The sequence below is a fragment of the Paenibacillus sp. 23TSA30-6 genome, from assembly GCF_014858585.1.
In the GTDB taxonomy this organism is placed as follows: domain Bacteria; phylum Bacillota; class Bacilli; order Paenibacillales; family Paenibacillaceae; genus Paenibacillus.
Genome location: NZ_SLTL01000036.1, coordinates 1 through 50,478 on the forward strand (window position 1 = coordinate 1; position 50,478 = coordinate 50,478).

Genomic DNA, 50,478 nt, shown 5'->3' on the forward strand with positions numbered 1-50,478 from the left:
TATTCCCTGATAGCTCAGTTGGTAGAGCACTCGACTGTTAATCGAGTTGTCACAGGTTCGAGTCCTGTTCGGGGAGCCATATGGAGAGGTGTCCGAGCTGGCCGAAGGAGCACGATTGGAAATCGTGTAGGCGCCAAAAGCGTCTCGAGGGTTCGAATCCCTCTCTCTCCGCCAGATATTATTTATTGTAAGGCCCGTTGGTCAAGCGGTTAAGACACCTCCCTTTCACGGAGGTAACAGGGGTTCGATTCCCCTACGGGTCATAATATGGAGGCTTAGCTCAGCTGGGAGAGCATCTGCCTTACAAGCAGAGGGTCGGGGGTTCGAGCCCCTCAGCCTCCACCATTTATTTCTTATATAGTATTCCCTAATATTATCGCGGGGTGGAGCAGTTCGGTAGCTCGTCGGGCTCATAACCCGAAGGTCGCAGGTTCAAATCCTGTCCCCGCAACCAATTAACTTTCTTAATGGAACATTGTTATGGAACTGTGGTGTAGAGGCCTAACATGCCTGCCTGTCACGCAGGAGATCGCGGGTTCGAATCCCGTCAGTTCCGCCATTTTTACAAAGTTATATTACCCTGTTGGGAGCCATTAGCTCAGTTGGTAGAGCACCTGACTTTTAATCAGGGTGTCGAAGGTTCGAGTCCTTCATGGCTCACCACTCATGAACTCATATGTCATGGATATCATTGTATTGCGGACGTGGCTCAGCGGTAGAGCATCGCCTTGCCAAGGCGAGGGTCGCGGGTTCGATTCCCGTCGTCCGCTCCATATTTGCGCCCTTAGCTCAGCTGGATAGAGCGTTTGACTACGAATCAAAAGGCCGGGAGTTCGAATCTCTCAGGGCGCGCCATTTAACTTCATAAGCCGGTGTGGCGGAATTGGCAGACGCGCGCGACTCAAAATCGTGAGGGAAACCGTGGAGGTTCGAGTCCTCTCACCGGCATGTATTTCGGGATGTAGCTCAGCTTGGTAGAGCACCTGGTTTGGGACCAGGGGGTCGCATGTTCAAATCGTGTCATCCCGATTCAAAAGGAAAGTCGCTTGAAGAAGCGGCTTTTTTTGTTGTATTTGTTGTCTTTTTTTGTATAAATCAGTAATCGTCAGGCCACAATAACACAAAAAGTGGGACGGAAGGGATTACTGTGAAGCGATTAAGCTGGAAAAAACAAATTAAACGACGCTGGAAGCAGTGGAGAAGAACGGTGTGGGCCTGTATTATTTTTGGATCGGCTTGTTTGCTGGCAGGTTTCGGTATTCTGTTTTTACGTCATATGCAAACTATGCTGTCACAGCCCCTCGCTACTACCGTTATGGCGGACGTTGATACGGAGGAGCCTTCACACACGAGTCCGGCCGAAGTGCATTCCTCACAGGTGCAGATATTGCAAAGTATCCGTGCTTCGGGCATCAGTAGGAAGACTCATTTGTTAACCACCTATGTGTGTGGCACAGAGACGCTTTCCTTGGGAACGTTAAGTTCGCAGCAGTTAGAGAGCTTGCTGAAGCAGCATCCCGATTGGAAGGGACGGTTAAATACCAGAGGCGAGGTGTGGCTGGAGCGTAAGGTGGAGGATTTGTCGGAGTTATGCAAACAGCACGCCTACATGGGTATGAGTATGGATGGACAACTTACTTTGTTTGAAGGGCCGCCTAAAAAAGAAAAAGTAATTCGGACTTTCTTCCAGCTGGATGTGGGATCAATGGAGACGACTCTGCCCGAGGGAGTGTATGAGCAGCTCCAGCAAGGAATCCGTGTGCAGGATATGAACGAATACAACAGTGTGATCTCTACTTTTAGTGATTTTGCAGTGGAACGAACACAGCGGGTATTGAAGCAGCAATATTGATTACATGCAAGAAAGAGGCGTGTAGGCTTTGCCCGGGGGGTGAGGCGTATAACGTCTCTTTTTTGTGTTGAACTTAGGATTAAACTTTTTACTCTATTAGATGCAAAGTTTTGTTATAATGAAATGAACGACACATATGTTCGCTTTGTTTAGCATTTGGCAATGATTATGGTTTTGATATTAAATCGTTGATGGCTAGTTAACGCCGTATTTTGGCGATAGGGGAGAGATTTTTTTGCGTTTTCTAGGAATTGATCCGGGTATTGCAATTGTGGGCTTTGGATTTGTGGACAAGATCGGCAGTAAGGTGGTTCCTGTTCAATATGGCTGTATCCAGACGGAGGCCCATACACCGGAAGAAGAGCGATTGCTTCATGTATATGAAGGCATGCTGCAATTGATTGATAAATATAAGCCTGATGCGGTAGCGCTGGAGAAGCTTTTTTTTAATCGTAACGTAACTACTGCGATGTCTGTAAGTCAGGCACGCGGCGTGCTGGTACTGGCTGCGAAGCAACGTGGTCTGCCTATAGGGGAATATACGCCTATGCAGGTGAAGCAGGCCATTGTAGGGTATGGAAAGGCTGAGAAGAAGCAAGTACAGGAAATGGTAAGAATGTTTCTGAAGCTTCAAGTCGTGCCCAAACCTGATGATGTGGCGGATGCTTTGGCAGTGGCTATTTGTCATGCGCATTCATATGGACTAAATTCAAAATTAAATGAGGTATTGCGAAAATGATAGATTTCTTGCGTGGTTCTGTGGCTCACTTGGAAAATGAATATGTCGTATTGGATGTACAAGGGGTCGGGTACCGGGTATTTTGTCCGAACCCGTATGCCTTTGCTAAAACAGAAGGGCCGATTGTCATCTATATTCATCATCATGTAAGGGACGATGCTACTTTACTGTTCGGGTTTGCGACTCGTGAGGAACAGCAGTTGTTTCGTAAGCTGATTGATGTATCCGGAATTGGGCCGCGTGTGGCGCTTGGTATTCTGGGAGGCGGTACGCCCACTCATGTGGTAACGGCAATCTATCAAGAGAACATCGCGTTTCTCACCAAGCTGCCGGGCATCGGTAAAAAGACGGCGCAACGTATGATTCTGGATTTGAAGGACAAGCTGGACGGCATCGGCTCAGTCGGGATTGCGACCGGATTGTTTGCGGAGCCTGTCGTGGAGGAAGGCGAGGGTTCCTATTGGAGCGAGGCACGAGAAGCACTTAAGGCGCTGGGCTACACAGATGCGGAGCTGGATAAGGTATGGAGCAGAATGAAGAAAGACGCGAAACCTGATGAATCTGCTGATATTTTGATGAAAAGAGCTTTGCAACTGTTGTTTGCCGGATAGGACGATGATGTCCATTAAAAGAAGTCTGGTGAAAAGGAGGAGCGATGGAATATGGATGACCGGATTATTTCCGCCAATTTGATGATGGAAGACCAGACGGCGGAGCTAAGCCTTCGCCCTCGTTATCTGAACGAATATATCGGGCAAAATCAGGTGAAAGAAAATTTGAAAATATATATTGAAGCGGCCAAGATGCGTAAAGAGGCGCTGGATCATGTGCTGCTGTACGGTCCGCCTGGATTGGGCAAAACGACGCTCGCCAATATTATCGCCAACGAGCTGGGCGTTAATTTACGCACGACCTCAGGCCCAGCAATTGAAAGACCCGGAGATTTGGCAGCGTTGCTGACCAATCTTCAAGAGGGCGATGTTTTGTTCATTGACGAGATACATCGCCTGCACCGTACGGTGGAAGAAGTCATGTATCCGGCAATGGAGGATTTTGCGCTGGACATTATGATTGGTAAAGGCCCGAGTGCGCGTTCAGTCCGTCTGGATTTGCCGCCCTTTACGCTTATCGGGGCTACTACGCGCGCTGGGCTGCTTTCTGCGCCATTGCGTGACCGATTTGGTGTCATTAGTCGGTTGGAGTTCTATACGACAGACGAGCTGGCCTACATCGTATCAAGGAACGCGGATATTATGGAGATTGAAATTGTCGGGGATGCAGCCGAAGAAATCGCACTGCGTTCACGGGGGACGCCACGGATTGCGAATCGGCTGTTAAAAAGGGTGCGTGATTTTGCCCAAGTTGCCGGAGACGGTATTATTCATTCAGAGTTGGCCGCAGAGGCGTTAAAGAGACTGCAAATTGATCCGCGCGGACTGGATGAAATTGATCATAAAATGCTTAAGGCGATGATTCATTCATTCCGTGGCGGGCCTGTGGGATTGGATACAATTGCAGCGACCATTGGTGAAGAAAGTCAGACGATCGAGGACGTGTATGAGCCATATTTGTTGCAAATCGGCCTTCTGCAAAGAACGCCGCGGGGTCGGATGGTCACTCCAGCGGCTTATGCTCACCTCGGAATTCCCATGCCAACGGATTCAAGGTGAGCAGGGAGTGTGTATTTTTATCACATGAGAACAGGCAGTAGCGGCTCTTACGGAGAAAAATGTAGCTGTGATTAGTTCTTAACGTGATTACACGGCTTTGACAAATATGACATTGCAGGACGGATGGTATGGAGAAAGAGAGTGCGTGAATTAAGATTTGAGCGGGTTCAAGTTTAGGCGTATTTCGCCGATGTATTAAAAGGGACAGGTATGAGTCAAGTTCCCGCCAAATCATGCAGTATGCGTGCTATGACAGCCAGAAATGGGGGAGCCAGCAATGAGTGAAAAAGCGTTGAATCAAAGCACAATTTTCGGCACATGGGCGGGTCGGGCCAAACGGGCAACAGCGGCTATAGTATTAGCTGTAGTTTGCCTGCCTTGGTCTCCGACTGTTCACGCCGCTACTGCCCAAGAGGATATTCGTGTAGTGATCTTTGCGGATCTGGGCAGCAAATATAAAGCGACTGTACCCGCTGTAACCTTGAAATCATCAGGGGGGCTGAGAGTTGGACAAAACAGTGGGGGTAGCTTTCAGTCTTGGACAGGACTTCCAGACAGTACGGCCCGTTTTAGTGTAGACAGCTATCGGGTGAAGGTACTGGAAGGAAATGAAGCGGCTGCGATAAAAGCAGCTCAAGCATTGCAGAAGACGAATGATAAACCGATGGTTTTTATTGGCTCGAAAAACGGTAGCTCTGTCTATCAGGTGTATGCAGGAATATATGCGAGTGAACAGGTGGCGCAGGCTGCTGTACAGCGTATTTCTACTGCAACCGGAGCACAGGCCGAAGTTACGGGGAACAAGCATTGGTCTACGGGAAACTACGGAAGCGAACAAGAGGCTAATCTCGTTCGAACGACGATTGCTGCCGCAGGTTTTGATGCTTTTACCGTCATTCAATCGAGAGGTCAATATGCTGTGTGGGTCGGAGAAGAGAGTAATGACAGCAAGTTGTCCGCTTTGAAAACAGAACTGGAAAGCAAGCAACCGCGACTTACGCTCTCTAAAGTCAACGCTACTCAAACCGGACTGATTGTGAGGCAGGAAGCAGGAGTAACGACAGGTTCTCAGGTGATGACTCATTACGTGCTGAGTGGTTCTGATAATAGCAAGGTTATGGTCAACGGAGGCAGCGATGGAATTCAAGTGGTCGAGAGATCACAGCGTACATATCGTGGCGACATGGAACTTGGCATGACGTCAGGACAACTGGCACTTGTTAACGAAGTGCCGTTGGAGCAGTATTTGTATTCCGTGGTAGGAGCTGAAGTCTATTCCTCGTGGTCGGCTGAAGCGCTCAAGGCTCAAGCGGTGGCGGCTCGCAGCTATGCGCTTGCCCAAGGCAATCGTTTTCAGATCGGGAACGTGGTGGATGGAACGTTAAGCCAGGCTTATAACGGCAAAGGCTCAGAGCATGCGAATGTTAGCGAGGCTGTAGATGCAACCGCTGGCGAAGTGATTAAAAGTGGTGGCAAGGTGGTCGAAGCTGTATTTTCGTCCAATGCGGGCGGCGTTACAGCGGATGCTTCCGAGGTGTGGAACAGTGGCGGCGAAGCGTTTGTTAGTATAGATAGCTCAGGGGATATTTCGGCGCAAAAAGGAGCACAGGAGTGGTATCACGTGCTTCTCTCCAGCGGAAAGACAGGCTATATCCGAGAAGATAACGTTAAGGAGCTGGAGGGAGTCACAGAGGCGGGGCTAGACAAGGTCACCGTGACTGCTGAAAATACCAATGTGCGTCCCATTCCTCAAATTCAATCAAACGTGACAGCAGTAGTCAAGGTACAACCAGGTGAAGAAATGATTGTATTGGAAAAGGTACCTCAATCTGGAGACTACGCATGGGTGCGGGGACCCTTTACGGCCGCTCAGCTTGTAAAATCCTTGCAAGGGAAAGTAACGGGCACAGCACCGTCCTCTATTGACCATCTCGATGTCACCAAACGCGGTCCGTCTGGGCGAGTGCTGGAGGTTGAAGCGAACGGGTCGCCTTTAAAGGTGAAATATCCCGATATGTATCGTTCAGCAATGGGCGGATTACCGAGCACGCTGTTTGATATTGCGAGTACCGGCAGTTATACTGTATTAGGCGCTGATGGGGCTACTACTCATGTAAATGGTGCACAGGGAACTACAATCCTGTCGGCATCAGGGAGCAGCACTTCCAGTGGTAACGGGGTGATCGTCATGAATGGAGATCGTCATGCACGCGTCATCGACAAAACGCAGAGCTTTATTTTTACAGGCAAAGGGAATGGTCACGGTTTGGGATTGTCACAATGGGGAGCCAACGGTTTGGCTGATCAGGGGTATGATTACAAGAAAATTTTGCAACACTATTACAAAAATGTGGATATAGTTAAGGACTGACAATATATGAACGTAAACGACTACGATTTTGAATTACCTGAAACATTAATTGCACAGACACCTTTGCTTGATCGAAGTGCTTCCAGATTACTAACACTGAGCAAGGATAGCGGTGAAGTGGGTCATCATACATTTTCAGATATTGTGCAGTATCTTCAACCCGGCGATACGTTGGTGCTAAATGATACGCGAGTGATTCCTGCACGCTTGTTCGGTATCAAGGAAGACACGGGAGCTAAGGCCGAGGTGTTACTGCTCAAGCGACTGGAGGGTGACCGATGGGAAGCATTGGTAAAGCCCGGCAAGAAGCTGAAAAAGGGCGCGGTTATCGTTTTTGGTGATGAGCTGAAGGCGGTCATTGAGGAAGAAGGAGATATGGGCGGAAGAGTGCTCTCATTCTCGTATGAAGGTATTTTTCAGGAGATATTGGATCGTCTTGGACAAATGCCGCTTCCACCGTATATCAAGGAGCAACTGGATGACCGTGAGCGTTATCAGACGATTTATGCCCGGCATGAAGGCTCAGCCGCAGCTCCAACCGCAGGGTTGCATTTTACAGAGGAATTGCTAGATCAAATTAGAGAAAAGGGTGTTTCCATTGCCTTTGTCACCCTTCACGTCGGTTTAGGAACGTTCAGACCCATGTCTGTGGATACGATTGAAGAGCATGTGATGCATGAAGAATATTACTCATTGTCACAGGAAACGGCAGATGTGCTGAATGAAACCAAAGCGCGCGGCGGAAGAGTCGTGGCGGTGGGGACAACCAGTTGTCGGACGCTGGAGACGGTGGGCAATACATTCGGTGACGGATTATTACAGGCCAGCAGTGGCTGGACGCAGATTTTTATTTATCCAGGTTATGAATTCCGTGTGGTGGATGCGATGATTACAAATTTCCATTTGCCTAAATCCACATTGGTTATGCTGGTCAGTGCACTGGCGGGCAGGGAGAATATTATGCATGCTTACCAAGAGGCGATTGACCAGGAATATCGGTTTTTCAGCTTTGGGGACGCAATGTTCATTTATTAATTAAGGATGGTAGAGAAAATATGGCACCAGCAATAAGATACGAACATATTAAAACCTGCAAGCAATCGGGAGCCCGTCTCGGGCGTGTGCATACTCCTCACGGTGTTATTGAAACACCAACCTTTATGCCTGTAGGGACACAAGCTACAGTTAAAACGATGAGTCCTGAGGAACTAAAGGAAATGGATGCTCAAATTATTTTGAGTAATACGTACCATCTGTTTCTTCGTCCCGGTCATGATATTATTCGTGAAGCGGGTGGGCTGCACAAGTTTATGAACTGGGATCGTCCTATTCTAACGGACAGCGGCGGGTTTCAAGTGTTTTCATTGAGTGAAATGCGTAAAATTACGGAGGAGGGCGTTCATTTTCGCTCTCATTTGAATGGAGATAAGAAGTTTCTTTCGCCAGAAGTGGCAATGGAAATTCAAAACTCGCTCGGCTCGGATATCATGATGGCCTTTGATGAATGTCCTCCTTTTCCGGCTGAATATGAGTATGTGAAAAAGTCGTTGGAACGCACCAGCCGTTGGGCGGAGCGCTGTCTGGAGGCGCATGCTCGTCCTCATGATCAAGGGTTGTTTGCCATTGTTCAGGGAGGGATGCATGAAGATCTGCGCAAGCAGAGCGCGGCGGATTTGACTTCCATGGATTTCCCGGGGTATGCTATTGGTGGACTGAGCGTAGGTGAACCGAAGCATTTGATGTATGAAGTGCTGGATTATACGCTTCCTCTGCTTCCCACTAACAAGCCACGCTATTTGATGGGCGTAGGTTCACCGGATGCTTTGATTGAAGGCGCTATCCGTGGTGTGGATATGTTTGATTGCGTACTTCCAACACGAATTGCTCGCAATGGGACAACGATGACCAGCCAAGGTCGTCTTGTCGTTCGCAACGCCAAATATGCAAGAGATTTTGGCCCGCTTGATCCGGCTTGTGATTGCTATACCTGTCGTAATTATTCACGTGCTTACTTACGACACTTGATTAAAGCGGATGAAACCTTCGGGCTCCGACTGACAACGTATCATAATTTGCATTTCTTAATTCAATTGATGCGCAATGTCAGACAAGCGATTATGGATGACAGGCTGCTTGATTTCCGCGATGAATTTTTTGAGCAGTACGGTCTTCATGATAATGATAAAGGCTTTTAAGTTTTAGGGGAGAGTATACGAAAGGGGGATTTAACATGTTTCATTTTGCTACAGCTGCTGCAACCGGTGGAACTGGAGGACTTTTTCAAATGATCTGGCCACTGGCGCTGATGTTTGTAATCTTCTATTTCTTGCTGATTCGTCCGAATCAGAAAAAACAGAAGCAGCGTTCAACGATGCTTCAAGCCTTGAAAAAAGGTGATAAAGTGATTACGATCGGAGGTCTTCATGGTACAATTGTGGAGATTACGGACGATGTGGTCGTTTTACGTGTGAATGATGTTACGAAGCTGACCTTTGACCGCAGCGCGATCAGCAATGCGATTGCAAAAGATACAGCTTCCGAGGAAGTTGTTTCCAAGTCATAGAATATTAGTAGTAACCATGCAAAAACCGAGCCTTTGAGAAGGGCTCGGTTTTTTGTGTTGTTTTGCCACATACATTTTGATTATCTGCTCAGGTTAATCCCAAACATCCCGCCCCCGGCTCCAATGATAAAGGCAATTCCCAGATGCAAAAGATCCTTGGCGTTCATGCCTGCATCCAGTGCCAGAAAACCGACCAGCAGCACGATTAGCCCATATAGGATGCCTGTAATACCGCCTTGATACCAGCCTTTGTTCGTGGATCTTTTACCAGCGACGAAGCCGCCAGATACCATGGCGAATGCATGAACGATGTACGTATACAACGATAAATCCTGTTCCTGCATCTGTGTCAGCCACAAGAGTAGCGAAAGGATAAATGCGCCAAGCAGCATCCATGCAAAAGCATAAAACAAGCCGGATAAAATGGGATGGGCCAGACGAAACGAACACCAGCGGCGAATGAGCTCCATTGATAATTCCTCCTGTACCAAGGTTTGAACTATTATAATTCTATGGCCAAGCCTCCCGGCTTAGTACCAAGTCGTAAGCAGTCTTTGTCTTTATTTCAATAATTTAACCTTTTGTTTTTTGTATGGTTGATATGAGGAACGGTCAGAATACGTGTACAATGAACGGCAAATGTCTTGTCGCAAGTACAGGAGAGGAGGCGGACATGTTGGGTCACGATATTTTTGCACTTATATTTCGAACGTTTCTCATGTACTTTATTGTATTTCTGGTTATGCGCTTAATGGGTAAACGGGAGATTGGAAAATTGTCTGTTTTTGACCTCGTGATATCCATTATGATTGCGGAAATCGCTGTATTCAGTTTGGAAGATATAGAGCGTCCGTTGTATGGAGGGCTGATTCCTTTGGGCGTGCTGCTGATTTTGCAGATCGGCATTTCGTATTTCAGTCTGAAAAGTCGACGACTGCGGCTGCTGTTTGATGGTAAGCCCAGTGTGTTGTTTTCCAACGGACAGGTAAATAAGGAAGAAATGCTGAAGCAACGCTACAATTTAGATGATCTGCTGTTACAACTTCGGGAACAAAATATCGAAGGCTTGGACGATGTAGAATATGTTATTTTGGAAACGACAGGTAAGCTCACGGTCATACGTAAAGATGATAACGTTGAAGATAGTGAATCTGAAAAGCAGAAACAAAATTTAGGACAAACGAATTTGACAAACAATGATCAACAGGTGAATAAAGTCCATCCTTCGCCTCAAATCGGCGGGAAGTTTAGATATGAAGGCCTTCCCATTCCGTTGATTATGGATGGCAAGGTGCTGGATCGAAATTTGGAGCGTATGGATATGAACCGTTTTTGGCTTAAAAATCAGATTCAAGCTCAAGGTCATAAAGATTTTAAGGATGTTTTCTTGTGCTCGGTTAACCATAAAGGCGATGTATATATTACACCACCGGCCTTTGGGGAATCCTCGGATTAAACCTGTTATGCTTTAAACCATCTTCTTAGGATGGGGATACGGGTGAGATTGTCCCAATCAATCATTTTGGTCAGAGTCATCAGAAAAAGGTACAGAATAATGCCCAAGCCTGCGGCAAAAAGAAATTGCAGCCACATTTGATCGAAAACCGTTAGATGTCTGTAAGCATATAAGACCGTAGCCGCCATGATAATCATGCCCACACCGGTTTTCCAGAAATCAAGCAACCGCACACGAAACCGAAGCAGTCTGCTTACACTGAAGCCATGCAAAAGGGTGACTATGGTACTGTTGATACAAATAGCGATGACAGCTCCATAGATACCGTATTGAGGCTGGGAAGCAAGCCAGACAATAAGCGCGATTTTGATAACGGCTCCGACAAAGGTATTGAATAAGGCACTTCCGGGACGATCCAGAGCCTGAAGTGCTGCCTGAAGCGGGGCCTGAATGTACATAAAAAGAGCGAAGGGAGCCATGAGCTTAAGCATGCCCGCAATGTCGCCATTGTTATAGAGTAACAGGCACAGAGGCTCTGCCAGTACGTACATGATGACAGCAAATGGGGCTCCTGCAACCAAAGCAAGCCGGAGGGATTGATGCAATCGTTTATGAATGGCTGTGATTTGTCCATTGGCAGCAGCTTCGGATAAGGAAGGTACAAGGGAAACAGCCAGCGAACTGGTGAGGACACCGGGTAGTAATAACACAGGAATGACCATACCCTGCATAGCCCCGTATTGGGCGGTTGCCACTCCGGTGGCAATACCTGCTACGGCCAGACTGCGCATACATAGAATGGATTCAAGCAAATAGGACAACGACCCCACAAGTCTTCCGGCTGTTACGGGAACCGATATAGACAGAAGTCGTGACAACACAGACGGTTGTTCGGAATGAGCTGCTGAAGGTGAAGATACCTCCGGTTGTAGGGGTACATGATCTTTTCGCTGGTTCCATTTGTATTGCCATAGAAGCACAATCATGCCGATGAGTTCACCCGCCAGTGCACCGAGCATCGCCCCTGCAGCAGCGTAGGCCACGCCATGCGGAAGGAGCAGGTAAGCAAACCAGATGACGCAAAAAATGCGCATGACAGTCTCGGCAATGGAGGAGCTTGCGGACGGAATCATATTTTGTTTCCCCTGAAAATAGCCTCTGTACGCAGAGGAAACAGCAACAATGACAATCATTGGACTCATGCTGACAAATGTATAATATACACGGCTGTCTGTCAGCAGGTGGCTTGTAATCCAGGGGGCAAATAGAAGACAGAGCGCCATGGCAAGCAGGCTGAGTGTAACAGTGAAGCGCAGGCTGGTGTGCAAAATACGCCGTGACATTTCGGGTTGACCCGCAGTTTCAGACTCGGCTACCAGCTTGGCTACGGCAAGCGGTATGCCCCCGGTAATAAGGGTTACCAGCACGATAAAAAAGGGATACCCCTGTTGGTACAAGCCGACTCCTTCGGGACCGATAATACGCGGGAGCGCGATTCGCGGAATAAAACCCAGCAGCCGATTGATAATTCCAGCTGCTAATAAAATAATTGCTCCATGGATGAATGTCTGCTTTTTCAATCGCAACTCCCTCTTCCCCAAAAATGAATTCCGCGTCTATGTGTTACTGTAAAAGATATGCCGGACCTGTCCATGTTCATGACAAGCTTTTCCGACTGAAAGCAGATGGATCAGGACAACAAGAGGGGGAGTGGTGAATTCTGCTATTGACGATCGAAATGAATGCATATATTGTTGGTTTACGGCTATTTTCGACGAAAAAGAAGGGTTTTCCAGGATCAGGGCAGAAATGTTCTATAAAGCAGTCAATAACCCCGCTAATTGCTGATCTGCGGAACCGGAGTCGCTGGGAGGAGGAACGGCCATCGTGGGTATGGAAGAGCTGGATGAGCAGGATTGGGATGACGCAATTGAGATGCTGTGTCAAAGCAAGGCGGACGAGTTGATTCTCGTAGGCTATGAGCATGTCACAAGCAAGGACGTGTGGAATTGCGTCAGCCATAAATATGAAAAGGAGGGTATTCCTCCGCTGCACAAGCTCGTTAACGATATACTTTCCCTTAAAGCGACGAGCTTTATGAACTATTTGACAATGTCCGCATTACGGGGCTCCACTTTCGAATAGAAGGGGGTCTTTTTTTGCGTTCAAATTGACTGCTTTTTGAGGGGTAGCTATAATAGGAATATTGAGAATGAAAGGGGAACATGGGACGGAATGAAGAGAATTCTAAGTTTCATCGTGGTCGTGCTCATAACCACTGGTGTTATGGTCGGGACAAGCCCGGGCCTGCTGAACAGTTTAAAACTAGGCCTCGATTTAAAGGGAGGCTTTGAAATCTTATATGAAGCCCAGCCTTTGGAAGCCGGGCAGAGTGTAACCAGCCAGTCTCTTATACAAACAGCTCAAAGTCTGGAGAGACGGATAAACGCGCTTGGTACAACTGAGCCGGAAGTAACAACGGAGGGTAGCAACCGTATTCGTGTACGGCTTGCTGGTGTCTCCAATGAAGCAGAAGTCCGCTCCATGCTGAAAAAGCCTGCCGAGTTGACCTTCCGCAGTGCAACGGCAGCGGATGCCAAAAAGCCGGGCCAATACAGCAAAATTGAGCTTCGCGGTAATGATTTTGTGGAGAATGGCGCTGTTGTCGGCTTCGACCAACTGAATCAACCTGAAATTAGTATCAAAGTGAAAGACAAAGCCAAGTTTGCAGAGATTACAAAGCGACTTCTTAATAAAGAGTTGGCTATTTTCCTGGATCAGGAATTGCTCTCCGCCCCTACGGTACGTGGAGAACTGACGGATGGCAGCGCATCGATCACAGGTAGCTATACTCGTGATGAAGCGAACAAGCTGGCCGATACGATTAACCTGGGTGCACTCCCGCTCAAACTGACGGAAAAATATTCTCAGAGTGTAGGTGCTACGCTGGGTCAACTGTCACTGGATCAAACGATCCGTGCCGGTTTGATCGGCTCGATCATTATTCTGGTATTTATGATTGCGATGTTCCGTGTACCGGGACTGGTTGCCAGCTTCTGTCTCATCGTTCATACCTGGGTGGTGCTTGCGATCTTCTATTTGGGCGGTTTCGTGCTTACGCTTCCGGGTATTGCAGCCTTCGTGCTCGGGATCGGGATGGCGGTCGATGCCAATATCATTACGTATGAACGGATTAAAGAAGAAATCAAGTCAGGCAAAACGATTCGTTCTTCTGTCATTGCAGGTAGTAAGGCCTCGTTCCGTACCGTTATGGATGCCAATGTTACGACAATTATAGCAGCAGCGGTTATGTTTGGTCTGGGAACAGGCTCCGTTCGAGGATTCGCTCTGGTGCTCATCGTTGATATTGTCACCAGTATTTTGACGAATATCTTCTTCTCCCGCTTCTTGCTCAATCTGCTGGTTAAAGCGGATGCTGTGAAGAAGCCCAAGTATTTTGGTGTGAAGGAGAGTGATATTAGTGCGCTTTAATTGGGACTATAAATATATCAAGATGAGCAAATGGTTTTACACGTTCTCGATTATTATCACGCTGCTTGGTATTTTGAGCTTGTCGATTTTCGGTTTGAATTACGGTGTTGATTTCCGTTCCGGTTCCAATGTGGATGTCAATCTGACCAAAGCAGTTACACAGGAACAGATTCAAACTTTGCTGGACAAGAAGGGTATTGGCAAAGAGGTGGATTATACGCCGGGTAAAGAGCGCTTTGGTATTCGCTTTTCGCAGGTGTTGACGGATCAGCAAGTGAATGATTTTAAAACATCTTTCAATAAAGAGCTTGATCCGAAGGCTTCCTTTGAGGTTAATACGGTAGATACGGAAATGGCGCAAGAGCTGGAGCGAAATGCAATATGGGCGATTTTGTTAGCCTGTGTAGCCATTGCTGCTTATATCTCGATCCGGTTTGAATGGCGGTTTGCCATCGCAGCCATTGTTTCGCTGTTGCATGATGCCTTTCTCGTTATCAGTATTTTCTCGATCTTCCGACTTGAGGTGGATTTGACCTTTATTACAGCAATTCTGACGATTGTCGGCTTCTCCATCAATGACACCGTCGTTATTTTTGACCGCATTCGGGAAAATTTACGATTTGCGAAGAAGAAGTCCAGGGACGACTTGGAGCAGGTGGTCGATCACAGTATTGCACAGACAATGACTCGTTCACTTGCAACGGTGTTTACTGTGTTTATTGCCTCCTTGTGCTTGTTCATTTTTGGCGGCGAGTCGATTCGGATGTTCTCGCTTGCGATGGTTATCGGTTTGTTGTTTGGTGCTTATTCTTCCATCTTCATTGCCAGCCCGCTGTGGGTGGCCTTGAAAGGAAAACAAAAGTCTCCGGCAGCTGGCGGTGGTGCGGCCAAGACTGCAAAGTCTTAAAATTACGCTTGACATCAGCAGTATGAATTAAAGAGAAAGCCGCGTCTGTATGGGCGCGGTTTTCTAAGGTTTGGAGAATTTGAAATGGAGCATTACCGGGGAATTGTCAGTTCAGGATTGAGGGGGATACGTTGTGAATAGCGAACGCAGCCGATCATTGGAAACTGCGGCGTGGAGCGGGATTATAGGTAATCTTGCACTGGCTGTTCTAAAGGGAACCGTCGGTTATGCGGCAAACAGCAAGGCGTTGATGGGGGATGCGCTGCACACGGCTGCGGATAGTGCTTCTCGTTTGCAGGAGCTTTTGTTCTCCAAAGGTGCAGCAGAGCATGGTATACTGGCACGGTTGCGGAACGGTGAAAAAGTCCGAACTGTGATATCGGTGGTACTGGCTATATTGGTGCTGATGAGTGGCCTTCAGTTGGGCATATTGGCTGTTCGCTCTTTAAGCAGCCCAGAGCCACAGGCACCAGGTCTGTATGCGCTCATTACCGCCTTCGCTGCTTTGGTGCTGAGAGAGGCGCTGTTTCAGTTTCAATACCGCTACTCCATTAAACACGGTCATAAGGTCGAAGCAGATTTGTACGCTAATCATGAACGGTACTCGCTTTATGCGTCGCTGATTGCACTGATCGGTATGATTGGGGCAATGACAGGCGAAGCGATGGAGTGGCCTGCATTATTATACCTTGACCCAACTGCTGCGCTGCTGGTAGCCTGTCTGGTGTTACGTAAAGGATATCTGATGGTACTGAATACCGCCTATCCGGCTCCTGCACAACCTCTGCGTGAGGAAGACTCACAACGCTTCATGGAGACGATTCAGCGGGTGCATGGTATCGTAACAGTTGAGCATCTGCATGCGCAGGAAGCAGGTCTTTTTATAACTGTGGATGTAACCATTAGCGTGAATCCCCGGATTACGGTGCAAGAAGCGCAGGAAATTGCTGATCGGGCAAAAAATCTGCTACTGGCGCGGTTTCCGCAGGTGACCCATGTACAGATGCAGTTCGTTTCTTATCAAGCCGGGTATCCTTACAAGTCTAATCATGAACTACCGGATAATGATGTGTCGTCCCTGCTGCAATAATGGCAGGACGACTATGAAAGAAAGGTGAATAGGATTGCTTCATTCGCAGTACCGATGGAAGACCCCGGAGGTTAACCTGAAGGCGGCTCAGCCGTTGACGGAAGAGCTGGGGATTTCACCATTGTTGTCCCGGCTTTTAGTGAATCGGGGTGTCACTACGGCCGGGGAAGCAAACCGCTTTTTGTACGGAAGTGCAGATGACATACACGACCCTTTTCTGCTCCTGGGCATGAAAGAGGCAGTGCCGAGAATCCGTCAGGCGCTGGAGCGTGGCGAACACATATTAATTTATGGTGATTATGATGCGGACGGGGTATCCAGTACGTCATTGATGATTCAGCTTATGCGCTTCCTGAAAGCTTCGTATGATATTTATATTCCGCACCGATCCAATGAGGGATATGGACTGCACAATCATGCCCTTGATTGGGCTAATCAGCAAGGGGTTACGCTGGTCATTACGGTGGATACGGGAATTAGTGCAGTAGAGCAAATCGCTTATGCGGCAACCCTGGGCATAGATGTTATTGTAACTGACCATCACGAGCCTCCTGCTGTGCTGCCTGAAGCGTATACACTGATCAATCCGAAGCTGCCCGGCTGTCCATATCCATTTAAGGGCCTTGCTGGTGTTGGTGTGGCTCTAAAGCTGGCACAGGCGCTGCTGGGTGAAGTTCCCGAGGAATGGTTTGAAATTGCTGCTATTGGTACGGTAGCCGATCTGATGCCGTTATATGGTGAGAACCGGACGATGGTACGTAGAGGGATTCAGTCTATGAGAAGCTCTGCGTTTCCAGGTATCCGAGCGTTGCTCAGTGTAGCGGGCGTGGATATGTCTACAGTGACTTCAGTCAACATCGCATTTGCTCTGGCTCCCCGGATTAATGCCAGCGGACGCCTGGATCATGCAGGACGGGCGGTCTCCCTTTTGACGACAGAGCAGGAGGAGGAAGCGGATCAGCTTGCGCATGCGCTGGATTTGCTCAATCGGGAGCGTCAGCAAGTGGTTGAACGTATTGTGGAGCAAGCCGAGCAGCAGTTGACAGCCAAGCTGAATGGAGGTACGCTCCCGTCTGTCATCGTATTGGCTGGTGAAGGCTGGAATGTAGGTGTCGTGGGGATTGTGGCCTCCAAGCTGCTGGATCGCTATTATCGCCCAACCATTATTCTTGGCATAGATGCAGAGACAGGCATGTGCAAAGGGTCTGCCCGTTCTATTCCGGCCCTGGATATTTACAGTGCTCTGACAGACAGTCATGACTTGATGGAGCATTTTGGCGGTCATCCTTCGGCTGCGGGTATGACGCTGTCTCGCGACAATCTGGCGGCGTTTGAGGAACGGCTAAATCGCTATGCCGCTTCCATTCTGACGCCAGACAATCTCGTTCCTGTAGCCGAGGCAGATATGGTTTGTCGTCTGGACGAGGTATCTGTACAGGTGGTTGAAGAACTGGAGTTACTTCAACCCTTTGGTATGGGGAACCCTACTCCACGTTTCGTGTTACAGGGTCTTCAATTGCGTGAGGCTCGTAAAATGGGGCGTGAGAAGAATCATGTGAAGTTGCTATTGGAGCAGAACGGATTATCGCTGGATGCGATTGCCTTCCGGCGTGGCGATCTGGCTGATTTTTTGCAGCAGCAATCCGAGCTGGATCTGCTGGGCGAACTGTCTGTTAATGAATGGAACGGCAAACGCTCTCTTCAACTGATGATGCAGGATATCCGTGTACAGGCTCCGCAAATTTTTGATTATCGGGGAGTATCAGACCCTTTTGCCGAGCTGGAGCGGGGGCTTAAGATTTTTCATCCTCGTATAGAAGAACGAAAAAATGACGTTGCTGTTGTGATGCATCCATCGTCCAGGCTTCGTCCGTCTCGTTCAGTGAACGCCGAATCCATATGGGTATATGATAAGGAGAGCGGCGTTACTCCCGGTGATGATCGAAGGGATACGCAACACTCTGTAAAGTCACTGTTCGTGTTGGAGCCACCGGATACGCCAGAGCAGTTGCAGGCATTGTGGTCTACGTTTGAAGATGTGGAGAATGTGTTTCTTCTTCATTCGGTCAGTGAACGAGGCGGTCGGCTCGTCAGCCCGGACAGGGAGCTGTTCAAGCGTATTTACGTTGTGCTTTCCCGAGTAGGGACGCAGCCTGTGGACGAAAAAGCAATGCTGCCTGCCCTTAGCCGCCAATGCTCCTGTTCAGTACGAATGCTATCTAAAGTGCTGGACATTTTCGAGGAGCTTGAGTTTATAACGCGTACAGAAGGGCGATTCTGTTTTGTGTCCAATCCGCCCAAGCGGGATTTAACGGCTTCTCCACGGTATCAGGAATTGCATGATATGGCTGAAATGGAGCGTTATTTGCTGGATGCGGATACAACCCAGATGACAAGCTGGATTATGTCGCTTATGAAGGGTGCGTCTTGAGGCATAGCCTCAAAGCTGATGAAATAGGATGGATATACTAATTAGAAGTTTACAGTAGGAGGAACTAAGTTGGACTACAAAGAATATATTCGGGTGATTCCCGATTTTCCACAACCAGGGATTAGTTTTAAGGACATTACGACCCTGATGAAAAATGGAGAACTGTACCGCAAGGCAATCAATGATATGAAGGAATTGGTATCGGATTTGAAAATTGATCTGATTGCAGGTCCCGAAGCACGTGGATTCGTTGTAGGTGCGCCTCTGGCTTATGCACTTGGTGTTGGTTTTATTCCCATCCGTAAAAGTGGCAAGTTGCCTGGTGAGACTATCGAGGAAGCATACGGTTTGGAATACGGCAAGGACATGCTGGCTATGCATACGGATGCAATTGAGTCGGGACAAAATGTTTTGATTGCGGATGATCTGCTTGCTACAGGTGGAACCATTGCTACATCAGTGAATTTGGTACGTCAGCTTGGTGGAAATGTGGTAGGGGCTGCTTTTCTTATAGAGCTGTCTGATCTGAATGGACGGGCGAAATTGCCTGACGTAGATGTGTTTACGCTGATTACGTACTAAGCGTCTAAAGCCGAGGTTTTCCCGGGAAATATTTGAGCATCAATAACCTAAATAGCTCGATGGAACTTCTCTTTTCTTAAAGAGTTGCTCCATCGGGTTATTTTTGTTTAGGTGTGTTTTTGGTTGGGAATGTAATTTACATAAACTTTCAATTCATTTACGGAAATCGTTATAAATAATTTGAACAAAATGTCGATAAACAGTTGAAAAGGGGCAGGGGTGGTTATATTGCGTACGATTCAATTTAAAAGCTTACAGGCACGAACATTCTCTACCTTGGTTCCTCTTGTACTTCTGACTTTGATTTTAATCAGTTTATTATCTTACTTTTTTGCCAAGCAAAAGCTGGACGCGGAAATTAGTCAGAATGCTACCCATTCTCTGTCGGGAGTTAAAGCGGATATTACAGCTAATGTGGATCGGCATGCTTTACTGGTCTCCATGCTGGCCAAGAGTGCAGAACAGTTGGGGACAGGAACGAAGATTGATGATTATGGACATTTGTATGAACAAGAGCTGGCATTGAATGATATGACCTATGGTCTGGGTGTTTTTTTCGCCAAGGATGCGTATGAGCCTGATACGACATATCGATCCAATTATGTGTATAGAGATGGTAAACAAATGAAGCAAACGACTGAATATAATGACCCCCAATATAACTATTTAACAAAGTTGTGGTATACAGGGGCTGTTGAGCGAGGTAAAGATATAAACTTTACGGAGCCTTTTTACGATTCCAAAATGAAAGTAAATATGATTACTGCCGGAAAAGCATTTTATGACCGAACAGGTAAGCTGATGGGTGTCATTACGGGTGACTTAAGTATGGCGAGTATTCAAGCCTATATCGAACGGATGAAATTTGGTGCTCAAGGAAGAGCGGTTTTGATGGACAAGAATGGAGCGATCCTGTCATCGGGGCTACAATCCATAAAAGCAGGTGAGCCGCTAACAAAGGTGTTGACTGCGGAGGCGGCACAAGCTATCCAAAACGGTGCTTCCGGGCAGATATCCGCGTCCATCGGGAATGAGGATTATCGGATATTGTATGATACAATTTCGCAAACCGGTTGGAAAATTGGGGTGCTGCTGCCGATTTCGGAGCTGAATCGTCCTGCGAACGAAATGCTTAAGCTGCTCCTTATCGTTAGTGCTATCGGAATCCTATTGATTATGGGGGCTTTGCTGGTTAGCAATTCGGGAATGGTCAAAGAAATTAAAAAAATAATGCAGATGACGAATCGCATGGCCATTGGAGATTATACAGTTAAGGTATCTCATAATCGTAAGGATGAGTTTGGTCAAATGGCAGAGGGAATCAATCAGGTGATTGCTGCTACAAGGGAGATGGCAAGTCGCTTGAGCGAAGAATCCGGCGTGATTACGACGGTATCTTCAACCATTTCCCGAGATATTTCCGGCGCCGCTGAGGATGCGAAGTACAATGCTGACGAGCTGGCTCAGGTAAAGGAAGGCGCTGAACAACAGTTGGCTGCTGCGGCAGAGAGTGCGACTGCGATGGAGGAAATGGCTGTTGGTGTTCAACGTATTGCCGAATCCATACAGGAGGTATCTGAAGCCACCACAGGCATTGAACATAAGGCACATCAAGGAAATGAACGTTTGACCGAGGTCACCCGAGGAATGCGCAAAGCGAAGGTATCTATGGATGAAGCAGGCAAGGTAGTAGGTTCGTTGAATGAACGGTCGGCTCAGATTGGCAGCATTATCGGGATCATTCAGGAAATTAGCGGGCAGACCAAGTTGCTGTCGCTGAATGCTTCCATTGAGGCCGCACGTGCGGGTGAACATGGACGTGGATTCGCCGTTGTGGCTTCGGAGATCGGCAAGCTTGCCGTAAATGTTAGCCAGTCTGCGGAGCAAATTACAAGCCGAATCCGGTCCATGCAGGAAGAAACGAAATTAGCAATGGAAGGAATGCAACAGGGCACTCTGGAGATGGATGAAGGAGTGGCAATTTTGCAGGAGGTCGAGCAGCGCTTTGCTGCAATGAATCAAGATATCCAGCAGGTTGCGATTGAAGTGCAGGAGGTCTCATCGGCCTCGGAGCAAATGTCAGCAGGCTCAGAGGAGGTTGCAGCATCTATTAGTTACCTTGCCGATATTGCGAAAGCTTCTGCTGAACGTGCTGGGCAAGCCTCGAAACGGTCCGAACGGCAACTGAAAGCGTTGGAAGGTCTGGATAGCTCAGCCAAGTCGCTTACAGGCGTTTCTGATACGCTCAATCAGGTGGTATCCCGTTTTCGTGTGTGATGTTGTTTGAAAATACAGGCAGTATGATAAAAAAATCGCCGCTCTCCATATGCTATGGTCAACACGTTTTGCCGTTTGGCAGGTTGTGTTCATTCTTAGCACATGGAGTCGGCGATTTTTAATATGATGAGACAGGCATCAATCCGGTGTTTTTTCTGTCAAGGGTTCTTGAGTTTTATCATTGGACCAGCCAAGAACTTCAATCAGCTTGAAGAACAGGCTAAGGATAATGCCAATAATCGTAGCCAGTGCCATACCTTTCAGGGTAACAGCGCCCCAAGTGAGTGTAGCACCGCTGATTCCAACAACAAGTACAACCGTAGCAAGCAGCATGTTAGTCGGCTTGGCGAAATCAACTTTTTGCTCCACAAAGATTCTCAGACCGGAGGCCGCAATGACACCGAACAGCAGCAAGGATACTCCACCCATGACCGGAGCCGGGATATTGGAAACAATCGCCGAGAAGGTGCCTGAGAAGGACAGCAGGATGGCAATGACAGCGGCTCCGCCAATGACCCATACAGAGTACACTTTCGTTAATGCCATGACCCCGATATTTTCACCATAGGTTGTATTGGGTGTCGAGCCGACAAAGCCGGAAAAGATAGTAGAGATACCGTTACCCAGCAGCGAACGATGCAGTCCGGGATCTTTGGACAGCTCGCGTCCAACAATGTTGCTGGTCACAAGCAAATGCCCGATATGCTCCACGATAACCACCAGAGCGACTGGAAGAATTGTCAGCATAGCCGAGGAGTTAAATATTGGAGTAGTAATTGCAGGGTGTCCGAAAAAAGGAGCGTCCGCAATTGCTTGCGTATTTACCATGCCCATAAAATAAGCGAGCACATACCCCACCACGATACCAATCAGAATATGAATGATTTTGGCAAACCCGCGAAACAGCACGGCTCCCAGAACAGTGACCCCTAGTGTAACAAGGGAAAGGATAATGGTTTTGGGATCAGGGGTCCAGGCTTTGGTGGGATCGGCATTGATAATGCCCGCCATGCCTGCTGCAACCGGAACCAGCTCCAGACCAATCAGCGCCACGATGGAGCCCATAACAGCTGGTGGAAATACTACGTCCAGCCAACGGGTTCCGGCATATTTAATGACAAGCGCAACGAGACAGAAAATAATACCTGTAACAATGAAAGCGCCGAGAGCCATGGCATAACCATTGCCACCGGGGTTATTTTTAAGCACGAGACTAACTGGAGCGATAAAAGCGAAGCTGGAGCCGAGATAGGCAGGAATCTTGCCACGGCAGATCCAGATGTACAGCAATGTGCCCATTCCGTTCATAAGCAAAATCATGCCGGGATCGACACCGAAAATATTCGGTACCAGCACGGTACTGCCAAACATGGCAAACAAATGCTGTACGCTGAGCAGGAACCCGGGTCCTGCCGGAAGCTTTTCATTAACTTGAATTTCGCGTTGCAACGCAGTTCACTCCTTAGTTCTTTCAATTATTCTTATATACATTAATTACTTTTCGTATTTTTTTCAATATAATTCGTTTCATTTCGCCAATAATCCTGATTTCATTGAACCGAGTGTGTCGGAATGACACGACAATGCCAAACCTGTAATAGTTGACGTGTGACGTGGTAACCGTCATAATTATAGGAAATCACTTTTAAAAGGGAACCTTTGCGCGACATGATCGGCGGGTTCCATTTTGCATAGAAAGGACACGGAATAGAGCAGAATGGGGATAGAGCAATTACTTAAAAAGGCTGGGGCCTATACCAGAGAAGCAGATCTTATCCGCATCAGGGAAGCCTACGATTTTGCCGAGCAGGCCCATTCAGGTCAGACTCGCAAGTCCGGTGAACCTTATATTCTGCATCCGCTTGCGGTTGCTGATATCGTCGTTAATATGCAGATGGATACCATCTCCATTATCGCCGCTCTTTTACATGACGTTGTGGAGGATACGACGGTGTCTTTGGCGCAGATTCGCGAGTATTTTGGCGATACATGTGCGATGCTTGTCGATGGTCTGACGAAGCTGGAGCGTATCCAGTTCCGTTCCAAGGAAGAACAACAGAACGAAAATTATCGAAAAATGTTTATTGCCATGGCACAGGACATTCGCGTCATTGTCATCAAGTTGGCGGATCGTCTGCATAACATGCGTACCTTGAAATACCAGTCCGAGGAAAGCCAGCGCCGGATCGCTTATGAAACGTTGGAAATTTTCTGTCCGGTTGCGAACCGACTGGGTATTTCAGCGATTAAATGGGAAATGGAAGATATTGCTTTGCGCTATCTGAATCCTCAGCAATATTATCGCATCGCCAATTTGATGCATAAGAAGCGGGCAGAGCGGGAGCAGTTTATTGATAACGTTATAGAACGCATCGCTGAGAAGCTGGAAGAGATGGGCATTCAGGCCGATCTATCCGGGCGTCCCAAGCATATTTACAGTGTGTTTAAAAAAATGACGACGAAAAACAAGCAATTCAATGAAATATATGATTTGCTGGCGATTCGGATCATTGTGGATAACATTAAGGACTGCTATGCCACACTGGGCATTATCCATACATTGTGGAAGCCGATGCCGGGGCGGTTTAAAGACTATATCGCCATGCCTAAGGCCAACATGTACCAGTCCCTTCATACGACAGTAGTAGGTCCGAATGGCGAACCTACCGAGGTACAGATTCGCACGGTGGATATGCACCGTACTGCTGAATTCGGGATCGCGGCTCACTGGGCCTACAAAGAAGGCAACGGATCGAATAATACCAATTTTGAGGATAAAATCACCTTTTTCCGCGAAATTCTGGAGCTGCAAAATGAGGCGAAGGACGCGTCGGAATTTGTGGAATCGCTCAAAATGGACTTTTTCTCTGACCTTGTTTTTGTATTTACGCCAAAAGGTGAGGTTATTGAGCTGCCAGCCGGATCGGTTCCGCTGGACTTTGCTTTCCGCATCCATACTGAAGTCGGGAACCGCACAATTGGCTCCAAGGTCAACGGAAGAATTGTGCCGCTGGACTATCGGCTTAAAACTGGCGATATCGTCGAAATTATGACGTCCAAGCATTCTTATGGACCTAGTCAGGACTGGCTCAAAATTGCTCAGTCCTCTCACGCGCGCAGTAAAATCAAGCAATGGTTCAAGAAGGAAAAGCGTGAGGAGAATGTCGAAAAAGGCCGTGAGAATCTGGAACGCGAGCTGAGAAAACGCGATATAGAGCCTTCGGTGTGGATGAGCGACGACAAGCTTCAGGAAGTTGCGCAGAAGTTTTCTTTTAACGATATCGAGGATATGTTGTCTGCAATCGGTTTTGGTGGGATTACAGCAGCGCAGGTCTGCACACGTCTAACAGAAAAGCTGCGCCGGGAGCAAGAAGAGGCACGACTGATTGAGTTGACGTCTGAGGTCAAGGAATATAAACCGCAGGGCGAACGGAAAAAAACACCGACCAATGGTGTCAGCGTCAGAGGCGTCGACAATTTGCTTGTACGTTTTGCACGATGTTGTAATCCCGTGCCGGGAGACGACATCATCGGTTATGTAACACGTGGACGCGGCGTATCTGTTCACCGCACGGACTGTCCTAACATCCCTTCGGGTACGGGCGAAGATCAGGCGCGTGTGATTGAGGTTGAGTGGGAAGAAGCCGCAGAAGTAAATTACAGCGTCGATATTGAGATTACGGGTCATGATCGTAATGGCTTGTTGAACGAGGTACTACAGGCTATTTCCGAAAATAAAACCAGCTTCTCAGCCGTTACAGGCCGTACGGACAAAAATAAAATGGCGATGATTCACATTACGATACTCATTCGCAATACGGATCATTTACATTCTGTTGTAGAGCGGATCAAACGGGTGAAAGATGTATACACCGTTCACCGGATTATGCAATAACCCTTGTGGACGTGAAAATAGGTTTACAGCCTTTGTAACGAAGTTTGGGTATAAAGACCCGTTATGTCGCTAAAAGAGACGTGAGCAGCCTGTAGGTGGCTTTTACAGGGCAAGGATAAAGGAGACAGCGGACAGGCGATGAAGATTATTATTCAACGCTGTAAAGACGCTCAGGTAACGGTTAATCAAAAGGTGGTCGGCAAGATCGGAACCGGATTAATGCTGCTGGTCGGTATTGGTCAGGGAGATACGGCGGCCGATGCCGTTTATTTGGCGGATAAAACAGCGGGATTACGTATATTTGACGATGCTGATGGTAAAATGAATGACAGCGTTCTGGATGTCGGTGGAGCCATTTTGTCTGTCTCTCAATTTACGTTGTATGGTGACTGCCGTAAAGGAAGAAGGCCTAACTTTATGGGGGCGGCCAAACCGGAGGAAGCAGAGAAGCTGTACGATTTTTTCAATAGTCAGCTTCGTGCGAAGGGTTTGGAGGTCGAGACGGGAATTTTCGGGGCCATGATGGATGTGTCGTTGACCAACTGGGGTCCGGTGACGCTGATTCTGGATAGCGAACGGTCGTAGTAGAGCTGAGTAGCATAAAATGACCGTTCAGGGGGACGATAATGTCATCCCGGCTGGTGATTAGCCAGGCGGATAGCCTTAAGGGTGACAGGAGAGACGAAGCCATGCGTCAAACCCCAAAAGTAGACGGTTATCGAACCGCTGCACTTCTTTTTCCCGGTAGTATTCAGGAGTCGACCAGCCTCACTCGTGAGAGTGACACGTTATTACAGCATGTCGCAGTAGCTATAGACAAGCCGGGTCGTGGTGCTTTGCCGCGCAGGTAGGGAAGGAGCCGAGAGGCTCCTTTTTCTTTTTCACTGCTTCGAATTGTTATAAAAACAGATCAAGCGGGTAATAACAAAGCGTGGTAGACAAATGAAAATTTGTCACAAACTTAAATTACAACTCATCTTGAGGATAACCGGAAAGGAGATCTGAACGATTATGAGTAAAATTGCGTTTTTGTTGGCTGATCAATTTGAGGATTCCGAAATGCAAGTGCCTTACGATGAATTAAAGAAAGCCGGGCATGAGGCGGATATTATCGGTCTGAAACAAGGCGAAAAGGTGAACGGCAAGCAAGGTAAAGCAAGCTACACCATTGAAAAGGCCATTGGGGATGTGGAATCAAGTGACTATGATGCTGTTGTTATTCCCGGCGGATCATCCCCGGAAAATCTGCGTCTGGATGCGTATGTTCTCAAATTCGTGACTGAAATTAACGAGGCCAAGAAAACGATTGGGGCGATCTGCCATGGTCCGCAAATTTTGGCGAGCGCTGGTTTGTTACAGGGACGAACGATTACAGCTTATCCTCCTTTGAAAGATGACTTGATTAACGCGGGTGCCCATTTTGAGGATCGCGAGGCGGTTGTGGACGGTAACTTTATAACGTCTCGTACACCTAAAGATGAGCCTGCTTTTGTGCGTGAGCTCTTGAAGGTGTTGTAATTTTACTGTGAATGCTTCTGTAAATGTATGCCAGTACAATTCCCATTTGAGGAGGATTTGATATGGCAAAGCAGATTCAGGCTTATTTTCGTACGGAGGATGAAGCTGAGGGTGCCAGAGCGTCGCTCCAAGCCTATAGAACGGAACATTTGGAAGTAGGCGCGCTGGATGATGCACTCGGCAGGGACACGCGGGTGTTGATCCCGCTGGTTCCCTATAACAACACTGGTGCTGTGGGCACGTTAGGGGCTGCAGGTGCAGCAATACCCGCCGCTGGCGCTTATGGTGAGAACATTATTCCAGAGGTGGAGAATGGCGAGGCTGACCGTGGCACTGCACGCAGGGATTTGAATGAAGACCGTAGCAGGACGACGGATCACGACACAGGCCTACTTCATGCGACAGACGCCTACATTAACGGTGATCAGGATGAATTGCGGTATGTATTGTCCGCGAAGGTGAACGATGCTGACTACGATGAGGTCGTTCATAAGCTCCGTTCCAATCGCGGTTATATAGCACAATTATTGGATTAAAGCTGAAAAAACCGTCACAAGCTTGTCGATAAATTGAGGAATTCAGATGTTATAGAACGGCTGTAATACAATTGTAATATTCGAAACATCATTCCTTAATATTCGTTGTTTATAATAACAGCATGACCCCCTTTTAATATATCTTTTGAACCTGCGGACCGTTTCCGCAGGTTATTTTCTTTTTATAGGGACTTATTTGTCTTATTACGGGGGAAAGTCTTGACTTTGTCGAAGCAGTTCATTAAAATCATAAAATAATGAAATTGATTTGATGACGGGACCAAGTACTCCGAACCCACAAGCGCAGAGAGGAATTTCCAGGCTGTAAAAATTCCCTTGATGAGCGGACGAATGACCTCCCCGAGAACGGGCGGCGAACAATTGAGGAATACCTACTGAAAGTACATTGCAACTGTGCCGACAGCGGAGATCCTGCATAATAGCCGTACTGCGCGTTACGGGCGTTATACGTATGAGCGGAGTCAGTGTAATGCTGACGGGCAATGAGTGATTCTTACGCTGGTTGTCTGGGTAACTCCGGAATGTGGGTGGTACCACGGGTGATTCGTAAACGACAATCTCTCGTCCCTGTTAATTTAACAGGGCGGGGGATTTTTTGTTTTATATTGAAAAGTGGAGCAAGAAAAAAGCGCACAATAAGAAATACAACGACGGGGGGATACGTTAATGGCCTTTCAAAAACCGACGGGAACACAGGATTTGCTGCCGGGCAGTGTAGAAAAATGGCAATTTGTCGAGGAAAAAGCCCGTGAGATTAGCCGCCGCTTTAATTATCGTGAAATCCGTACACCGATGTTTGAGCAAACGAATTTGTTCGTTCGAGGTGTGGGTGAAACGACGGATGTGGTGGAAAAGGAAATGTACACCTTTGAGGACAAAGGGAAGCGCAGTATGACTTTACGTCCGGAAGGGACAGCAGGCGTGGTTCGCTCCTATGTGGAGAACAAGCTATACGGGGAGCCGGATGTGACGAAGCTGTATTATATCGGTCCAATGTTCCGCTATGAGCGTCCACAGGCTGGACGTCAGCGCCAGTTCCACCAATTCGGTATTGAGGCTTTTGGTGCGGTAGATCCTGCACTGGACGCAGAGGTTATCGCTTTCGGGTATCAGTTCTGCCGTGAGCTGGGTCTGAAAGGGGTAAAGGTGGAAATTAACTCAGTCGGCAATGCAGCCAGTCGTGCAGCCTACCGCCAGCATCTGGTGGACTTCCTGTTGCCGATCAAGGATACGTTGACCAAGGAGAGCCAAGCGCGTATTGAGCGTAATCCGTTGCGAGTGCTGGATAGCAAGGATGACCAGGACAAATTTGGCGGTGCGCCTTCCATTTTGGATAGCTTGGACGAGGAATCCCGCACACACTTTGAGAAGGTGAAGCAAAATTTGGACGCTATGGGTGTGGAATATACAGTCAACCCGCGCTTGGTACGGGGACTGGATTATTATACGTTGACCGCGTTCGAATTCAAAGCTGAAGGGATTGGAGCCATTGACACCATCGGTGGAGGCGGACGCTATAACGGACTGGTTGGCGATCTGGGCGGACCAGATCAGCCGGGTATTGGCTTCGGTATCGGACTGGAGCGGATTCAGCTAATCTTGGAGCATCAGGGTATCGAATTGAACGAAGCCAAGCCGCTGGATGTATATATGGTGGCATTGGGTGAAGCGGCAGAAACGGAAGTGACCAGACAGCTGTTCAAGCTGCGTCAAGCCGGATTTTCCGCAGAGCGAGATTATCTGGGTCGCAAAATGAAGGCACAGATGAAATCAGCAGATCGTTTTAAAGCACGGTATACTGCGATTTTGGGCGAGGATGAGCTGGTACGAGGTGAAATTGCACTGAAAAACATGGAAACTGGCGAGCAGCGTACCGTCAAGCTGGATCAACTGGTGGAAGAGCTGGGATAAACCCAGACCATCTTTTATTATCATCTGTGATGCAGTAAGCATGAGAGACAACAAATATGTATTGAAGTAATCGAGTAACATTCAGTCGGGTGGAACTTCCTTCGGCTGGTCAGATAGCATCAACCACTAAAACATAAACAGGAGTGTGTATTATGAAAAGGAGTCATCAATGCGGCGCATTAACCCATGCGCATATCGGAGAAACAGTTACATTGAACGGTTGGGTACAAACCCGTCGTGACCTGGGAGGCGTACTTTTTATCGACCTGCGTGACCGCAGCGGGATTGTACAAATCGTGTTTAACCCGGCATATTCCGGTGACGCGCTGCAAATTGCGGACCGTGTTCGTAGTGAATACGTACTGGAGGTTACGGGTACAGTGGTCAAGCGTGATGCCGAAACCATTAACGCGAACCTGCCTACAGGTGAAATTGAAGTACGTATTACGGAAATTGAAGTATTGAATGCAGCCAAAACACCTCCGTTCTTCATTGAAGATGGCGTAGAAGTAGACGAGTCGCTGCGTTTGAAATACCGTTATCTGGACCTGCGCCGTCCGGAAATGCACCAGACGTTGAAACTGCGTTCCAAAGCAGCAAAAGTATTCCGTGACTTCCTGGACGGTGAAGATTTCATCGAGGTAGAAACGCCAATTTTGACGAAAAGTTCTCCGGAGGGTGCACGTGACTATTTGGTGCCAAGCCGTGTGCATGAGGGTGAGTTTTTTGCATTGCCGCAATCGCCACAACTTTACAAGCAATTGTTGATGGTGGGTGGCGTAGAACGCTACTACCAAATTGCACGTTGCTTCCGCGATGAAGACTTGCGTGCCGACCGCCAGCCTGAATTTACACAGGTCGACATTGAGACCTCCTTCATGCAACAGGATGACTTGCTGCCCATGATGGAGCAACTGATGGTGAAGCTGTTCAGAGAGACGGTTGGTGTTGAACTGGAAACTCCGTTCCAACGGATTACACATGCCGATGCAATGGACAAGTACGGCTCTGACAAGCCGGATCTGCGTTTTGGCCTTGAGTTGATTCATGTCAATGATATCGTGGCAAGTAGCGGTGTGAAGGTATTTGCTTCTGTAATTGAAAAAGGCGGCGAGGTTAAGGTCCTCAATGCTAAGGGCTGTGGCACATGGAGCCGCAAGGATATTGACGATCTGGGTCCTTATGCTGCACGTTACGGTGCCAAAGGTCTGGCTTGGATTCAAGTGAAAGAAGGCGAATTCAAGGGGCCTATCGTTAAATTCTTTACACCGGAAGAAATCGAAGCTCTGAGAGAGCGTACGGGAGCTGAAGAAGGCGACTTGCTGCTCTTCTCTGCGGATAATAAAAAAGTAGTCGCTGATGTATTGGGCGCGCTTCGTCTGAAAATTGGCCGTCAACTGGGTCTGATCGACGACAACGTATACAAATTTGCATGGGTTGTAGACTTCCCGCTGCTTGGCTATGATGAAGAACAAAAACGTTATGTAGCAGAACACCATCCGTTCACTCGTCCGAAGGACGAAGACCTTGCCGTCTTGGACACAGACCCAGGTCAAGTTCGTGCTCAGGCCTATGACATCGTACTGAACGGCTACGAAGTGGGCGGCGGCTCGATGCGGATTTACAAACGTGATGTTCAGGAGAAAATGTTCAAAGCTCTTGGCCTGTCGCCGGAAGTAGCTAATGAAAAATTCGGCTATCTGTTGGATGCGTTCGAATATGGTACGCCTCCACATGGTGGTATTGCCTTCGGTTTTGACCGTCTTGTGATGCTGCTTGCGGGTCGTACAAACCTGCGCGAAACCATTGCATTCCCGAAAACAGCCAATGCAACAGATTTGCTGATGGACGCACCGTCCGAAGTGGATCAAGGTCAATTGGAGCAGCTTCATATCCGTCTTGCTCCGAAGCCAGTTACTCCTAAAGCTTAAGACGAACGTTTGCTTTTACAATTGCCCTACATGGGCTTGTGAATAGTTTATAAAATGCCATGAACCCGTTACCCTCTTATGGATAATGGGTTCGTGGTTTGTATGCATGAAGTTCAAGCATAGTGTCTAAATCAGTGAGGGAGGATATGTACCATATGTTGCATCAATTTTCACGAACAGAGCTGGCCATCGGGACTGAGGGTCTGGAGGTTATGAAAAATAGCACGGTAGCCGTGCTGGGTATCGGCGGTGTCGGCTCCATTGCGGTAGAAGCGCTGGCGCGGACCGGTGTTGGACGCATCATTTTGATTGATAAAGACGTCGTAGATATTACCAACATTAATCGCCAGATTCATGCGCTGACGACAACGGTAGGTCAAAAAAAGGCCGATCTGATGGTAGAGCGTGTGAAGCTGATTAACCCTGAATGTGAAGCGATTGCACTGAACATGTTTTATACGGAAGAAACGTATGAGGAGCTGTTCAAGTACGATCTGGATTATGTGCTGGATGCCTCGGATACGATTATTTATAAAATTCATTTGATCAAGGAATGTCTGAAACGGGGGATTCCGATGATCTCCAGTATGGGCGCTGCCAATAAAATGGACCCAAGCCGTTTTCAGGTGGCGGATATCTCCCAAACGAAAATGGACCCGATTGCCCGTGTAATCCGTACCAAGCTGCGCAAGGAAGGCATTACAAAAGGTGTCAAGGTCGTATACTCCGATGAGGAACCGATGAAGCCGCGTGAAGAGATTACGAAAAAAATCGTACCTGCGAACGCACCTGAGATCCGGAAGGCGAAGCAGCCGCCTGCGAGCAATGCTTTTGTACCTCCCGTGGCAGGATTGATCATGGTTAGTGTAGCTGTCAAAGATTTGTTAAACAAGGCTGGAGTGTAAGTCTGAAAAATAAAACGTAGTACGTTTCTAGCTTTGCTGCAAACAGATCGAACAAATTGCTGGAGGGTTTTGGTATGAAGGGTGGACTATGGTCCAGAAGCCTCGGTTTCAAACCCGAGCATCATTGGAAAAAGGAAGTGGCCGCTGGTGCCATTTCCTATTTTTCCGTTGTATATATTGTAATGGTCAATGCCACCATTTTGGCAGATGCCGGGATTCCATTACAAGGGGCAATGCTGGGGACAATTCTCACATCCATGATTGGCTGTCTGCTGATGGCTTTTGGAGGGAAATCCCCCATGGTCGTTGTGCCGGGGATGGGGATCAATGCCTTTTTTACGTATACGCTCGTACATTCGATGAAGCTGAGCTGGCAGGAAGCATTGATGGTGGTCACCATTACAGGTATTATATTCTCCGTTGTTGCATTTACGTCCTTGTACAAGCTGATTAGCCAGGCGATTCCTCATAATTTACAGCACGGAATTACGGTAGGAATTGGTTTGTTTTTGACCTTTATCGGATTGCAAAAAAGCAGCATTGTAATTGCTCATCAAACGACTTTTGTCGCGATCGGCCATTTTAATGACCCGAAGGTGATCACGGCTTGCGTAACATTGCTGCTCGCTATTGTGTTATTTGTGCGCAACGTTCAGGGAGGGCTGCTAATTAGTATTTTGGCAGGAACAGGACTTGCCTACGTGCTGGGGGCTGTAGAACCGACAAGTGGAGTGCGAACCTCCGAAACAGTGCGGCAGTATGGGCAACTATTTGGCGAGTTATCCTTTTCAGGTATCGTTTCGATAGCCTTCTGGATCGCTGTTTTTTTGCTGCTGCTCATTGTTCTGTTCGAAAACATCGGGATGATTGCTGCGCAGACCAACATGATCGGAAGACCGGATACGTTCAAGAACAGCTTGCGAGTGTTGGCGGTAACCAATATTTTCGCCGGTATTTTAGGGAGCAGTCCGGCGGTAGCGGCGGCGGAATCCACGGCGGGTATTGCAGCAGGAGGCCGCTCAGGGGCTACGCCGCTGGTCACTGCCATTTTATTCGGGGCAACCTTCTTTTTCATTCCGTTACTAGCTTATATTCCTGATAGTGCCATTGCGCCCGTGCTCATCATCATTGGCGGTCTGATGGTACAAAATGTCCGTGAGATGGATTTTAGTGATTTTACCGAGGCGTTTCCTGCATTTCTGGTCATGGTGATGATGCCCTTTACGTATAGCATTGTAGACGGAATGGCATTTGGCTTTATTGCTTACCCCGTAGCCAAACTGGCAGCAGGGCGCGGCAAGGAAGTGCCTGTCGCATTGTATATCATTTCCGTATTGTTTGTGGCTAACTTTGTGCTTCATTCTCTGGTGTAGTAAACTCAAATTTAGGCTGTACTGTTCATACCCGCGCACAGCGCGGGTGTTGTTGTTTGGACAAGAATGGTCAGACAGGAAGCGAGGTAAATGGTTTATGGAAAAGGAACATCATCTACAGCAAGATGAACAGCAGAACAGTATGAAGGAAAAGCCGGGTAAAAAACCCGATAGGGCTGGTATGGGCAAGTTTATCAAATTGATTGCAAGCGCACACCCTCCCAAGGCCATTCTCGTTATCGCCCTGATTCTGACCTTGATTCAGACAATTGCCGGTTTAGTTGTACCGCTGATGACCAAGGGACTGATCGACGGTTTGACCTTTTCTTCATTGAACCGAATGGTCATTCTTGGCTTGCTTGGGGCCTTCGTGCTCCAGGCTGTGGCTTCAGCGGTTTCCATTTATATGCTGAACTATGCCGGACACAAAATTGTGGCTAATTTGCGCAAACGCTTATGGCATAAAATTTTGTCTCTTCCCATTCCGTATTTTGACCGGAATCGTTCCGGGGATACGATGAGTCGTGTCACCAATGATACAAGTCTGATTATGAACCTGATTACGGAGTATCTTGTGAATCTGATTTCTAACGTAATTGCCATTATTGGCGGTATTGCCTTGCTTTTTTATCTGGATTGGGTCATGACACTCATTATTATGGCTATCGTTCCATTAACAGCGCTGATTTTATTTCCCGTGGGCAGGAAAATGTACCGTATCTCCAAAAAGCAGCAGGATGAGATGGCTGATCTGACCTCGGTACTGAGTCAGGTTATCGGAGAGATCAGGCTGGTAAAGGCGTACGGGACGGAAAGCAGGGAAGCACAGGCCGGAGAGGATCGGATTTACCGGATGTTCCGTTTTGGCTTGCAGGAATCCCGTATTTTGGCGTTGGTAGGTCCCATTTCTACTTTCTTGCTGACCGCTGTACTGGTTATTATTTTGGGTGTAGGTGGTGTTCGCGTCGCATCGGGTGTGCTGACCGCGGGGGATTTGGTAGCTTTTATTTTGCTGCTGTTTCAGGTGATTACACCGATGGCCCAGTTCACGACCTTATATTCACGTCTGCAAAAGGTGGTGGGTGCCACGGAACGAATTCAGACTATTTTGGATCATGAAGAGGAGCCGCTGGAATTGAAGCAGGAAGCAACAAAAGAAAGCAGGGATATCGTGCTGCGTGATGTTGCCTTTTCCTATACTGAAGGTGAAGAGGTTCTTCATCATGCCAGTTTAGTCATTCCGGCAAACCGGACAACTGCATTTGTTGGACCGAGCGGAAGCGGCAAGTCCACGCTGTTTTCGTTGCTGGAACGTTTTTATGTACCGGATACGGGAGAGATTCGTTATGGAGATGAACCGATATCGTTGTATACATTATCCTCCTGGCGCTCCAAAATTGGCTATGTGTCGCAGGAAAGCTCGATGATGACCGGAACGGTCAGAGATAATATTACGTATGGCTTGGGACGGGAAGCTGATCTGGAGGAAGTGAGACAGGCAGCCACGATGGCGTATGCGGATGCGTTTATTATGGATTTACCGCAAGGCTATGAGACTGAAGTGGGTGAGCGGGGAATGAAGCTCTCCGGCGGGCAACGTCAACGGATTGCCATTGCTCGTGCGCTTCTACGTAGTCCGGATATTCTTATGCTGGACGAGGCTACCTCCAGCTTGGACAGCTCATCTGAGCATGAGGTACAAAAAGCGCTGGCGAACCTGATGGAAGGACGAACGACGATTGTCATCGCTCACCGTTTGTCTACTGTGGTTCATTCCGATCAAATTATTGTGTTGGACAAGGGTAAGGTAACCGGTGCAGGAACCCACGCGGAGCTGGTTGAATCCCATGAGGTGTACCGAGAACTGGCTCAGAAGCAGTTTGTGGAGATGGGGGAGAGGAGTATGGAGCGTTAGAGGCCGCTTCGCGTGTGATTTGATCCTCCGATCGCTGTTGCCTCTGAATTCCTCTGATTGTAGTAAGACAGAAGGTTGGAATTCAGAGGCAAAGGCGAACGCTCCGCTTCTTTGGATTCAAATCACCCGCTTCGCTGGTGCCGCAAGGGTCCATACTTTATGTGAAGGGCAGGGTAAGTTCAAGAGCAGAGTTCAAGAGCAGAGTTCAAGAGCATAAGAGCATAAGAGCAAAACATAAGAGCAGGGACAAAGAAATAATTGTGAATGAAGCTGTATGACATACAACATATAGAGTTGGCTAAAATGATGCTAGACTAAAAAGTGGACACCGAGAAGCAAGAATAAAGTCAATTCATTTAGCAACTTGCTCTCATTAACGCACTAAGAAATAAATGGGATTGACTCCGTATGAACTCATTTATATACAGATATTTAAATATTTGTCATGAATAAAAAAGTGATGTGTTTTTTGTTTTTTTATATTGTTAAAAAGGGTTTTCGTAAGAGGATTTTTAGAAAGGAATGGGGTCAAGAATGAGCAAACCGAGAGTATTGGTTGTTGATGATGAGAACGCTGTCAGAAAATTGATTAAAACGGTTCTTGAAGGCGATGGAATGGCTGTTCTTCAAGCTGAAAATGGCATGGAAGCCATGCGGATGATTAGCGAGGAGCCATTCGATCTCGTCCTCCTGGACATTATGATGGAAAATATTGATGGCTATGATGTGCTTGGTCAAACGCGCAATATGGGCATCCATACGCCAATCATTTTTCTGAGCGGGAAAAAAGAAGACACAGATCAGATCATTGGACTTGGGCTTGGGGCAGATGCCTATATTACCAAGCCATTTAGTCCTCCTGTGCTTTGTGCTCAGGTAAAGAACCAGATTAAAAGATATCGCCAGCTTCAGGAATCAAAACAAGAAGCCTCACGCATTGCGTTGGGACCATTTCTATTCAACCATCATACCTATACGTTTCAAAAAAATAATCAGGAAATCGCGTTGTCATCAAAAGAGTTACAGCTCATGAAATTTTTTATGGAGCACCCCAATCAGGTCTTCTCGAAAGAACAGCTATATCAAAACATCTGGAAAGATACGGTTGTCGATAATAATACGATTATGGTCTATATCAGACACCTGCGGACCAAAATTGAGGAAAATCCCACTAATCCGAAATATATCAAAACCGTCTGGGGAATCGGGTATCGTTTTTCCGTTGAAAGATAGATTAACTATATACTTCTATCCAATTGTATACGTTCTCTTGAAAGCACGCCGATGGACTCGGGGGGCTTTTTTTCTACGGCTGATTATTTCGCTAGCCATCCTTAATTTAGTAACAAAAGGGAATACATAACTTTGGAGGGCGGCATCACAATGCCTCTAATAAAATTGTAGCGACTCTGCCTCAAACATACCTCTATCTCAAAGATATTGCCAAGCCCGTCGTCTAGACTGCAAACTTAAAACCGGACACAAAATCCCTCGCACCAATAATGACCAGAACGTTTTTTAGTCAAACCAGGACGATGTACCGACGAACCACGGGACACCGCAGTGGGAATGAACATATTCTCCGCTGCGGTGAGTTTGTCGTGCTCGTCGAGATCCCTTAGCCTACCTCAAACACGTTTGGAAACAAGCTGTGTTAGTAAATGAGTCAACCGTAGTTTTTTTCTTTGAAAGCGCTGACATATTTTTGTCACATGGTTCTTAAAAACATTTAAGGATTACTCAGAATACTTTAAGATTTTCTTTTTACAATTTAGTTATCTCGAATCATCCAATGAGTGAAACCGTTTTACAACAAAGTCTTGTGAAAACCTGGGCTAGCGATTGATTCGAGGATAAACGCAGATTGATCATCTAGGAGGCGATCAAGTGGTCACTAATAATCTACAAGAAGCCGCAGAGCTTAAGCTACAGCCACGAACAGAGTCCAAATGGAAAAAGGTGTTGAATTACAAGATTGGAGGGGTCATTCCTGTAGGCCTTTACATCCCGTTTATGGCTGTTGTCTACATGCTGATGAACTCCGGAAAGCTCGGTAGTGATATGCCTGGGGCTGTGTCTGTCATGGTATTGTATGGCTTTATTCTGGCGGAAATTGGAAAGCGTATTCCTATTCTGAAGGATATCGGCGGCGCTGCCATTATGGCAACGTTTGTTCCTTCTTACATGGTGTATGCTCATCTTCTCCCGCAGTCAGCGATTGATTCCGTTACTGACTTTATGGATAATACCAATTTCCTGTATGTGTACATCGCAATCGTTATCGCGGGTAGTATCCTTGGTATGAACCGGGAACTCATGATAAAAGCGGTCGTTAGATTGGCTGTCCCTTTGACGATTGGATCCATTCTCGGAACAGGCGTCGGTTTGCTTACAGGTGTGGCTTTGGGAATCCCTGCGTATGATACCTTGTTTTATATCCTTGCACCTATCATGGCGGGAGGCGTTGGTGAAGGTGCGATTCCACTCTCTATCGGCTACAGCCAAATTTTAGGTTCGACCCAAGGTGAACAATTTGCCATGATTATTCCTGCGGTCATGTTGGGTAGCTTGTGTGCTATTATCCTGTCCGGCTTGTTGAAACAACTGGGAGATAGAAAACCAGAACTTACCGGTAACGGCACGCTACTCAAAACAGGGGATAGCGATGTTTTGGGACTTGCAGAGGATAAAAACAAAAAACCGCTTGATCTTTACCAAATGGCTGCCGGAGCAATCTTAGCTATCGGATTCTTCATGGTAGGTACCTTAGCCGCTGAGTTTGTTGGTCTGCCTGGTCCGATCGTAATGCTCTTTGCGGCATTCCTGGCAAAATATTTTGGTTGGTTGCCAAAATTCCTTGAAGACGGAGCGCAACAGATGCAACGTTTCTTTGTTATCGCTGTAACGTACCCGCTCCTGCTTGCGGTAGGTGTTGCTAAAACACCATGGGAGGCACTGATTTCTGTAATTAGCCCTGCTTATTTCATCACCATTTTTGTAACTGTACTAACCGTGGTTGTGAGTGGATATTTTGCTGGTAAGTGGATGAAAATGTATCCGGTTGAAGCTGCGATTATTACTTCTACTCGATGCAGCCAAGGTGGAACAGGGGATGTTGCGATTCTTTCTGCAGCCGATAGAATGGTACTCATGCCATTTGCCCAGGTATCCACACGTCTCGGTGGTGCCGCAACGGTAACACTTGCTATTTTCCTGCTGCGATACCTTACACACTAAGGTAGTGAAATCTTAAAAAAAATTAATAATTTGACAGGATACTTTAAGATCTTGTCATTACAATGAAGTTGTCTTGAGACACCATTTCGTAGAGGAACGTGAATAACTGATATAATTCGGAAGCGAACCAGCCCTAGTGCTAGGGCTAGAGACTGATGGGCTACTAGGTCGATGGAGATGGTAAAACAGGATGAGATTTCAACGAGAGATACTGTTTCATTATCGAAGTCATTTTTCATTCATCACTAAGCTAGCGCTTCCGATTTCTTTTCTAGTTCTGCTGTGGATGGCCTATGGCTCGTATATGGACGGAGAACGTACCGTAATTGAACAGCAGCAGCAGCAATTGCTAACGATTGCCAAGTTAAACAGCACGTCTATTGAATCCTTTTTCGACGAACAAATGCACACGCTGCAAATATTGACAGGCAATCGGGAGATGTCGCTCGCCATAGCAAATAAGAATGAAGCTGTGATTGACGAAAACCTATCTGCTTATTATGCCGCCAAAAAAGATAGCATCTATCGGATTAGCCAGGTGAACCTAGAGGGGAGAGTGGTACACACATTTCCCAAGCGCACTCGTAGAGATGCGATTAAAGCCTATGAATTAATCAAGGATGATATACAAAGGGTGCTGCGAGAAAAAAAACCGTTCATCGCAAGTGCCAAGCTGGAGAAGCAAGGCCATTATATTGTGCATCTGTTTCAGCCTGTTTATCTCGATGGGAAATTTCAAGGTGCGCTTATCAGTGTGGTAAATCTAAACGCTGTGTATGAGAAGCTGTTGAAGCCGATTCGCGTGGGGACCAAGGGTTATATCCATGTCAAAGATCAGCAAGGCTACTATCTCATGCACCCGAGCGAAGAAAATATCGGGTTATCGCTATCAGCGATTAAGGCCAAATACCCGGGGCTTGATTACCGCGACCTGGAGAAACTGTTCAAAATGCAGCTTACCCAGGAACAAGGCTCGGCTTTCTACCATTCGTACTGGTGGGGTGACGAATTCTATACCAAGACGAAAAAGATTGAGGCATTTTCCCGTGTTCATCTCGGTGACTCGTTTTGGGTGGTTGCCGCCGCCATGAACTACGATGATGTGAGAGAACCGATTGCACAAAATCGAATTAAAACCATTGAGATTTTTTCAATGATCGTCCTGACGTTGGCTTGTGCCGTTTATATCATCATGAGGACGAAGAAAAATAAAGAGGCTCTGGAATACGAGACGAGGTATTTGCGGGAACTGAATAACAAAAACGAGCTGTTGAGAAAAAAGGATCTACAATTGCAGCACTCGCAGAAGCTACAGTTGATCGGCACGATATCAGGGGAAATTGCTCATGATTTTAATAATTTGCTAACTCCCATCAGAGGCTATGCAGAAATCATGCTTAGCAGGATAGAACCTGCTGAAGAAATTTATGATTACGTCAGTGAGATTTATGATGCTTCCGAGAAAGCAAGATTGATAATCGAGGAAATCCTGCTATTGAGCCGGCTGGAGAGTGGAAAGGTCAAGAAAAACGCTCCGGTCAAGGTTGAAGAACAGGTCGAAGAGGCACTGGGACTCATAAAATCCTTCCTCTCGCCCAAAGTGAATGCTGTGTTCAAAAAACGGGTAGATTCAGCCGTTATTTTTGCAAATAAAGTACAGATTCATCAAGTCATTATGAACCTGTGCAACAATGCCTATCAAGCAATGAAAACAGCCGGTGGCGAACTAAAAATCATATTGGATACCATTCCCTTGCAAGAGGTAAAAAAAATCCGCGAGAACGTTTTGGAAGTCAGGGATTACGTTACTTTATCTATCTCGGATACGGGGAGAGGGATGAGTGACGACACCTTGCAGAAAATCTTTGATCCTTTTTTCACAACCAAACCGGCAGGAGAGGGTACGGGGCTTGGATTGTATATCGTCCAAAGCATTCTCGAAAAACATCAAGGATTTATTTTCGTGGATTCGGAGCTGGGCAAGGGTAGTACGTTTACGGTGTATCTGCCGAAAACGGAGTTTGTAGCAAAAGAGACAGAGATCAATATGAACCCTGTGTTTACTGAACAAAGGCGCATTCTTTTGGTCGATGATAAACAGCGCGTATTGAAAGCGATGAGAAGAGGACTGGAATCGTATGGTTTCCACGTTGAGACAGAATCAGACAGTGTGGAAGCATTGCAGCGGTTTGAAAAGTCTCCAAACCATTACGATCTGGTCATTACGGATCAGGCAATGCCTTATCTGACGGGTACGGAATTGGCTGAACGTATCAAGGTAATCAATCCAAGTATGAAGATCATCCTGATTACCGGTTATGTCGAGGATCACGTGGTGGCATACAAGGAGAGATTGATCATTGATGAATACATGTGTAAGCCTGTAGCAGGTTCAGATATGGCACAAATGATTTATAAGGTTCTGCAATCCTGAAGATGGAGAGTATCTACCATCCAATTGGCAAAAGAGGTGTAGACATTGATTATTCAGCAAGTAGGCATGGCCGGTACACTGGAATCAAGCGATATTACGATTTCCATCGAGCCGAACGGGACGAAAGGTATTGAAATCGAGTTGAAAAGTACCGTAGAGAACCAGTTCGGGAACCAGATTCGCAAAGTGATTCTCGAAACATTACAAGGAATGGGCATTGAACATGCATATGTCCGCGCGAATGATAAAGGCGCACTGGATTGCGCCATTAAGGCTAGAGTAATGACAGCCGTAAGCAGAGTGGTCGAGGGCGATTGCCGACCATGGGAGGCGGAATAGATGCAAAAACTGAGAAGGACCATGTTGTATGTTCCAGGGAATAACCCAGGGATGATCCGGGACGCCCATATCTATGGGGCAGATTCGATTATGATCGACCTTGAGGATTCTGTTTCCCTATACGAAAAAGATGCGGCGCGTTTGCTGGTTTACCAGGCTTTGAAAACCTTTGATTTTGGGGGCATCGAGGTGCTGGTCAGGGTAAACCCACTCCATACGCCGTATGGCAGAGACGACTTTGAAGCGATTGTACGAGCGAAGCCAACTGCCATTCGATTGCCGAAAACGGAGACCGCCGATGACGTGATTGAAGCGGATGAATTGATTACCGAAATTGAACAAAAGATCGGCATGGAGCATGGGACAATCAAGCTTTTTGCAGCAGTTGAGAGTGGCCAGGGCGCATTGAACGCGGCGCAAATTGCGGTTGCCAGCAAGCGGCTTATCGGTATCGCCATTGGAGCGGAGGATTTTGTCACAGACCTGAAGACAACGCGCTCGCCAGAAGGCATTGAGCTATTGACAGCACGAAGCCTTATATTATTTGCGGCCAGAGCTGCTGGCATTGCTGCTGTCGATACAGTCTACTCGGATATAAATAATGAGGAAGGCTTTGCCAACGAGGTGAAGCTGATCAAACAGCTAGGCTTTGATGGCAAATCCATTATTAACCCGCGTCAGATCGAGATTGTAAACCGCATCTATACGCCAACAGAAGCAGACATCAAAAAATCAAAGCGGATCATTGAGGCCAGTCTCGAAGCGGAGGCAAAAGGCTCAGGTGTGATCAGTCTCGACGGTAAAATGATTGACCGTCCGATTGTAGAACGTGCGCGTAGAGTACTTGACCTGGCGGAAGCGGCAAAAATAAACGTAGAGTAAGGTGAATGTTATGCTAAACGGTGCTGGGAGAGAAATTCCTTTAGCTATTGAGGGACTTAATGCGATAACTCCCTTTGATCGCAAATCGACTTACGGGCAATTTAAAAATACAGAGCGGTTAAAAGAACGCCAGCAAAATCCTGCCAAAAACAAAATCATGGATTCGATGGAGAAAGCCATTGAAGCTACAGGCTTGCGTAATGGGATGACGATCTCGTTCCACCACCATTTCCGCAACGGGGACTTTATCTTGAATATGGTTATGGATAAAATCTCCAAAATGGGTATTCGTGATCTTGTCTTGGCAGCCAGCTCCTTGACGGATATTCATGCTCCGTTGGTAGAGCATGTGCGAAACGGTGTCATCCGCAGAATCGAGACCAGTGGCCTTAGAGGCGAGCTGGCTCAGGCATATTCCTACGGATTGTTTGATATTCCGGTGACGATTAACTCTCACGGTGGTCGCGCAAGAGCGATTGCATCAGGGGAATGCCCGATTGACGTAGCCTTTTTGGGCGCTCCTTCTTGCGATGCATACGGCAATGCAAACGGAACTTCCAGCGCAAACGAAGCTCCATCGGCATGCGGCTCCCTGGGTTATGCCATGGTAGATGCACAATATGCGCGCAATGTTGTGATGATCACTGACCATTTGGTCTCCTATCCGAACACTCCATTCGCCATTCCTGAAACCCAGGTGGATTATGTGGTCGTCGTGGATCGCATCGGTGATCAGAAGGGGATTGTCTCAGGGGCTACCCGTTACACGAAGAATCCGAAGGAACTGTTAATTGCCAAAAACGCGGCAGATGTAATTGAAGCATCCGGATATTTCGCGGATGGATTCTCATTGCAAACCGGCTCCGGGGGTGCTGCGCTTGCAACTACCAGGTTTCTGCGGGAAAAAATGCTTGCCGCCAATATCAAAGCAAGCTTTGCGCTGGGGGGTATTACCCAACAAATCGTTGACCTGCATGAAGAAGGATTGATTGAAAAGCTTTTGGACGTGCAGAGCTTCGACCTGCGCGCCGTAGAATCGCTGAGAAAGAACAAATTCCATCAACAAATTTGTGCGGAATATTACGCAAGCCCTGAAAATATAGGCTGCGCTGCTCACCAACTGGATGTTGTTGTGCTGAGTGCGCTGGAGATTGATCTGAATTTTAATGTGAACGTAATTACCGGGTCCGATGGGGTCATCCGTGGAGCTTCCGGCGGACACTGCGATACTGCCGCAGGCGCTGCAGTATCCATCATCGTCGCTCCGCTGATTCGCGGAAGAATGCCTGCCATTCTTGATCGTGTAAATACCATTATCACACCAGGTCATACGGTTGATGTACTGGTTACTGATCAAGGCATCGCTGTGAACCCTCTCCGCCAAGATCTCCTGGCTAGCTTCAAGGCCGCCAAGCTCCCTGTCTTCACAATCGAAGAGTTGCAAGAGAAGGCTACGCGGATTGTCGGCAAACCAGAGCCGATTCAATGGGAAGATAAAATTGTGGGTGTTATCAAATATCGTGATGGTTCCGTAATTGATGTAATTCGTCAAGTGAAACAAGGACGCTAAAATTATAAACCAAGAGGAGGAAGTATTGAGCAGTTGCTCAGTACAAACAAACTTATGAGTATAAAAGAAGCCGCTTTACAGGCACACCGCATAAGAAACGGCAAGCTGGAGATTGTAGGGACAGTACCGGTCGTAAGTAAAGAGGATTTAGCGATAGCTTATACACCTGGCGTTGCCGAGCCATGCAAGGAAATCGCCAAAGATAAGAGCAAAGCCTATGAATACACGATTAAAGGGAGCACCGTGGCGATTCTAACGAATGGGACAGCCGTGCTGGGTCTGGGGGATATTGGCCCTGAGGCAGGGCTGCCTGTCATTGAGGGCAAGGCTTTGTTGCTCAAAGAATTTGGTGGGGTGAATGCGTACCCTATCTGTATCGACAGCACTGATCCAGACGAGTTTGTGCGCACGGTTGAAGTGATCGCCCCAGGTTTTGGAGGCATTCATCTTGAAGACATCAAGGCGCCAGAATGCTTCTATATTGAAGACAAATTAAAAGAAAAACTGAACATTCCAGTTTATCATGATGATCAGCATGGAACGGCAGTTGCTGTGCTTGCAGGGTTATGTAATGCCTTGAAACTTGTGGGCAAAAAAATGGAGGATGTGCGCATCCTCATCAATGGAGCAGGAGCTTCGGGTATTGCCACCGCCAAGCTATTGCTTGCTGCAGGAGCGAAGCGTATCGTTCTCTGCGATATTAATGGTGCCTTGGTCGAAGGCGACACCTCTCTCAATGAACCTCAGCAGCAAATCGCCAAGCTGACGAATCGTGATCAAGAAACAGGCAGCCTTGCAGAAGTCATCAAAGGCAAGGACATCTTTATCGGCTTATCGGTTGCAGATGTGATGACAAAAGAAATGGTGCAAACCATGAGCAATGAAAGCATCATTTTTGCCCTTGCCAATCCGATTCCAGAAATTTTTCCGGAGGAAGCACACAAAGGCGGAGCAAGAATTGTTGCGACCGGCAGATCGGATTTTCACAACCAAATCAATAACCTGCTGGCATTCCCCGGTATTTTCAGAGGCGCGTTTGATGCCAAGGCCACGGACATCACGATGGAAATGAAATTAGCGGCAGCCAGAAGCATCGCGGATCTGGTAACAGACGAAGAGCTTGATGATACCTATATCGTTCCAGATGCGATTGACAAAAGAGTAAGTGCAGCAGTTAGTAAAGCAGTAAAAATCGTCGCAGAACAAAGCGGTGTTGTAAGAAAATAAAGACATTGTCTTTTCAGAACAAATAAACAGGATGCGCATCCTATCCTTTCGCTTGCAGAGTGTGGGATGCGTCATTCTACTTATTCTGACTTCCATGCAGAAAAACGGTGATAGATTATGGCTATGTGGATGGAACATTTGCGTGAAGAAATTTTAAATCCAACCTCTGAAGACGCTCAAAGAAAGCTTCGCGATTTCCTCAAGCGCCAAGGTCTTGGAATAGACCATCAAATTGAATATACGATGGAAATTGTAGATGGCAGCGACATTGCCGCTACGGGTTCCTTTTCAGGCAGTGTACTGAAGTGCATTGCTGTGGATGAAGCTTATAAAGACCAGGGGCTATCGGCACAAATCGTTAGCCATTTAGTAAATGAAGAATACAGGCGGGGAAGGGCTCACCTGTTTATTTATACAAAACCAGTAAATAAACAAATTTTCAAGGATCTCGGCTTTTATCCAATCGTGGAGGAATCCTCCAAGGCTGTCTTGTTGGAAAACCAATGGGATGGTGTCCGGCAGTATCAGCAAGAGCTTTTGCAGGAATCGGGCGATCTCGTGCCTTCGGCTGCGATTGTCATGAACTGTAATCCATTCACACTTGGACATCTGCACTTAATCGAGCATGCAGCGGCGGCTTGGGAAAAGGTGCATCTTTTTGTAGTTTGGGAGGACCGATCCATTTTTTCATCAGATGTCAGATACAGACTAGTGGAAGAAGGCGTGAGACATTTGGCCAATGTGATCGTGCACAAAGGCAAAGACTATATTATCTCCAACGCAACGTTTCCTTCTTACTTCCTCAAAAATGATGAAGAGGCAGCAAGTACGCATATATCACTGGATTTAAAAATATTTAGCCAGTATATAGCTCCGTTGCTAAATATTCAAAAACGGTATATTGGTCAGGAGCCAAGCTGTGTCTTGACTCGCAGGTACAACACGATCATGAAAAAATTACTGCCTTCCGTTGGAATAGACGTAGAGGAAATACCGCGACTGCTATGGGAAGGGGATGCCATCAGCGCCTCTGCGGTCCGCAAATATATCCGTCTGGGTCAAATGGATAAAGTGAAGCAGCTTGTACCGGACACGACCTATCAGTTTTTATTGTCAGTGGAAGCTGGAGAAATCATCAGGCGGATCAGGGAGATGTCATAACATGTATTCGTATGAGGTTACCCTTGAAGAAATGCTACAGGCACGCGAAAACCGGGCAGATAGACAAGGACAACTGATCCGCAGGTACGCGGTACCTCTGATCAGCATGACGATCAATATCCCAGGACCACAGAAGTCCTCTCCAACAAGTAAATACGTTTTTCAAGAAGGCTATTGTATCTTGCTGAGTCAGCTGGCGGTGAACCCAATGACACCGCTGCACAGTGAAGCGTATGATCTGCCAACAGGCCCAGAAGCATATGTTGCCGTTCAGGCAGACGCGCGAATATTGAAAAAGTTGGTCATTGCGATTGAAGATGGGCATCCACTAGGAAGATTACTGGATCTGGATGTGATTGGCCCCAATGGAAGGGCAATCTCCAGAGCTGAACTTGGCTTGGGCAAGCGAAAATGTCTCATGTGCGAGCAGGCTGCGCATGTATGCGGACGGAGTAGAGCACATGCACTTCCCGAATTGCTGGAAGCTATCAAAGCACTGGTGGACAGTTATACACGAAAGCATCAAGTAGTCAAATGAGCATGATCGTTCATCATCATTAAAAAATCCAGGGAAGAAGGTTGTTGGTATGTATGATTGCAACAAGCTTATTATGTGAAAGCATTGGTCAACAAGCTGTCCTTGCACTGCTAACAGAGGTCTCCGCCAGCCCAAAGCCGGGACTGGTAGATCGGTTTAATCGTGGTGCTCACAAGGATATGGACTTCTTTACGTTTATGTCTAGTGCGGTCGCACTTTCCGGCTATTTTGAAAGATGTACAAAGGCGGGAGGTTCCTTTCATGGGGAGGATCTTCGCATACTATTTGCGAATCTGCGTCCCTTGGGACAGGAAGCCGAACAGGCTATGTTTGCCGCAACAGGCGGGGTGAACACACATAAAGGTCTTATTTTTTCGCTAGGAATTATTTGTACCGCCGCCGCGTATTGTTGTACGACACGAGCAGCTGCTAGCAAGCTGGATGAACAAGTAATTTGTGAGACCGTTGCTCAGATGACCAAAGGTTTATGTGCGAGTGAGCTTGCATCCCTGAAAAAATCAACAGGCTTAACGGTCGGCGAACGGTTGTATAAAGAGTGGGGCATGACGGGCATACGTGGCGAGGTGGAAGCAGGCTTTCCTACCGTACGAGAATATGCTCTGCCCGTCTATCGTGAGTTGAAGTCATCGCAACGATACCATGTGAATGATATCTGTGTTCAAACCTTGTTACAACTGATGGTTGTCAACGAAGATACGAATGTCGTTGGTAGACACGATAGGGAGATGCTAACCTATGTCCAGCAATATGCCAAGCAGGTGCTAGAGGCGGGCGGTATCTTGTCAGAGAGAGGTCTCGCCTTGATTCATCGAATGAACGATGATTTTGTGCAAAAAAATGTTAGTCCTGGTGGCTCCGCTGATTTACTGGCAGTCACAATCATGTTGGAATATTTATGTCTAGCGCCACCTGCAATATAACGGCAATGCGGTTCGTAGACGACCCATTTTAATGAAGAAGGGCTGTCCACAAAGTGATATGTTCCCTTTACAACAGACAGGTTCATTCGTAAAACCTACTGCTGTAAGAGGGATTTTTTTTATGAAAAGAAATAATTGTGAATGAAGCTGTGTTGATTTACGTGTTTAATAAGAAGTCTTTCATATATGAAAACAGGCGTATTAGGAAATAAGATTGGATTTTTGTGGTTAAATGTGTTACGCTTACTTTCCTTTTTTTGTGTCGGAGCAAGTGAATGGGATGCAGAAATCGAGACTTGATATTCTTAGGAGGTAACTGAAATGGAGAACGGGTTTCAAAGTGCCTATCAAGAAGAACAGCACAGGCTGTCGCTTGCTATGGAGGAAATTGATCGCAGATTGGAACGGCTTCGCAATACGCCGGTGTACACGGGGCATGATTTTACGGAGCAGGTGCTGGAATCCGGGCGGGAGGAAAAACGCCAGGCTTTGGCAAAAAGTGCGCAGGAGCCTTATTTTGGACGCATGGATTTTGACGAACGTGGCAGGGGACAGCGTAAGCCGCTCTACATCGGCAAAATCGGAGTGGAGCGCGAGGAAGCGTCTGCGTATCCGCTTGTGATTGATTGGCGCGCGCCGATTGCCAGCTTGTTTTATTCTTTTACAGGCGGTGAAGAAACCGCGTCCTACGAAGCTCCTGAGGGAACGATTGAGGGCTTGGTGTATTTAAAGCGCAACGTTGTCATTCGTAAAAGAATACTGGAACGGGTAGCCGATACGTACAACCGTGAAAGCGACGAGCCTGCGGTTTCCGATGAATTTCTCGTCTATCGTCTGGGAGAGAACAAGGATAACCGATTGCGGGATATTGTATCTACGATTCAGGCGGAGCAGGATCAAATCATCCGCGCAGCTAAAAATACAGCCCTCGTCATTCAGGGGGTAGCGGGTAGTGGCAAGACGACGGTAGCGCTGCATCGTCTCGCATTTTTGCTGTATCAATACAAGGAGCAAGTATCGGCGGACAAGATGGTTATTTTTGCACCGAACCATATGTTTCTCGATTATATTTCAGATGTACTTCCAGAGCTGGGGGTCGGAAATATTCAGCAAAGTACATTTGCGGACTGGGCACTTAACCTGTTGGGTCTGGATTTATCTATAGCTGATCCTGCTGAAACGTTAGCTTATTGGTTTGAGAGCGGCAGCCTCAGAACGGAATCTATGGATGAGGCGCCAGGACGATTCAAAGGTTCGATTCGCTTCATGAAGCTGCTTCAAGCTTTTGTGGAACGGCTGGAGCCTGTCTCGGTCCCGGAGGGAGATTTTTCACCATGGGATGGAGCGGTGCTCCCGCGAGCCGAGATTTTGAACTGGTTCAATGAGGAATACAAGCCCTATCCGCTTGCGAAGCGAAAAGAACGCGTGCTTGCAAGAGTTCATCGCTGGATTGAAATGGAGCTGAAAAAGTCGCCCTCGGCGGCTGCGCTCAAGGAACGCAAGAAAAAAGCGGGACCCCGGGAAAAGGCATATGCTAAAAAATGGCCTCAATACGACGCGCTGACGCTTTACAAGCAGCTTTTTCAGGCAGCAAAAGGATTACCCGCAGACACGGCTGCGGAGCTGAAGGCTTCTTTGCCTGCTGCTATTTTTAAGACCACACAGTCGGATCTGCGTAAACAGGTTATCCGCGAAGAGGATCTTACTGCGTTGGTATATCTTCATGTACTGATTCATGAGGTAGAATCGTCTCAACGTTTTGACCATGTGGTCATTGATGAAGCGCAGGATTTTTCACCTTTTCATATCGCATTGCTGGATTTGTTCGTTAAAGGGCATTCCTTCACGATATTGGGTGATCTGTCGCAGGGTATTCACGAATACCGTGGCGTACATGCGTGGGAGGAAATGAGTTCTCTTTTTGCGCCGGAACATACGGGATATTTTGCACTTACCCGAAGCTACAGATCAACGCTGGAAATTATAGAATTTGCAAATACGATTTTGGAGCAGGGGGTTCGCGGCGGCATTACGGCAGTTCCGGTATTCCGTAGCGGCGATCCGGTGCGTACCGTGCCATATGGTACATCGGGGCGTGAACAGAGTTTGCTGACCGCTCTGCAAGAGCTTTCTTCCAAGGAATATCGCACTGTATCTGTGCTGACGCGTACCTTGAAGGAGGCTGTGGAGCTGCATGAGGTCTTTACGAATGCAGGGTTAAATGTGAATCTGATTGACGGTGGCAAAAAGCAATACGAAGGCGGATTGTCCGTTCTGCCTGTGTACCTGTCCAAAGGACTGGAGTTCGACGCAGTCATTGTGGCGGATGCCGACCGAGAACATTATGGAGAGCTGGCATGGGATGCCAAGCTGCTGTATGTGGGCTGTACCCGTGCGCTGCATGAGCTGTGGCTGTTACATGAGGGAACGCTTCCGAGTTATGTACAGGAGCAGGTGAAGTAAGGAACGGGTATTTTATATTAGCTCCTAAGTGGATGCGAAGTAACTGCTTAAGCTCCCATAATGGTGAACATCATGGGAGTCATATGTCATATCAGTAATAAGAACAGCCGCGAAATTTATCTTTCGTTCGGCTGTTCTTTCTTTTGCTTGCCAGGTTGCAGGTATGTAAATATAGGCTCTTCGCTCTATTGGATGGGTAACGCCGTATAGAAATAGGTTCATAGTCAAGCTTGTTTCAGTAGATTCTTAAA

40 protein-coding genes and 11 tRNA genes are annotated in these 50,478 nt (G+C 47.3%); 48 read left to right on the forward strand and 3 right to left on the reverse strand.

Features of this window, described 5'->3' with window-relative positions; translation table 11 throughout:
- Positions 1-3 precede the first annotated feature (3 nt).
- From E0698_RS23055 to yajC, 19 genes are all read left to right on the forward strand, one after another.
- Positions 4-79, forward strand: a tRNA-Asn gene (locus E0698_RS23055).
- A gap of 3 nt (positions 80-82) precedes the next feature.
- A tRNA-Ser gene (locus E0698_RS23060) sits at positions 83-174 on the forward strand.
- 17 nt (positions 175-191) lie between these two features.
- Positions 192-263, forward strand: a tRNA-Glu gene (locus E0698_RS23065).
- Positions 264-269: 6 nt separating this feature from the next.
- Positions 270-345 (forward strand) — tRNA-Val (locus E0698_RS23070).
- A gap of 32 nt (positions 346-377) precedes the next feature.
- Positions 378-454: transfer RNA gene (locus E0698_RS23075), tRNA-Met, on the forward strand.
- Between the two features lie 28 nt (positions 455-482).
- Positions 483-559: transfer RNA gene (locus E0698_RS23080), tRNA-Asp, on the forward strand.
- 28 nt (positions 560-587) lie between these two features.
- Positions 588-663: transfer RNA gene (locus E0698_RS23085), tRNA-Lys, on the forward strand.
- Between the two features lie 35 nt (positions 664-698).
- Positions 699-773 (forward strand) — tRNA-Gly (locus E0698_RS23090).
- A gap of 5 nt (positions 774-778) precedes the next feature.
- A tRNA-Arg gene (locus E0698_RS23095) sits at positions 779-855 on the forward strand.
- A gap of 13 nt (positions 856-868) precedes the next feature.
- Positions 869-948: transfer RNA gene (locus E0698_RS23100), tRNA-Leu, on the forward strand.
- A gap of 7 nt (positions 949-955) precedes the next feature.
- Positions 956-1,029, forward strand: a tRNA-Pro gene (locus tag E0698_RS23105).
- A gap of 118 nt (positions 1,030-1,147) precedes the next feature.
- Positions 1,148-1,852, forward strand: coding sequence for a BofC C-terminal domain-containing protein (locus E0698_RS23110; protein WP_192513029.1), 705 nt, complete (start codon positions 1,148-1,150; stop codon positions 1,850-1,852).
- Between the two features lie 235 nt (positions 1,853-2,087).
- Positions 2,088-2,591, forward strand: a complete 504-nt coding sequence (ruvC, locus tag E0698_RS23115) for a crossover junction endodeoxyribonuclease RuvC (protein ID WP_014282985.1) — start codon at positions 2,088-2,090, stop codon at positions 2,589-2,591.
- The gene (ruvA, locus tag E0698_RS23120; protein WP_025681891.1) at positions 2,588-3,202 is read left to right on the forward strand and encodes a Holliday junction branch migration protein RuvA; all 615 of its coding nucleotides are present in this window, start codon (positions 2,588-2,590) and stop codon (positions 3,200-3,202) included. Before ruvC ends, ruvA begins: the two co-directional genes overlap by 4 nt.
- Positions 3,203-3,253: 51 nt before the next feature.
- Entirely contained in the window at positions 3,254-4,261 is a 1,008-nt protein-coding gene (ruvB, locus tag E0698_RS23125; RefSeq protein WP_025681892.1) for a Holliday junction branch migration DNA helicase RuvB, read from the forward strand.
- A 277-nt stretch (positions 4,262-4,538) separates the two neighbouring features.
- Positions 4,539-6,632 (forward strand): SpoIID/LytB domain-containing protein, encoded by a 2,094-nt coding sequence (locus E0698_RS23130; RefSeq protein WP_192513030.1) that lies wholly within the window; start codon positions 4,539-4,541, stop codon positions 6,630-6,632.
- A 6-nt stretch (positions 6,633-6,638) separates the two neighbouring features.
- Entirely contained in the window at positions 6,639-7,667 is a 1,029-nt protein-coding gene (gene queA, locus E0698_RS23135; protein ID WP_192513031.1) for a tRNA preQ1(34) S-adenosylmethionine ribosyltransferase-isomerase QueA, read from the forward strand.
- A 20-nt stretch (positions 7,668-7,687) separates the two neighbouring features.
- Positions 7,688-8,827 carry a tRNA guanosine(34) transglycosylase Tgt gene (tgt, locus tag E0698_RS23140; protein ID WP_149093679.1) on the forward strand — a complete coding sequence of 380 codons (1,140 nt, stop codon included), beginning with the start codon at positions 7,688-7,690 and terminating at the stop codon, positions 8,825-8,827.
- Positions 8,828-8,862: 35 nt separating this feature from the next.
- Positions 8,863-9,195: a preprotein translocase subunit YajC gene (yajC, locus tag E0698_RS23145; RefSeq protein WP_192513032.1), complete on the forward strand. Its 333-nt coding sequence runs from the start codon at positions 8,863-8,865 to the stop codon at positions 9,193-9,195.
- An 80-nt stretch (positions 9,196-9,275) separates the two neighbouring features.
- Here yajC and E0698_RS23150 read toward each other — a convergent pair whose 3' ends face one another.
- Positions 9,276-9,665 carry a TIGR04086 family membrane protein gene (locus E0698_RS23150; RefSeq protein ID WP_014282978.1) on the reverse strand — a complete coding sequence of 130 codons (390 nt, stop codon included), beginning with the start codon at positions 9,663-9,665 and terminating at the stop codon, positions 9,276-9,278.
- A gap of 206 nt (positions 9,666-9,871) precedes the next feature.
- Here E0698_RS23150 and E0698_RS23155 point away from each other — a divergent pair, with 206 nt between their 5' ends.
- A complete protein-coding gene (locus E0698_RS23155; RefSeq protein WP_134914575.1) occupies positions 9,872-10,651 on the forward strand; it encodes a DUF421 domain-containing protein in 780 nt (259 codons plus the stop codon).
- A 5-nt stretch (positions 10,652-10,656) separates the two neighbouring features.
- On the opposite strand, the gene spoVB is transcribed toward E0698_RS23155, so the two are convergent.
- A complete protein-coding gene (spoVB, locus tag E0698_RS23160; RefSeq protein ID WP_192513033.1) occupies positions 10,657-12,231 on the reverse strand; it encodes a stage V sporulation protein B in 1,575 nt (524 codons plus the stop codon).
- 307 nt (positions 12,232-12,538) lie between these two features.
- Here spoVB and E0698_RS23165 point away from each other — a divergent pair, with 307 nt between their 5' ends.
- The 7 genes from E0698_RS23165 to E0698_RS23195 all read left to right on the forward strand — a co-directional run bounded on the left by E0698_RS23165 (position 12,539) and on the right by E0698_RS23195 (position 21,430).
- Positions 12,539-12,796 carry a post-transcriptional regulator gene (locus E0698_RS23165; protein WP_013311570.1) on the forward strand — a complete coding sequence of 86 codons (258 nt, stop codon included), beginning with the start codon at positions 12,539-12,541 and terminating at the stop codon, positions 12,794-12,796.
- Positions 12,797-12,886: 90 nt separating this feature from the next.
- Positions 12,887-14,143 carry a protein translocase subunit SecD gene (gene secD / locus E0698_RS23170; protein ID WP_149093680.1) on the forward strand — a complete coding sequence of 419 codons (1,257 nt, stop codon included), beginning with the start codon at positions 12,887-12,889 and terminating at the stop codon, positions 14,141-14,143.
- Positions 14,133-15,050 (forward strand): protein translocase subunit SecF, encoded by a 918-nt coding sequence (secF, locus tag E0698_RS23175; RefSeq protein WP_149093681.1) that lies wholly within the window; start codon positions 14,133-14,135, stop codon positions 15,048-15,050. The genes secD and secF overlap by 11 nt, the downstream gene beginning before the upstream one ends.
- A 133-nt stretch (positions 15,051-15,183) precedes the next feature.
- On the forward strand, positions 15,184-16,140 hold the full coding sequence (locus E0698_RS23180; protein ID WP_192513034.1) for a cation diffusion facilitator family transporter: 957 nt from the start codon (positions 15,184-15,186) through the stop codon (positions 16,138-16,140).
- Between the two features lie 34 nt (positions 16,141-16,174).
- The gene (recJ, locus tag E0698_RS23185; protein ID WP_192513035.1) at positions 16,175-18,571 is read left to right on the forward strand and encodes a single-stranded-DNA-specific exonuclease RecJ; all 2,397 of its coding nucleotides are present in this window, start codon (positions 16,175-16,177) and stop codon (positions 18,569-18,571) included.
- Positions 18,572-18,640: 69 nt separating this feature from the next.
- A complete protein-coding gene (locus E0698_RS23190) occupies positions 18,641-19,153 on the forward strand; it encodes an adenine phosphoribosyltransferase (RefSeq protein WP_192513036.1) in 513 nt (170 codons plus the stop codon).
- Positions 19,154-19,372: 219 nt separating this feature from the next.
- Positions 19,373-21,430, forward strand: a complete 2,058-nt coding sequence (locus E0698_RS23195) for a methyl-accepting chemotaxis protein (RefSeq protein WP_337916444.1) — start codon at positions 19,373-19,375, stop codon at positions 21,428-21,430.
- A 138-nt stretch (positions 21,431-21,568) separates the two neighbouring features.
- On the opposite strand, the gene uraA is transcribed toward E0698_RS23195, so the two are convergent.
- Positions 21,569-22,879, reverse strand: a complete 1,311-nt coding sequence (uraA, locus tag E0698_RS23200) for a uracil permease (RefSeq protein ID WP_192513038.1) — start codon at positions 22,877-22,879, stop codon at positions 21,569-21,571.
- Positions 22,880-23,147: 268 nt separating this feature from the next.
- Between uraA and E0698_RS23205 the strand changes: the two genes are divergently transcribed.
- The 21 genes from E0698_RS23205 to E0698_RS23305 all read left to right on the forward strand — a co-directional run bounded on the left by E0698_RS23205 (position 23,148) and on the right by E0698_RS23305 (position 50,227).
- Positions 23,148-25,325 (forward strand): RelA/SpoT family protein, encoded by a 2,178-nt coding sequence (locus E0698_RS23205; protein ID WP_192513039.1) that lies wholly within the window; start codon positions 23,148-23,150, stop codon positions 25,323-25,325.
- Between the two features lie 138 nt (positions 25,326-25,463).
- Positions 25,464-25,910 carry a D-aminoacyl-tRNA deacylase gene (dtd, locus tag E0698_RS23210; RefSeq protein ID WP_192513040.1) on the forward strand — a complete coding sequence of 149 codons (447 nt, stop codon included), beginning with the start codon at positions 25,464-25,466 and terminating at the stop codon, positions 25,908-25,910.
- 41 nt (positions 25,911-25,951) lie between these two features.
- The gene (locus tag E0698_RS23215; RefSeq protein WP_192513052.1) at positions 25,952-26,176 is read left to right on the forward strand and encodes a hypothetical protein; all 225 of its coding nucleotides are present in this window, start codon (positions 25,952-25,954) and stop codon (positions 26,174-26,176) included.
- A gap of 160 nt (positions 26,177-26,336) precedes the next feature.
- Entirely contained in the window at positions 26,337-26,843 is a 507-nt protein-coding gene (locus E0698_RS23220; RefSeq protein ID WP_192513041.1) for a type 1 glutamine amidotransferase domain-containing protein, read from the forward strand.
- 62 nt (positions 26,844-26,905) lie between these two features.
- On the forward strand, positions 26,906-27,379 hold the full coding sequence (locus E0698_RS23225) for a hypothetical protein (RefSeq protein WP_134913065.1): 474 nt from the start codon (positions 26,906-26,908) through the stop codon (positions 27,377-27,379).
- Positions 27,380-28,066: 687 nt separating this feature from the next.
- A complete protein-coding gene (hisS, locus tag E0698_RS23230) occupies positions 28,067-29,311 on the forward strand; it encodes a histidine--tRNA ligase (protein WP_134913066.1) in 1,245 nt (414 codons plus the stop codon).
- Between the two features lie 152 nt (positions 29,312-29,463).
- Positions 29,464-31,242, forward strand: coding sequence for an aspartate--tRNA ligase (gene aspS / locus E0698_RS23235; RefSeq protein WP_134913067.1), 1,779 nt, complete (start codon positions 29,464-29,466; stop codon positions 31,240-31,242).
- Between the two features lie 155 nt (positions 31,243-31,397).
- The gene (locus E0698_RS23240) at positions 31,398-32,147 is read left to right on the forward strand and encodes a tRNA threonylcarbamoyladenosine dehydratase (protein WP_134913068.1); all 750 of its coding nucleotides are present in this window, start codon (positions 31,398-31,400) and stop codon (positions 32,145-32,147) included.
- A 74-nt stretch (positions 32,148-32,221) separates the two neighbouring features.
- The gene (locus E0698_RS23245; protein ID WP_192513042.1) at positions 32,222-33,520 is read left to right on the forward strand and encodes an NCS2 family permease; all 1,299 of its coding nucleotides are present in this window, start codon (positions 32,222-32,224) and stop codon (positions 33,518-33,520) included.
- Positions 33,521-33,617: 97 nt separating this feature from the next.
- Complete coding sequence (locus E0698_RS23250) at positions 33,618-35,435, forward strand: ABC transporter ATP-binding protein (protein ID WP_192513049.1); 1,818 nt, start codon at positions 33,618-33,620, stop codon at positions 35,433-35,435.
- 534 nt (positions 35,436-35,969) lie between these two features.
- Complete coding sequence (locus E0698_RS23255) at positions 35,970-36,668, forward strand: response regulator transcription factor (RefSeq protein WP_134913071.1); 699 nt, start codon at positions 35,970-35,972, stop codon at positions 36,666-36,668.
- Positions 36,669-37,322: 654 nt separating this feature from the next.
- Positions 37,323-38,672, forward strand: a complete 1,350-nt coding sequence (locus tag E0698_RS23260) for a 2-hydroxycarboxylate transporter family protein (RefSeq protein WP_149093688.1) — start codon at positions 37,323-37,325, stop codon at positions 38,670-38,672.
- 190 nt (positions 38,673-38,862) lie between these two features.
- Positions 38,863-41,106: an ATP-binding protein gene (locus E0698_RS23265; protein WP_192513043.1), complete on the forward strand. Its 2,244-nt coding sequence runs from the start codon at positions 38,863-38,865 to the stop codon at positions 41,104-41,106.
- 45 nt (positions 41,107-41,151) lie between these two features.
- Complete coding sequence (citD, locus tag E0698_RS23270; RefSeq protein WP_025682173.1) at positions 41,152-41,445, forward strand: citrate lyase acyl carrier protein; 294 nt, start codon at positions 41,152-41,154, stop codon at positions 41,443-41,445.
- Positions 41,446-42,327 (forward strand): citrate (pro-3S)-lyase subunit beta, encoded by an 882-nt coding sequence (citE, locus tag E0698_RS23275; protein ID WP_192513044.1) that lies wholly within the window; start codon positions 41,446-41,448, stop codon positions 42,325-42,327. It abuts the gene before it with no gap.
- Positions 42,328-42,337: 10 nt separating this feature from the next.
- Positions 42,338-43,897, forward strand: a complete 1,560-nt coding sequence (citF, locus tag E0698_RS23280; RefSeq protein WP_192513045.1) for a citrate lyase subunit alpha — start codon at positions 42,338-42,340, stop codon at positions 43,895-43,897.
- A gap of 54 nt (positions 43,898-43,951) precedes the next feature.
- Positions 43,952-45,124 carry an NAD(P)-dependent malic enzyme gene (locus E0698_RS23285; protein WP_192513046.1) on the forward strand — a complete coding sequence of 391 codons (1,173 nt, stop codon included), beginning with the start codon at positions 43,952-43,954 and terminating at the stop codon, positions 45,122-45,124.
- A gap of 117 nt (positions 45,125-45,241) precedes the next feature.
- Complete coding sequence (gene citC / locus E0698_RS23290) at positions 45,242-46,285, forward strand: [citrate (pro-3S)-lyase] ligase (protein WP_202895039.1); 1,044 nt, start codon at positions 45,242-45,244, stop codon at positions 46,283-46,285.
- Position 46,286: 1 nt separating this feature from the next.
- Positions 46,287-46,823, forward strand: a complete 537-nt coding sequence (citX, locus tag E0698_RS23295; RefSeq protein ID WP_192513047.1) for a citrate lyase holo-[acyl-carrier protein] synthase — start codon at positions 46,287-46,289, stop codon at positions 46,821-46,823.
- Between the two features lie 53 nt (positions 46,824-46,876).
- Entirely contained in the window at positions 46,877-47,764 is an 888-nt protein-coding gene (gene citG, locus E0698_RS23300) for a triphosphoribosyl-dephospho-CoA synthase CitG (protein WP_192513051.1), read from the forward strand.
- Between the two features lie 321 nt (positions 47,765-48,085).
- Entirely contained in the window at positions 48,086-50,227 is a 2,142-nt protein-coding gene (locus tag E0698_RS23305; protein ID WP_192513048.1) for a HelD family protein, read from the forward strand.
- Positions 50,228-50,478: the final 251 nt, after the last annotated feature.

Excerpts from the sequence above, each read along its gene's own strand:
- ruvA (WP_025681891.1), top strand. The coding sequence starts at position 2,588 with ATGATAGATTTCTTGCGTGGTTCTGTGGCTCACTTGGAAAATGAATAT.
- ruvB (WP_025681892.1), top strand. The coding sequence starts at position 3,254 with ATGGATGACCGGATTATTTCCGCCAATTTGATGATGGAAGACCAGACG.
- E0698_RS23130 (WP_192513030.1), top strand. The coding sequence starts at position 4,539 with ATGAGTGAAAAAGCGTTGAATCAAAGCACAATTTTCGGCACATGGGCG.
- queA (WP_192513031.1), top strand. The coding sequence starts at position 6,639 with ATGAACGTAAACGACTACGATTTTGAATTACCTGAAACATTAATTGCA.
- tgt (WP_149093679.1), top strand. The coding sequence starts at position 7,688 with ATGGCACCAGCAATAAGATACGAACATATTAAAACCTGCAAGCAATCG.
- yajC (WP_192513032.1), top strand. The coding sequence starts at position 8,863 with ATGTTTCATTTTGCTACAGCTGCTGCAACCGGTGGAACTGGAGGACTT.
- E0698_RS23150 (WP_014282978.1), bottom strand. The coding sequence starts at position 9,665 with ATGGAGCTCATTCGCCGCTGGTGTTCGTTTCGTCTGGCCCATCCCATT.
- secD (WP_149093680.1), top strand. The coding sequence starts at position 12,887 with ATGAAGAGAATTCTAAGTTTCATCGTGGTCGTGCTCATAACCACTGGT.
- E0698_RS23205 (WP_192513039.1), top strand. The coding sequence starts at position 23,148 with ATGGGGATAGAGCAATTACTTAAAAAGGCTGGGGCCTATACCAGAGAA.
- dtd (WP_192513040.1), top strand. The coding sequence starts at position 25,464 with ATGAAGATTATTATTCAACGCTGTAAAGACGCTCAGGTAACGGTTAAT.
- E0698_RS23215 (WP_192513052.1), top strand. The coding sequence starts at position 25,952 with ATGTCATCCCGGCTGGTGATTAGCCAGGCGGATAGCCTTAAGGGTGAC.
- E0698_RS23220 (WP_192513041.1), top strand. The coding sequence starts at position 26,337 with ATGAGTAAAATTGCGTTTTTGTTGGCTGATCAATTTGAGGATTCCGAA.
- E0698_RS23225 (WP_134913065.1), top strand. The coding sequence starts at position 26,906 with ATGGCAAAGCAGATTCAGGCTTATTTTCGTACGGAGGATGAAGCTGAG.
- hisS (WP_134913066.1), top strand. The coding sequence starts at position 28,067 with ATGGCCTTTCAAAAACCGACGGGAACACAGGATTTGCTGCCGGGCAGT.
- aspS (WP_134913067.1), top strand. The coding sequence starts at position 29,464 with ATGAAAAGGAGTCATCAATGCGGCGCATTAACCCATGCGCATATCGGA.
- E0698_RS23240 (WP_134913068.1), top strand. The coding sequence starts at position 31,398 with ATGTTGCATCAATTTTCACGAACAGAGCTGGCCATCGGGACTGAGGGT.
- E0698_RS23245 (WP_192513042.1), top strand. The coding sequence starts at position 32,222 with ATGAAGGGTGGACTATGGTCCAGAAGCCTCGGTTTCAAACCCGAGCAT.
- E0698_RS23250 (WP_192513049.1), top strand. The coding sequence starts at position 33,618 with ATGGAAAAGGAACATCATCTACAGCAAGATGAACAGCAGAACAGTATG.
- E0698_RS23255 (WP_134913071.1), top strand. The coding sequence starts at position 35,970 with ATGAGCAAACCGAGAGTATTGGTTGTTGATGATGAGAACGCTGTCAGA.
- E0698_RS23265 (WP_192513043.1), top strand. The coding sequence starts at position 38,863 with ATGAGATTTCAACGAGAGATACTGTTTCATTATCGAAGTCATTTTTCA.
- citE (WP_192513044.1), top strand. The coding sequence starts at position 41,446 with ATGCAAAAACTGAGAAGGACCATGTTGTATGTTCCAGGGAATAACCCA.
- citF (WP_192513045.1), top strand. The coding sequence starts at position 42,338 with ATGCTAAACGGTGCTGGGAGAGAAATTCCTTTAGCTATTGAGGGACTT.
- E0698_RS23285 (WP_192513046.1), top strand. The coding sequence starts at position 43,952 with ATGAGTATAAAAGAAGCCGCTTTACAGGCACACCGCATAAGAAACGGC.
- citC (WP_202895039.1), top strand. The coding sequence starts at position 45,242 with ATGGCTATGTGGATGGAACATTTGCGTGAAGAAATTTTAAATCCAACC.
- citX (WP_192513047.1), top strand. The coding sequence starts at position 46,287 with ATGTATTCGTATGAGGTTACCCTTGAAGAAATGCTACAGGCACGCGAA.
- citG (WP_192513051.1), top strand. The coding sequence starts at position 46,877 with ATGATTGCAACAAGCTTATTATGTGAAAGCATTGGTCAACAAGCTGTC.
- E0698_RS23305 (WP_192513048.1), top strand. The coding sequence starts at position 48,086 with ATGGAGAACGGGTTTCAAAGTGCCTATCAAGAAGAACAGCACAGGCTG.